The organism is Streptomyces sp. NPDC002623 (assembly GCF_053592635.1).
In genome coordinates, this window is record NZ_JBSFWB010000022.1 from 114,555 (window position 1) to 163,972 (window position 49,418).

General features: G+C 71.4%; 40 protein-coding genes, 1 tRNA gene and 1 pseudogene (1 of these 42 only partly in view). 27 read left to right on the forward strand and 15 right to left on the reverse strand.

Annotated elements, in window-relative coordinates; translation table 11 throughout:
* The 9 genes and pseudogenes from ACWD4O_RS33235 to ACWD4O_RS33275 all read left to right on the forward strand — a co-directional run.
* A protein-coding gene (locus tag ACWD4O_RS33235) for a carbohydrate-binding protein (protein ID WP_451285593.1) crosses the window boundary here: on the forward strand, positions 1–924 show its final stretch. Its footprint begins 1,575 nt before the window's first position; 924 of the gene's 2,499 nt are visible here — the last part of the coding sequence; the start codon falls outside the window, past its left edge; it ends in the stop codon at positions 922–924.
* A gap of 14 nt (positions 925–938) precedes the next feature.
* The gene (locus tag ACWD4O_RS33240; RefSeq protein WP_451285595.1) at positions 939–2,357 is read left to right on the forward strand and encodes a ThuA domain-containing protein; all 1,419 of its coding nucleotides are present in this window, start codon (positions 939–941) and stop codon (positions 2,355–2,357) included.
* 150 nt (positions 2,358–2,507) lie between these two features.
* Complete coding sequence (locus tag ACWD4O_RS33245) at positions 2,508–3,761, forward strand: inositol-3-phosphate synthase (RefSeq protein ID WP_451285597.1); 1,254 nt, start codon at positions 2,508–2,510, stop codon at positions 3,759–3,761.
* A 23-nt stretch (positions 3,762–3,784) separates the two neighbouring features.
* Positions 3,785–4,813 carry a sugar phosphate isomerase/epimerase family protein gene (locus tag ACWD4O_RS33250; protein WP_451285673.1) on the forward strand — a complete coding sequence of 343 codons (1,029 nt, stop codon included), beginning with the start codon at positions 3,785–3,787 and terminating at the stop codon, positions 4,811–4,813.
* Positions 4,810–5,493, forward strand: a pseudogene (locus ACWD4O_RS33255) (EboA domain-containing protein); the annotation flags it as partial. The gene ACWD4O_RS33250 and the pseudogene ACWD4O_RS33255, both read left to right, overlap by 4 nt.
* A 236-nt stretch (positions 5,494–5,729) precedes the next feature.
* Positions 5,730–6,578: a TatD family hydrolase gene (locus tag ACWD4O_RS33260; RefSeq protein WP_451285599.1), complete on the forward strand. Its 849-nt coding sequence runs from the start codon at positions 5,730–5,732 to the stop codon at positions 6,576–6,578.
* 3 nt (positions 6,579–6,581) lie between these two features.
* Positions 6,582–7,787, forward strand: coding sequence for a metabolite traffic protein EboE (gene eboE, locus ACWD4O_RS33265; protein ID WP_451285601.1), 1,206 nt, complete (start codon positions 6,582–6,584; stop codon positions 7,785–7,787).
* Positions 7,784–9,178, forward strand: coding sequence for an alkaline phosphatase family protein (locus ACWD4O_RS33270; RefSeq protein WP_451285603.1), 1,395 nt, complete (start codon positions 7,784–7,786; stop codon positions 9,176–9,178). The genes eboE and ACWD4O_RS33270 overlap by 4 nt, the downstream gene beginning before the upstream one ends.
* Before the next feature lie 189 nt (positions 9,179–9,367).
* Complete coding sequence (locus ACWD4O_RS33275) at positions 9,368–10,534, forward strand: sugar phosphate isomerase/epimerase family protein (protein ID WP_451285605.1); 1,167 nt, start codon at positions 9,368–9,370, stop codon at positions 10,532–10,534.
* 175 nt (positions 10,535–10,709) lie between these two features.
* Here the strand turns inward: ACWD4O_RS33275 and ACWD4O_RS33280 are convergent, their stop codons facing one another.
* The 4 genes from ACWD4O_RS33280 to ACWD4O_RS33295 form a co-directional block, all read right to left on the reverse strand.
* A complete protein-coding gene (locus ACWD4O_RS33280; RefSeq protein ID WP_451285607.1) occupies positions 10,710–12,098 on the reverse strand; it encodes an OFA family MFS transporter in 1,389 nt (462 codons plus the stop codon).
* 122 nt (positions 12,099–12,220) lie between these two features.
* Positions 12,221–14,365 (reverse strand): acetate--CoA ligase family protein, encoded by a 2,145-nt coding sequence (locus ACWD4O_RS33285; RefSeq protein WP_451285609.1) that lies wholly within the window; start codon positions 14,363–14,365, stop codon positions 12,221–12,223.
* 4 nt (positions 14,366–14,369) lie between these two features.
* Positions 14,370–15,620: a formyl-CoA transferase gene (frc, locus tag ACWD4O_RS33290; RefSeq protein WP_451285611.1), complete on the reverse strand. Its 1,251-nt coding sequence runs from the start codon at positions 15,618–15,620 to the stop codon at positions 14,370–14,372.
* A 10-nt stretch (positions 15,621–15,630) separates the two neighbouring features.
* Entirely contained in the window at positions 15,631–17,313 is a 1,683-nt protein-coding gene (locus tag ACWD4O_RS33295; RefSeq protein ID WP_451285613.1) for a thiamine pyrophosphate-binding protein, read from the reverse strand.
* Between the two features lie 144 nt (positions 17,314–17,457).
* Between ACWD4O_RS33295 and sucC the strand changes: the two genes are divergently transcribed.
* From sucC to ACWD4O_RS33340, 9 genes are all read left to right on the forward strand, one after another.
* Entirely contained in the window at positions 17,458–18,588 is a 1,131-nt protein-coding gene (gene sucC / locus ACWD4O_RS33300; RefSeq protein ID WP_451285615.1) for an ADP-forming succinate--CoA ligase subunit beta, read from the forward strand.
* A 12-nt stretch (positions 18,589–18,600) separates the two neighbouring features.
* A complete protein-coding gene (gene sucD, locus ACWD4O_RS33305; protein ID WP_451285617.1) occupies positions 18,601–19,485 on the forward strand; it encodes a succinate--CoA ligase subunit alpha in 885 nt (294 codons plus the stop codon).
* Positions 19,486–19,598: 113 nt separating this feature from the next.
* A complete protein-coding gene (locus tag ACWD4O_RS33310) occupies positions 19,599–21,143 on the forward strand; it encodes an aldehyde dehydrogenase family protein (protein WP_451285618.1) in 1,545 nt (514 codons plus the stop codon).
* Positions 21,144–21,389: 246 nt separating this feature from the next.
* A tRNA-Leu gene (locus tag ACWD4O_RS33315) sits at positions 21,390–21,474 on the forward strand.
* Positions 21,475–21,913: 439 nt separating this feature from the next.
* Complete coding sequence (locus tag ACWD4O_RS33320; RefSeq protein ID WP_451285674.1) at positions 21,914–23,080, forward strand: ATP-binding protein; 1,167 nt, start codon at positions 21,914–21,916, stop codon at positions 23,078–23,080.
* Positions 23,077–23,478, forward strand: coding sequence for a roadblock/LC7 domain-containing protein (locus tag ACWD4O_RS33325; protein WP_351919300.1), 402 nt, complete (start codon positions 23,077–23,079; stop codon positions 23,476–23,478). Before ACWD4O_RS33320 ends, ACWD4O_RS33325 begins: the two co-directional genes overlap by 4 nt.
* Complete coding sequence (locus ACWD4O_RS33330) at positions 23,475–23,852, forward strand: DUF742 domain-containing protein (protein WP_451285620.1); 378 nt, start codon at positions 23,475–23,477, stop codon at positions 23,850–23,852. Before ACWD4O_RS33325 ends, ACWD4O_RS33330 begins: the two co-directional genes overlap by 4 nt.
* Complete coding sequence (locus tag ACWD4O_RS33335) at positions 23,827–24,420, forward strand: GTP-binding protein (RefSeq protein WP_351919304.1); 594 nt, start codon at positions 23,827–23,829, stop codon at positions 24,418–24,420. Before ACWD4O_RS33330 ends, ACWD4O_RS33335 begins: the two co-directional genes overlap by 26 nt.
* 8 nt (positions 24,421–24,428) lie before the next feature.
* A complete protein-coding gene (locus ACWD4O_RS33340; protein WP_451285622.1) occupies positions 24,429–25,772 on the forward strand; it encodes a cytochrome P450 in 1,344 nt (447 codons plus the stop codon).
* Positions 25,773–25,855: 83 nt separating this feature from the next.
* Here ACWD4O_RS33340 and ACWD4O_RS33345 read toward each other — a convergent pair whose 3' ends face one another.
* The 8 genes from ACWD4O_RS33345 to ACWD4O_RS33380 form a co-directional block, all read right to left on the reverse strand.
* Complete coding sequence (locus ACWD4O_RS33345) at positions 25,856–27,154, reverse strand: flavin-containing monooxygenase (RefSeq protein ID WP_451285676.1); 1,299 nt, start codon at positions 27,152–27,154, stop codon at positions 25,856–25,858.
* A 188-nt stretch (positions 27,155–27,342) separates the two neighbouring features.
* Positions 27,343–28,044 carry a GntR family transcriptional regulator gene (locus tag ACWD4O_RS33350; RefSeq protein ID WP_450947085.1) on the reverse strand — a complete coding sequence of 234 codons (702 nt, stop codon included), beginning with the start codon at positions 28,042–28,044 and terminating at the stop codon, positions 27,343–27,345.
* 99 nt (positions 28,045–28,143) lie between these two features.
* Positions 28,144–29,145, reverse strand: coding sequence for a proline racemase family protein (locus ACWD4O_RS33355; protein WP_451285624.1), 1,002 nt, complete (start codon positions 29,143–29,145; stop codon positions 28,144–28,146).
* A 24-nt stretch (positions 29,146–29,169) separates the two neighbouring features.
* Positions 29,170–30,111, reverse strand: a complete 942-nt coding sequence (locus ACWD4O_RS33360) for a dihydrodipicolinate synthase family protein (RefSeq protein WP_451285626.1) — start codon at positions 30,109–30,111, stop codon at positions 29,170–29,172.
* A 125-nt stretch (positions 30,112–30,236) separates the two neighbouring features.
* The gene (locus ACWD4O_RS33365; RefSeq protein ID WP_451285627.1) at positions 30,237–31,676 is read right to left on the reverse strand and encodes an FAD/NAD(P)-dependent oxidoreductase; all 1,440 of its coding nucleotides are present in this window, start codon (positions 31,674–31,676) and stop codon (positions 30,237–30,239) included.
* Positions 31,651–31,968, reverse strand: coding sequence for a (2Fe-2S)-binding protein (locus ACWD4O_RS33370; RefSeq protein WP_451285629.1), 318 nt, complete (start codon positions 31,966–31,968; stop codon positions 31,651–31,653). Before ACWD4O_RS33370 ends, ACWD4O_RS33365 begins: the two co-directional genes overlap by 26 nt.
* Complete coding sequence (locus ACWD4O_RS33375; protein WP_451285631.1) at positions 31,965–33,119, reverse strand: NAD(P)/FAD-dependent oxidoreductase; 1,155 nt, start codon at positions 33,117–33,119, stop codon at positions 31,965–31,967. The genes ACWD4O_RS33370 and ACWD4O_RS33375 overlap by 4 nt, the downstream gene beginning before the upstream one ends.
* Positions 33,120–33,194: 75 nt before the next feature.
* Positions 33,195–34,019 carry a hypothetical protein gene (locus tag ACWD4O_RS33380; RefSeq protein ID WP_451285677.1) on the reverse strand — a complete coding sequence of 275 codons (825 nt, stop codon included), beginning with the start codon at positions 34,017–34,019 and terminating at the stop codon, positions 33,195–33,197.
* A 413-nt stretch (positions 34,020–34,432) separates the two neighbouring features.
* Between ACWD4O_RS33380 and ACWD4O_RS33385 the strand changes: the two genes are divergently transcribed.
* Together ACWD4O_RS33385 and fusA are read left to right on the forward strand one after the other, a co-directional pair.
* Entirely contained in the window at positions 34,433–35,143 is a 711-nt protein-coding gene (locus ACWD4O_RS33385) for a nucleotidyltransferase domain-containing protein (protein ID WP_451285632.1), read from the forward strand.
* Positions 35,144–35,507: 364 nt separating this feature from the next.
* The gene (gene fusA, locus ACWD4O_RS33390) at positions 35,508–37,649 is read left to right on the forward strand and encodes an elongation factor G (RefSeq protein WP_451285634.1); all 2,142 of its coding nucleotides are present in this window, start codon (positions 35,508–35,510) and stop codon (positions 37,647–37,649) included.
* A 122-nt stretch (positions 37,650–37,771) separates the two neighbouring features.
* Here fusA and ACWD4O_RS33395 read toward each other — a convergent pair whose 3' ends face one another.
* Complete coding sequence (locus ACWD4O_RS33395) at positions 37,772–39,574, reverse strand: coagulation factor 5/8 type domain-containing protein (RefSeq protein WP_451285636.1); 1,803 nt, start codon at positions 39,572–39,574, stop codon at positions 37,772–37,774.
* Positions 39,575–39,913: 339 nt separating this feature from the next.
* Here ACWD4O_RS33395 and ACWD4O_RS33400 point away from each other — a divergent pair, with 339 nt between their 5' ends.
* Positions 39,914–40,489: a hypothetical protein gene (locus tag ACWD4O_RS33400; RefSeq protein WP_451285638.1), complete on the forward strand. Its 576-nt coding sequence runs from the start codon at positions 39,914–39,916 to the stop codon at positions 40,487–40,489.
* Between the two features lie 170 nt (positions 40,490–40,659).
* Here the strand turns inward: ACWD4O_RS33400 and ACWD4O_RS33405 are convergent, their stop codons facing one another.
* Both ACWD4O_RS33405 and ACWD4O_RS33410 read right to left on the reverse strand, forming a co-directional pair.
* Positions 40,660–41,052 carry an SCO5389 family protein gene (locus ACWD4O_RS33405; RefSeq protein ID WP_451285640.1) on the reverse strand — a complete coding sequence of 131 codons (393 nt, stop codon included), beginning with the start codon at positions 41,050–41,052 and terminating at the stop codon, positions 40,660–40,662.
* Between the two features lie 68 nt (positions 41,053–41,120).
* Complete coding sequence (locus tag ACWD4O_RS33410) at positions 41,121–42,074, reverse strand: ATP-binding protein (RefSeq protein ID WP_451285642.1); 954 nt, start codon at positions 42,072–42,074, stop codon at positions 41,121–41,123.
* A 129-nt stretch (positions 42,075–42,203) separates the two neighbouring features.
* Here ACWD4O_RS33410 and ACWD4O_RS33415 point away from each other — a divergent pair, with 129 nt between their 5' ends.
* The 6 genes from ACWD4O_RS33415 to ACWD4O_RS33440 all read left to right on the forward strand — a co-directional run bounded on the left by ACWD4O_RS33415 (position 42,204) and on the right by ACWD4O_RS33440 (position 49,271).
* Complete coding sequence (locus ACWD4O_RS33415) at positions 42,204–42,776, forward strand: GNAT family N-acetyltransferase (protein ID WP_451285643.1); 573 nt, start codon at positions 42,204–42,206, stop codon at positions 42,774–42,776.
* Between the two features lie 14 nt (positions 42,777–42,790).
* A complete protein-coding gene (locus ACWD4O_RS33420; RefSeq protein ID WP_451285645.1) occupies positions 42,791–44,329 on the forward strand; it encodes an ABC transporter substrate-binding protein in 1,539 nt (512 codons plus the stop codon).
* A 20-nt stretch (positions 44,330–44,349) separates the two neighbouring features.
* Entirely contained in the window at positions 44,350–46,170 is a 1,821-nt protein-coding gene (locus tag ACWD4O_RS33425) for an ABC transporter permease subunit (protein ID WP_451285647.1), read from the forward strand.
* A complete protein-coding gene (locus ACWD4O_RS33430; protein WP_451285649.1) occupies positions 46,167–47,405 on the forward strand; it encodes an MDR family MFS transporter in 1,239 nt (412 codons plus the stop codon). Before ACWD4O_RS33425 ends, ACWD4O_RS33430 begins: the two co-directional genes overlap by 4 nt.
* A gap of 254 nt (positions 47,406–47,659) precedes the next feature.
* The gene (locus ACWD4O_RS33435) at positions 47,660–48,337 is read left to right on the forward strand and encodes a hypothetical protein (protein WP_451285651.1); all 678 of its coding nucleotides are present in this window, start codon (positions 47,660–47,662) and stop codon (positions 48,335–48,337) included.
* A gap of 55 nt (positions 48,338–48,392) precedes the next feature.
* The gene (locus ACWD4O_RS33440) at positions 48,393–49,271 is read left to right on the forward strand and encodes a YcnI family protein (RefSeq protein ID WP_451285653.1); all 879 of its coding nucleotides are present in this window, start codon (positions 48,393–48,395) and stop codon (positions 49,269–49,271) included.
* Positions 49,272–49,418 lie beyond the last annotated feature (147 nt).

Below are 49,418 nucleotides of genomic sequence, written 5' to 3' on the forward strand. Positions count from 1 at the left end.
CTGAAGGTGCGTTTCTCCTCCGCCGGCACCACCGACCAGGACGGCGACGCGCTCACCTACAGCTGGGACTTCGGCGACGGCGGCACCTCGACGGCGGCGAACCCCACCCACAAGTACAAGAAGAACGGCACGTACACCGCGACCCTGACCGCCGAGGACGCCTCCGGCCGCACCGGCAGCGCGAGTGTGCAGATCGTCGTCGGAAACACGGCGCCCAAGGTGGTCCTGGAGACCCCGAAGGACGGGCAGCTGTTCAGCTTCGGCGACGCGATCCCGTTCAAGGTGAAGGTCACCGACCCTGAGGACGGCAGGGCGATCGACTGCTCCAAGGTCGAGGTCACCTTCGTCCTCGGCCATGACAGCCACGGCCACCCGGTGACGTCGGCGACCGGCTGCACCGGCACCCTCCAGACCAGTGCCGACGGCGGGCACGACGAGGACGCCAACATCTTCGGCGTCCTCGACGCGCAGTACACCGACGGCGGAGGCGGCGGCCAGGCCGCGCTCACCTCGCACGACCAGAGCGTTCTCCAGCCGCGCCACCGTCAGGCCGAGCACTTCGGCGACGCCTCCGGTGTCACGGTCATCTCCAAGGACGTCGCCCACGGCGGCAGGACGGTCGGCGACATCGACAACGGCGACTGGATCTCCTTCACGCCGTACGTCGTCAGCAACGCCAAGAAGATCACGGCACGCGTCTCCTCGGGCGGCGCGGGCGGACGGCTGGAGATCCGCGCCGGCTCGCCGACCGGCACCCTGCTCGGCAAGGCCGCTGTCCCGGTGACCGGCGGCTGGGAGACCTTCCAGGACGTCAGCGCCGACCTGTCCCGCACGCCGCGCGGCACCACCACGCTCTACCTCGTCTTCAAGGGCGGCTCCGGAGCTCTCTTCGACGTGGACGACTTCACCTTCACGACCGGCTGAGAGGAGGGCACGTGATGCCTGCAACCCGCAGACTGGCGACCGTGGCAGTGGGCGCGGCGCTGCTCCTCGGCAGCCTCTCGGGCCCGGCCGTGTCGCACTCCGGGACCGACGGGAAAGGGGACAGAGCGAAACGCGTGCTGGTCTTCTCGAAGACGGCCGGTTTCCGGCACGACTCGATCCCGGACGGTGTCACGGCGGTGCGGGAGCTCGGCGCGACGAGCGGCTTCGGGGTCGACGCGACGGAGGACGCCGGCGCGTTCACGCCGGCGAACCTGCGCCGCTACGACGCCGTCGTCTTCCTGTCGACGACCGGGGACGTCCTGGACGCCGCCCAACAGGCCGCCTTCGAGGGCTACATCCGGCACGGCGGCGGCTATGTCGGAGTCCACGCGGCGGCCGACACCGAGTACGACTGGGCGTTCTACGGCGGCCTCGTCGGCGCCTGGTTCGCGTCGCACCCGGCGATCCAGACCGCGACGGTCGACGTGGAGGACCGGGCCCACTCGGCGACCTCCGGACTCGATCGCACCTGGAGCCGCACCGACGAGTGGTACAACTACCGCTCCAATCCGCGCGAGCGGGTTCACGTCCTGGCCTCGCTCGACGAGTCGTCCTACACGGGCGGCACCATGAACGGCGACCATCCGATCGCCTGGTGCCAGACCTACCAGGGCGGCCGCGCCTTCTACACCGGGGGCGGTCACACGAAGGAGTCCTACGGGGATCCGGTATTCCGTAGACACCTGCTGGGCGGGATCCTGTATGCAGTCGACGGAATGCAGGCGGACTGTCGACCGGAGAACGGATACCGTCCACTGTTCGACGGTACGTCCCTGGAGGGCTGGCGACAGGCCGGACCCGGCTCCTTCACCCTCTCCGACGACGGCACGTTGACGTCGACGGGCGGCATGGGCCTGCTCTGGTACGCGGATCGGAGTTTCGGGGCGTACTCCCTGAAGCTCGACTGGAGAACCACGGCCGGCGCTCCGGGCGGCTCCGGCTCAGGCTCCGACGCCGGCTCCGGCTCCGGCTCCGGAGAGGACAACTCCGGTGTGTTCGTCGGCTTCCCGCCGTCGGACGACCCCTGGTCCGCCGTGAACAACGGATACGAGATCCAGATCGACGCCACCGACGTCCCCGAGCGAACCACCGGGTCCGTCTACGGCTTCCAGTCCGCCGACCTGAAGAAGCGGGACCGCGCGCTGAACGCGCCGGGGGAGTGGAACACGTACGAGATCCGCGTGGAGGGCGAACGCCTGCGCGTCTGGCTCAACGGCGTGAAGATCAACGATTTCACCAACACCGATCCGGCCCGGAGCCTGCGCGACGGACACCTCGGCCTGCAGAACCACGGAGCCGACGACCAGGTGTCCTTCCGTGACGTCCGGATCAAGGAACTGCCCGGCGGGGAACGGCCCGTACAGGGCGACTGAACGGCGGCGGGCGGGGGACGCCGGACCCCCGCCCGCCGTCACCACCCTGCCCTTTCCCAGCGGTGGACCTCCGGCCCGCCCTCCCGCTCTCCCGCTCTCCCGCCCTTCCTCCTCGTTCTCCGGGGTTCGCGCACGACAAGGAGGCTGCTCATGTCCGTGTCCCTCTCCCGTACCCCGCGCGTCGGCGTCTGGCTGATCGGGGCCCGAGGTTCCGTGGCCACGACGGTGGTCGCGGGACACGCCGCCGTCACGGCCGGCCTGCATCCGCCGACGGGCCTGGTCACCGAGACGCCCGCCTTCGCCGACACCGGCCTGCCAGCCCTGTCCCGCCTCGTGTTCGGCGGACACGACACGACCGACTGCCCCCTGCCCAAACGCGCCGAACAGCTCGCGGCCGGCGGAGTCCTCCCGTTCGGTCTCCCCACGGCGGTCGACGCGGAACTCACCGCCGCCGACCGGGAGATCAGACCCGGTGGCCCCGCCCCGGGGGACACCCGGACCGAGGAACAGCTGATCGCGGCCTTCGCCGCCGACATACGGGACTTCGTGCGACGGTCCGGGCTGGCGCGTGCGGTGGTGGTGAACGTGGCCTCCACGGAACCCGCGGCGACCGGCCCCGCGCTGCCGCCCAGCTCGCTGTACGCGGCGGCCGCCCTGCGCGCGGGCTGCCCGTACGTGAACTTCACCCCGTCCACGGGGCTGCACCATCCGGCGCTCGCCTCCCTGGCGGAGTCCAGCGGGCTGCCGTACGCGGGCCGCGACGGCAAGACCGGCCAGACGCTGCTGCGCTCCGCCCTCGGTCCGATGTTCGCCGGGCGGGCGCTCGCCGTCCGGGCCTGGTCCGGCGCCAACCTGCTGGGCGGCGGCGACGGAGCCGCCCTGGCCGACCCGGCCGCGGCCGAGGCGAAGAACGCGGGCAAGGAACGCGTCCTCGCCGACACGCTGGGCACCACTCCCGAGGGCCGGGTCCACATCGACGACGTCCCCGCCCTGGGGGAGTGGAAGACGGCCTGGGACCACGTCGCCTTCGACGGCTTCCTCGGCACCCGCATGATCCTCCAGACCATCTGGCAGGGCTGCGACTCCGCGCTCGCGGCGCCCCTCGTCCTCGATCTGGCCCGCCTCACCGCCCGGGCCCACGAAGTGGCCCTGTCCGGGCCGCTCGCCGAACTCGCCTACTTCTTCAAGGACCCCGTGGGCGACGCGTCGTCGGCCCTGGCCGAGCAGTACACGGAACTGGAGCGGTTCGCCCAGCGGTTGAAGGGCGCGCCCCGCGAATCCGGCGAATCCGGCGAATCGCGTGAAGGCGGCGAGGACGGCGGCGAGGCCGGCGGCCGCGGCGGACGGGAGACCCCCGACGCGCGGCGCGGGTCCGGCACGAGGTCCGGCGGGGAGACGGGGTGAGCGGGGTGAACGGGGTGAGCGGGGTGAACGGGGGCAGAAGGGCGACGCGGGGAGTCGTCGGATACACGGAGGCGGAGGCGGAGACCGCCCGGCCCCCGCTCCGCTTCGGCTACGGCACCAACGGCCTCGCCGATCTCCGCCTCGACGACGCCCTCGGCCTCCTCGCCGACCTCGGCTACGACGGCGTCGGACTGACGCTCGACCACATGCACCTCGACCCGCTCGCCCCGGACCTCGCCGCCCGCACCCGACGCCTCGCGCGGCGGCTGGACGCGCTCGGGCTCGGCGTCACCGTGGAGACCGGCGCCCGCTATGTCCTCGACCCGCGCCGCAAGCACGGGCCGTCCCTGCTGGACCCGGATCCGGACGACCGCGCCCGCCGCGTCGACCTGCTGCTGCGCGCCGTCCGGATCGCCGGCGACCTCGGCGCGCACGCCGTCCACTGCTTCAGCGGGACGACGCCGCCGGGCACCGACCCGGAGACGGCATGGCGGCGCCTCGCCGACACGCTCGCCCCCGTCCTGGACACCGCCGCAACCGCGGGCATCCCCCTCGCGATCGAGCCCGAGCCCGGCCACCTTCTCGCGACGCTCGCCGACTTCCACCGGCTGCGCCGCAGCCTCGGCGACCCGGCGTCCCTCGGCCTCACCCTCGACATCGGCCACTGCCAGTGCCTCGAACCACTCCCTCCCGCCGACTGCGTCCGCGCCGCCGGCCCCTGGCTGCGGCACGTCCAGATCGAGGACATGCGTCGTGACGTCCACGAACACCTCCCGCTCGGAGAGGGCGAGATCGACTTCCCGGCCGTCCTCGCGGCCCTGGCCGCCACCGGCTACCGCGGGCTGACGGTGGTCGAACTGCCCCGCCACTCCCACGCCGGCCCGCACTACGCCGAACTCTCCCTCCCGTTGCTCCGTCGCGCGGCGGCATGCGCCGAGGCCACCCACCGCACGTCCGCCGCCCCGCCTCCGGGTCGCCCCCACCCGGCCGCGGACCCGCCTGCCGCACCACCCGGCGAGCCCTCCGCCACCCCGGAAGGGAGCACCCCATGACCCACCCCCACGCCGCCCCGGCGACCCCGGAAGCGGAACGGACGGGCCCCACCCCTGCCCGCACTCCCCTCGACGCCCTGCGCAGCCAGCTCGACGCCCGGCTCGACGGCGCCGCTCGCGCCTGGTTCGGCCAGGCTCTCGACGAGGCTGCCGCCCACCCCGGCACCCACGGACCCATCTCCGTCTGGGAGTTGAGGCTCGCCGAGGCCGGACGCCGCTGCGGCGGTCGGTACGCCGACGCCGCCCGCGTGCTCATCCTCCACGCCGCCCGCGCCGACCCGGCCGCCCTGGCCCGCGTCTACTACCAGGGCACCGCCGACGAGCGGCGCGCGGTCCTGCACGCGCTGCCCCACCTGGTGCCCGGCCCCGAGGCCCGCCCGCTCGTCGAGGACGCCCTGCGCACCCACGACACCCGGCTCCTGGCCGCCGCGGTCGGCCCCTACGCGGCCCGCCACCTCGACGCCCATGCCTGGCGGCACGCCGTCCTGAAGTGCCTGTTCGTCGGGGTGCCCGTCGACGAGGTGGCAGGCCTCGAACAGCGCGCCCGCGCCGACGGCGAACTCGCCCGCATGCTCGGCGACTACGCCGCCGAACGCACCGCCGCCGGCCGCCCCGTACCCGGTGACCTGCAACGCGTCCTGGCGCTGACCGACACAGGCAGCCCCGCCGCGCCTGCCCCGCCCGCCATGCCCTCCCGCCCGACACCCCCTGCACAGACCACGCAGCCGTCACGCACCACCGGCCCGGACCGGGCAGGCGGCCCGGACGAGGCAGGCGGCCGGGACGAGGCAAGCAGCCCGGACCAGGCGCGCAGCCCCGGCCGCCCAGATCTCCACCGCCCAGATCTCCACCGCACGGACCTCCACGGCACGGGAAGTTTCCACCGCCCGGCCCACCCCCACGGCAAGGAGTCCTGATGCGCATCTTCGACCCCCACATCCACATGACCTCGCGCACCACCGACGACTACGAGGCGATGCAGGCGGCCGGTGTCCGTGCCGTCGTGGAGCCGTCGTTCTGGCTGGGCCAGCCCCGCACGTCCCCGGCGTCGTTCTTCGACTACTTCGACTCCCTCCTCGGGTGGGAGCCCTTCCGGGCCGCCCAGTACGGCATCGCCCATCACTGCACGCTCGCCCTCAACCCGAAGGAGGCGAACGACCCGCGCTGTGCGGCCGTCCTCCAGGAGCTGCCCCGCTACCTGGTCAAGGACCACGTCGTCGCCGTCGGCGAGATCGGCTACGACTCGATGACCCCCGCCGAGGACGCCGCGCTGGCCGCCCAGCTCCAGCTGGCCGCCGAGCACGCCCTGCCCGCGCTCGTGCACACCCCGCACCGCGACAAGCTCGCCGGTCTGCGCCGCACCGTCGACGTCGTGCGGGAGTCCGCCCTGTCCCCGGACCGGGTCCTGCTCGACCACCTCAACGAGACCACCGTGAAAGAGGCCAAGGACGCAGGCTGCTGGCTGGGCTTCTCCATCTATCCGGACACCAAGATGGACGAGCACCGCATGATCGAGATCCTGCGCGTCCACGGCCCCGAGAAGGCGCTGGTGAACTCGGCGGCGGACTGGGGCAGGAGCGACCCCCTCAAGACGCGCAGGGTCGCCGACCTGATGCTTGCGGAGGGCTTCTCCGAGGACGACGTCGATCTCGTCCTGTGGCGCAACCCCGTCGCCTTCTACGGCCTCAGCGGTCGGCTTCGGCTCGACGTGGCCACCCTCGACGCCACCCACGAGGGCAACTCCATCCTGCGCGGCGGGGAGTGAGCGATGCGCTTCCGCCACCCCGACGGCACGACCGTCCACCTCGCCTACTGCACCAACGTCCACCCCGCCGAGACCGTCGACGGCGTCCTCGCGCAACTCCGGGACCACTGCGAACCCGTCCGCCGCCGGCTCGGCCGCGACCGGCTCGGCATCGGCCTGTGGCTGGCCAGGGACGCAGCCCGCGCACTCGACGCCGACCCGGCGGCGCTGCGCGGGCTGCGCACCGAACTCGACCGGCGCGGCCTGGAGGTCGTCACCCTCAACGGCTTCCCCTATGAGGGCTTCGGCGCCGAGGAGGTCAAGTACCGGGTGTACAAGCCGGACTGGGCCGACCCCGAACGGCTCGAGCACACCACGGCCCTGGCCCGGGTCCTCGCCGGACTCCTCCCCGACGACGTCACCGAGGGCACCGTCTCCACCCTCCCGCTGGGCTGGCGCACCGCCTGGGACGCCGACCGCGCCGAGACAGCCCACACCGCCCTGGTCACCCTCGCCGAACGCCTCGACGCGCTGGCGGACCTGACCGGCCGCTCCGTCCGCGTCGGACTCGAACCGGAACCCGGCTGCATCATCGAGACCACCGCCGACGCCCTCACCCCGCTCACCGCGATCGCGCACGACCGCATCGGCGTCTGCGTCGACACCTGCCATCTCGCCACCTCCTTCGAAGACCCGGACACCGCCCTGGACGCGCTGGCCGAGGCCCGCGTCCCCATCGTCAAATCCCAGCTGTCAGCCGCCCTGCACGCCGAACACCCCCGTCTCCCAGCCGTCCGCGAAGCCCTCGCCAAGTTCGACGAACCCCGCTTCCTGCACCAGACCCGCACGGTCACCGCCACCCGAACCCCTTCCGCCACCGGAACCGCCTCCGCCCCCGCCCTGCACGGCACCGACGACCTCGGCGAGGCCCTCGCCGGCGGCGCCCTGCCCGACGGGACGCCCTGGCGCGCCCACTTCCACATCCCCCTGCACGCGGCCCCCGTCGCGCCCCTCACCGCGACGCTCCCGGTGCTCAAGGCCGCGCTGACCCGCCTCGTCGGCGGCCCGCACCCGCTCACCCGGCACCTCGAGGTCGAGACCTACACCTGGCAGGCACTCCCACCCGAGCTGCGTCCGCGCGCCCGGTCCCAGCTCGCCGACGGCATCGCCGCCGAACTCGCCTTCGCCCGCGACCTCCTGACGGACCTCGGCCTCAAGGAGCTGCCGTGACGGCCCACAGCACAGCGGCCCCCACCCCACTCCTCGTCCTGGACGTCGTAGGTCTCACCCCCCGTCTCCTCGACCACATGCCCCACCTCCGGGCGCTCTCCCGGGCCGGCTCCCGGGCCGCGCTCGGGACCGTCCTGCCCGCCGTCACCTGCGCCGCCCAGTCCACCTTCCTCACCGGCACCCACCCCGCCGAGCACGGCATCGTCGGCAACGGCTGGTACTTCCGCGAGCTCGGCGACGTCCTGCTGTGGCGCCAGCACAACGGACTCGTCGCCGGGGACAAACTGTGGGACGCCGCCCGCCGCGCCCACCCCGGCTACACGGTCGCCAACATCTGCTGGTGGTACGCGATGGGCGCCGACACCGACATCACCGTCACCCCTCGTCCGATCTACTATTCCGACGGCCGCAAGGAACCCGACTGCTACACGCGGCCCGCGGCGCTGCACGACGAACTCACCGCCGCGTTCGGCACCTTCCCCCTCTTCCGCTTCTGGGGCCCCGGCGCGGACCTGACGTCCAGCCGCTGGATCATCGCCGCCACCCGCCACATCATCCGCACCCGTCACCCTGATCTGACGCTCTGCTACCTCCCTCACCTCGACTACGACCTGCAGCGCCACGGCCCCGACGACCCCCGCTCCCTGAAGGCCGCCGGCGACCTGGACCGGGCCCTGGCCCCGCTCCTGGCCGACGCGCGCGCCGAGGGCCGTACCGTCGTCGCGCTCTCCGAGTACGGCATCACCCCGGTGAGCCGGCCCGTGGACGTCAACCGCGCCCTGCGCCGCGCCGGACTGCTGGAGGTGCACACCCAGGACGGCATGGAGTACCTCGACCCCATGGCGTCCCGCGCGTTCGCCGTCGCCGACCACCAGATCGCCCATGTCTACGTGCGCCGCCCCGAGGACCTGGACGCCGTCCGCGCCGTGCTCGCCGATCTGCCCGGCATCGAGCAACTCCTCGACGACGAGGGCAAGAAGGCGCACCACCTCGACCATCCGCGCTCCGGCGAACTCGTCGCGGTGGCGGAGCCGGACGCCTGGTTCACGTACTACTACTGGCTCGACGACGCCCGCGCGCCCGACTTCGCACGCCTCGTCGAGATCCACCGCAAACCCGGCTACGACCCGGTCGAGCTGTTCATAGACCCCCATGACCCCTATGCGAAGGTCAAGGCGGCCACGGCGCTGGCCCGCAAGAAGCTCGGCATGCGCTACCGCATGGCGGTCGTGCCTCTCGATCCCTCACCTGTTCGCGGCAGCCACGGCCGCCTTCCCACGAGCGACGACGACGGTCCGCTCCTCATCTGCTCCACCCCCCGCGCTGTATCCGGCCGCGTCGCGGCCACCGAAGTGAAATCCCTGCTGCTCGACCTGGCCGGCCTCGGCTGACGAGACCTGACAAGCCGTGACGAGCGACTACAGAAAGTGAAGCACGCGCCACTGACAACGCGTCCGCCGCACGCTCCACGCGCTTTTGACCTGGGAGTTTCCTTGGCACGCCACGGGCCCGACCCGGGCGCGAGCGGCAGACCGCCCGGCACCCGCCACCGCTGAACACCGACCCGAAAGAGAGAAACCGTGACCGCGTTCAACGACGAATCCGGAACCGGCGACGCCCTGCGTCGCGCTCTCGGCGTCAACCGCCGCCGTTTCCTCAGCACCTGCACCGCCGCCGCGACCGCGGTGATCGCCGCCCCCGTCCTCGGCGCCGCACCCGCCGCGGCCCAGGCACAGGACCGGGGCAGAGGCCACGACCACGGCGGCGAGACACTCGTCCCCGCCGACCGGCGCGGCATCATCCTGTACACCGTCCGCGACGCGACGGGCCGCGACCCGCTCGCCACCGACCTGCCCTCCGGCTTCCGCGAGGTCTTCAAGCAGCTCTCGCGATTCGGCTACCGGCAGGTGGAGTTCGCCGGATACGGCCAGCACGCCAACGCCCCGGGCGGCGCGAGCCTGGAGTCCGTCGCAGGCGCCAGGCTGCTGCGCGGGTGGCTCGACGACCACGGGCTGCGCGCGCAGGGCAACCACGGCTTCATACCGCCGTCCTGGCCGCTCACCACGGCCGATCTGGACACCTTCAAGAAGCACCTGGAGATCGCCAACATCCTCGGCATGGCGCACATGGGCACCGGCGGCGACCCCACCGGCAGCTCCTACCGGGCCGACTGGGACGTGGCCGCCGACAAGTGGAACGCGCTGGGCCGCATCGCCCGCCGCGAGGGCATCAAGCTCTACACCCACAACCACGACGCGGCGTACGGCTTCCTGCTCGACGGGGGTCCGTCGGACGCCCAGGGCCGCCCGACCCGCAGCTCCGGCATCCGGAAGCTGGAGTACTTCCTGAAGGTCACCGACCCGAAGTCGGTCTGGCTGGAGATGGACGTCTTCTGGGCGCACGTGGCCCAGTACAAGTTCCACACGTACACCGCCCACGACGGCTCCGTCCGGGAGAAGGTCTTCGACCCGGCGGGGCTCGTCGCCTGCAACAACAAGCGCTACCCGCTCTTCCACGCCAAGGACGGCACGGTCAACACGACGAACGGCATGGGGTACGACATGGTGCCGTTCGGCGCCGGCGTGATCGACTACCGGACGTTCTTCTCGCGCGTCGGCGAGCGGGACTACCACAACCCGATGGTCGAGCAGGACAACGCCCCGAGCGCCACCGACCCCGCGCAGTCGCTGGCGTACGCGAAGATCGGCTACGACAACCTGGCGGCGCTGCGCAAGAAGCGCCACTGACGACACGCCGGACGGCCCTCCCCGCGACATGCCGCGTGGGGAGGGCCGTCCGGCCGTCCGGTGCCTGTCCGCCGGAGGGCGGCGAAGCCGTGCGGTCAGCTCGCGGGCCGCGGTTGCGGAGCCCGGTTCGCCCGACTCGTCCGCCCCGGCCGCCGCAGCGTCGTCTCAATCCGTCTCACGCCGTCTCCTCGCCGAGCGGCTGCGGGTTGGGAGCGATGCGCTGTGCTTTCGGCCGGCCCGGGGCCTTCAGGAAGGTGGCCAGGACGGCGGAGGCGAGCCCGATGGAACCGGCGATGACGAACGCGCCCTCGTAGTCCCACACGCCGACCACGATGGAGCCCACGCCGGAGCCCACGAGACCCGAGATCAGCTTGGAGCTGTAGACCATCCCGTAGTTGGTGGCGTTGTTGTTCTCGCCGAAGTAGTCCGCCGTCATGGCGGCGAACAGCGGGAAGATCGCGCCGCCGCCGAAGCCGGAGACCATGGAGCAGAACAGGAAGAACGGCATGCTGCCCATCTGGCCGGAGATCAGCACGCCGAACTGCGCGGTGCCGAGCACGATGCACACGATGATCAGGGTGTTGCGCCGCCCGTAGCGGTCCGATATCCAGCCGATGACACCGCGCCCGGTGCCGTTGACGATGGCCTTCAGGGACATCGCCGTGGCCACGATCCCGCCCGCGAAGCCCATGTCCTTGCCGAACGGCACCTGGAAGGCGATGCCGAAGATGTTGATGCCGGCCGTGCACAGCAGGCAGAACCACATCATCCACAGGACGGGGGTACGAGCGGCCTCCCTGGGGGTGTACTGCTTGACCGCCGGCGGGTTCTTCTCCAGGGCCCGGCGGATCTTCGGGTCGTCGGTGGCCCTCAGCGGGTCCACGTGCGGCGGCCACCAGTTCTTCGGCGGGTCCTTGAAGAACCACCCGGCGAACGCCACGACCGAGCAGCAGATGACGCCCACCATGACCAGGACGCTCTTGTAGTTGCTCAGGTCCATGTACGAGGTGAACAGGAAGACGAAGGGCACCGAGCCGTAGGCGAAACCGCCGTTGACCATGCCGGTCTTGCCGCCCTTGCGCTCCGGATACCACTTGCCGACCATGTTCACGCACGTCGCGTAGACGAGACCGGCGCCGATGCCGCTGAACATGCCGAAGCCGATGTAGGCGACGATCACATGCGGCGCGAAGGCCAGCGAGAGATACCCCAGGACCGTGCCCAGCGCGCCCAGCAGCATCGCGTACCGCGCGGGGAGCCTGCCGCTCTCCCGCAGCTGCCCGGCGGGGAAGGCGACGGCGGCCTGGAAGAACACCCAGACGCCCATCAGCCAGAAGATGTGCCCACTGCTCCACAGATGGGCCTCGTGCAGGGTGTCCTCGGCGGACGTGAACGCGTACTCCGAAGAGCTGATGCCCAGCATGCCCATCCACGGGAAGAGCACCATGGTCCATCGTGGCCGTCCCATGATGTCCCGGTCGGTCTCCCCGAGCCGGTACACGCGGCCGTTGCGGTCCGCCACCTCCCGGTAGGGGAGGGAGGTCGAGATGTCGGTGGTTGTCATGTGTGTCGCACCCCTAGCGTCGAAAGTTCTGGCCAGCGCCCCCTGTCCAATGCCTTTCGTGCGCGCACGGGTCCCGGGGGCGGCCGACGCGCACCCGTCGGCCGCCCCCGCCCTCGCTCACCTCATGACGGCGCTCCCAACAGTCCTGCCGCCCGCGCCCAGCGATACTTCGCACCGAGCACGGCCACCGGCTTCTCGGTCGTGTACGGGTACGCCACGACCCCCCGCTCGTACAGGTACTGACAGGCCTCCTCGACCTCGACGTCACCCGCGAGCGACGCCACGACGGGCTTCTCGATGCCGCGTTCGCGGAATTCGGCCACCACGCGCGCGGTGAGCTCCGCGAAGACCATCGGGGGAGTGACGATCGTGTGCCAGTAGCCGAGCACCAGCGCATGGATGCGCGGGTCCTCCAGCCCCAGCCGGATCGTCGCCTCGTACGTGGACGGCGGCTCGCCCCCGGTGATGTCCACCGGGTTGCCCGCCGCACCGAACGGCGGGATGAACTTCCTGAAGGCCGCGTCGAGATCCGGCGGGATCTCCATGAGCGACAGACCGTTGTCGATCACCGCGTCCGAGAGGAGCACACCGCTGCCGCCGGCCCCGGTGACGATGACGATGTTGTCGCCCTTGGGGGTGGGAAGCACCGGCAACGCGCGCGCGTACTCCAGCATGTCGTTCAGCCCGGGAGCCCTGATGACGCCGGCCTGTTTCAGGATGTCGTCGTACACGGCGTCGTCGCCCGCGAGCGCGCCCGTGTGCGAACCGGCCGCCCTGGCGCCCGCCGCCGTTCGGCCCGCCTTGAGGACGACGACCGGTTTCTTCGGCACGGTCGCCCGCGCGGCCTCCACGAAGGCGCGCCCGTCCTTGAGGTCCTCCAGGTGCATCGCGATGCAGTCGGTGTGCGGGTCCTCGCCGAACCAGGTCAGCAGGTCGTCCTCGTCCAGGTCCGACTTGTTGCCGAGCCCCACGATCGCCGACACGCCCGTCCTGGTGGTGCGCGCGAAGCCCAGGATGGCCATCCCGATGCCACCGGACTGCGAGGTCAGCGCGACCCCGCCCTTGACGTCGTACGGAGTGCAGAACGTGGCGCACAGGTCCTGCCAGGTCGAGTAGTAGCCGTAGATGTTCGGCCCGAGCAGCCGGACGCCGTAGCGCTCGGCGATGGCCACGATCTCGTCCTGGAGCGCGTGTTCCCCGGTCTCCGCGAACCCGGAGGGGATCAGCACGGCGTTCGGGATGTTCTTGCGTCCCACCTCCTCCAGGGCCGCGGCCACGAACTTGGCGGGTATCGCGAAGACCGCCACATCCACCTCTCCGGGAACGTCGGTGACACTCTTGTACGCCTTGCGGCCCACGATGTCATCGGCCCGGGGGTTCACCGGATGGATGTCCCCGGCGAAGCCGCCGTCGACGAGGTTGCGCATCACCGAGTTGCCGATCTTGCCCTGCTCGTTGGAGGCGCCGATCACGGCCACGGAGTTCGGCTGCATCAGCCGGCGCATCGAGGTGAGGATCTCCGCGCGCGTGTAGCGACGCCGTTCCTTGACGGGCGCGTCGGACAGGATCACCCGGATGTCGGCGGCGACCGCGCCCTCGGGCGTGGCGATCACCGGGTTGAGGTCCACCTCGGCGATCTCCGGGAAGTCCGCGACCAGTCGGGAGACCCGCCGGATCTGCTCGGCGATCGCCCACCGGTCCACGGCCGCCTGTCCGCGCACCCCGCGCAGGATCTCCGCCGCCCGGATCGAGTCCAGCATCGACAGCGCCTCGTCGGCGTCCACGGGAGCCAGCCGGAACGTGACGTCCTTGAGCACCTCCACGAGCACCCCGCCGAGCCCGAACGCCACGACCTTGCCGAACGTCGGGTCGGTGACCGCGCCGACGATGACCTCCAGGCCCTGCGGCAGCAGCTCCTGGATCTGCACGCCCTCGATCCGGGCGGCGGCGTCGTACGCGCGCGCGTTCTCGACGATCGCGTGGAACGCCGCCCGCACGTCCGACGCGCCCTGCACCCCGACGACCACTCCGCCGGCGTCGGTCTTGTGCAGGATGTCCGGCGAGACGATCTTCATCACCACGGGCCCGCCGAAGCGCGCCGCGTACGCGACGGCCTCCTCGACGTCCCTCGCCAGCTCCTCGCCCGGCACGGCGATCCCGTACGCGTCGGCGATCACCTTGCCCTCGGGCGCGGTCAGCGCGGTCCGTCCCTCGGCCCGCACCGCGTCGAGCAGTGCGCGCACCCTCGGCGCCCGGTCCTCGGCCATCACGTCAGATCACCCCGTTCGACTTGAGCAGGCGCAGTTCCTCGTCCCCGAGGCCGAGCTCGCCGATGTAGACCTCTTCGTTGTGCTCGCCGAGCAGCGGTGAGCCGGTCACCTCGACGGGGGAGTCGGAGAGCTTCAGGGGACTGCCCACGGTCACGAACTCGCCGCGCTGCGGGTGCGCCACGCGGACCACCATCTCGTTGGCGGCCAGCGACTCGTCCTCGATGATCTCCCTGGTGGACAGGATCGGTCCGCACGGGATGTTGTGGGAGTTGAGCTTCTCCAGCACCTCCCACTTGGGCAGGGTCGAGGACCACTCCTCGATCAGCTGGAACATCTTGGTGAGCTTGGGCAGCCGGGCCTCGGGCGTCGCCCACTCGGGGTCGTCGGCCAGCTCGGGCCGGCCGACGAGCTCGCTGATCGGCCGCCAGCCGACGGGCTGCACGATGACGTACACGTAGTCGTTGGGGCCGCCCGGCGCGCACTTGACCGCCCAGCCGGGCTGGCCGCCGCCGGACGCGTTTCCGGACCGGGGAACCTCGTCGCCGAAGTCGTCGTTGGGATATTCGGCGAGCGGTCCATGGGCCAGGCGCTGCTGGTCGCGCAACTTCACCCGGCAGAGGTTGAGCACGGCATGCTGCATGGCCACGTTGACCCGCTGCCCACGCCCGGTGTTCTCCCGCTGGTACAGCGCCGCGAGAATCCCCGCGACGGCGTGCACACCCGTCCCCGAGTCCCCGATCTGGGCCCCCGTCGCCAGCGGCGGCCCGTCCTCGAAACCGGTGGTCGACATCGACCCGCCCATGGCCTGAGCGACGACCTCGTACGCCTTGAAGTCGGTGTACGGGCCGTCCCCGAACCCCTTGATGGAGGCATAGACGATCCGCGGATTGATCTCCTGGATGCGGTCCCAGGTGAAGCCCATACGGTCGACCGCGCCCGGACCGAAGTTCTCGACCATGACGTCGGAGCGCCGGATCAGCTCGGTGAGGATCTCCTTGCCGCGCTCGGTCTTGGTGTTGAGGGTGATGCTCCGCTTGTTGCAGTTGAGCATCGTGAAGTAGAGGGAGTCGACGTCCGGGAGGTCGCGCAACTGCTTGCGCGTGATGTCGCCGGAGGGCGCCTCCAGCTTGACGACGTCCGCACCGAGCCAGGCGAGCAGCTGGGTCGCGGACGGGCCCGACTGGACGTGCGTCATGTCGAGGACGCGGATGCCTTCGAGAGCCTTGCCGGCCGTTCCTGTGATGGGGGTCATCGGGGGCACCTCACTTGTACATCGTCTGGTTCATCGTTCCGGGGGCGTAGGCGTCCGGGTCGACCCAGACGTTGATCAGCGACGGCTTGCCCGACTCGCGGGCGCGCTGCAGGGCGGGTCCGATGTCGGCGGGGTCGCGCACCTCCTCGCCGTGACCGCCCAGCATCTGCGCGAACTTGTCGTAGTGGACGTCGCCGAGGGTGTTGCCGACCCGCGCGCGCTCAGGGCCGTACTTGGCGGCCTGGCCGTAGCGGATCTGGTTCATGGAGGAGTTGTTGCCGACGATGCCGACGAACGGGAGGGCGTAACGCACAAGGGTCTCGAAGTCCCAGCCGGTCAGGGAGAACGCGCCGTCGCCGAAGAGGGCGACGACCTCCTTGTCGGGCCGCGCCTGCTTGGCGGCGAGCACGAAGGGGACGCCGACGCCGAGGGTGCCCAGCGGGCCCGGGTCCATCCAGTGGCCCGGCGACTTGGGCTGCACGACCTGCCCGGAGAAGGTGACGATGTCGCCGCCGTCGCCGATGTAGATCGAGTCCTCGGTGAGGAAGTCGTTGATCTCGCTGACCAGGCGGTAGGGGTGGATGGGCGAGGAGTCCGAGCGCAGCTGCGGGAGCCGCTTGTCGATGGCGGTCTGCTCGGCGGCGCGCAGCTCGTCGAGCCACTCCTTGCGCCTGGACGCCCCGCCGTTGACGCGACCCGTGGCGGCCTCGGCGACGGACTTCAGCACGAGTCCCGCATCGCCGACGATCCCGAGGTCGATGTCGCGGTTCTTGCCGACCGTGCGGTAGTCGAGGTCGATCTGGACGACGGTCGCGTCCGGCGACAGCCGCTTGCCGTAGCCCATGCGGAAGTCGAAGGGCGTGCCGACGATCACGATCACGTCGGCGTTCGAGAAGGCGTAGCGGCGCGACAGCTGGAAGTGGTGCGGGTCGCCGGGGGGCAGGGTGCCGCGGGCGGCGCCGTTCATGTACGCCGGGATGTTCAGCGTCCGCACCAGGTCGATGGCCGCTTCGGTGCCCCGCGTCGTCCACACCTGGCTGCCGAGCAGGATCGCGGGCTTCTCGGCGTGCACCAGCAGGTCGGCGAGTTTCTCGACGGCTTCGGGGTCGCCGGCCGAGCGGGTGGAGGCCCGGTAGGCGCCGGGCCTCGGCACACGCGCCTTGGCCACGGGCACCTTGGCGTCCAGGACGTCGCGTGGGATCTCCAGGAAGGAGGGCCCGGGCGCGCCGTGGTAGCACTCGCGGAACGCCATCGACACCATGTCCGCCGCGCGTGCCGTGTCCGGCACGGCCGCCGCGAACTTGGTGATCGGCGTCATCATGTCGACGTGCGGAAGGTCCTGCAGGGACCCCATCTTGTGCTGGGTGAGCGCCCCCTGGCCGCCGATGAGCAGCATCGGGGACTCCGCGCGGAAGGCGTTGGCGACGCCGGTCACGGCGTCGGTGGTGCCGGGCCCGGCGGTGACGACCGCGCAGCCGGGCTTGCCGGTGATGCGTGCATAGCCGTCGGCGGCGTGGGCGGCGACCTGTTCGTGGCGTACGTCGACGACTTCTATGCCCTCGTCTACGCAGCCGTCGTAGATGTCGATGATGTGGCCGCCGCACAAGGTGTAGATGCGGTCGACCCCCTCTGCCTTCAGCGCCTTGGCAACGAGATGACCACCGGAAATCATGTCCTGGGTGTCGTCGGGCATGGCGAAGTCCCGTCCCTTCGTAGGGGGTTGGCAGGCTCTCGCGGTACATTGCATACAGTCGACGAATACTGTATGAAGCTTGTTATCCCGCATCCGATGGGTGGTGTCCAGGGGGCGTGCGGCACTTTTAGGTCAGGAGCCGAGATGGACCTGTTCGAGCACCAGGCAAGGGAACTCTTCGAAGAACACGGCATATCGACGCCGAGGGCGGAGGTCGCCGACTCGGCCAAGGAAGCGCGCGAGATCGCCCGAAGGCTGGGCGGTCGTGTGGTGGTGAAGGCCCAGGTCAAGACGGGTGGCCGTGGCAAGGCGGGCGGGGTGAAGCTCGCCGCGGACCCGGCCGCCGCCGAGATAACGGCCCGTCAGATCCTCGGCATGGACATCAAGGGGCACACGGTCGGCAAGGTCATGCTGGCCCAACCCGTGCAGATCGACAGCGAGTTCTACGTCTCCTACGTCCTCGACCGCGCGGCGGGCGGCTTCCTCGCGATCGCCTCCGCGGAGGGCGGCATGGACATCGAGGAGGTCGCCGCGAGCCGACCGGAGGCCGTCGCCCGGATCCACATCGACCCGGCCGAGGGCGTCACTCCCGCCAGGGCGAGCGAGATCGCCGAGGCGGCCGGACTCCCGCCGCAGACCGTCGACGTCCTCGTACGGCTGTGGCAGGTGCTGGTCCGCGAGGACGCCGTCCTCGTCGAGGTGAACCCGCTCGTGCGCACCGCGCAGGGGCAGATCCTCGCCCTCGACGGAAAGGTCACTCTCGACGACAACGCCCGCTTCCGACAGGAGCGTTGGGGAGCCGAGAGCGCCGCGCACGGCGACCCGCTGGAGGCGGCGGCCGCGGCCAAGGGCCTCAACTACGTGAAACTCGACGGCGAGGTCGGCATCATCGGCAACGGCGCCGGCCTCGTCATGTCGACCCTGGACGTGGTCGCGGGCTGCGGCGCCCGCCCCGCGAACTTCCTCGACATCGGCGGCGGGGCATCCGCCCAGACCATGGCCGACGGCCTGTCGGTCATCCTCTCCGACCCGGCCGTGCAGTCGGTCTTCGTCAACGTCTTCGGCGGCATCACCGCGTGCGACGCGGTCGCCGAGGGCATCGTCCGCGCCCTGGACACCGTACGGCTGACCAAGCCGCTCGTCGTCCGGCTCGACGGCAACAACGCGGCCCGGGGGCGCGCGATCCTCGACGAGCACCGGCATCCCCTGGTCCACCAGGCCACCACCATGGACGGCGCCGCCCGCCGCGCCGCCCAACTCGCCACCGCAGCCTGAGGAGTCGACGCCATGGCCATCTACCTCACCAAGGAGAGCAAGGTCCTCGTCCAGGGCATGACCGGCGGCGAGGGCATGAAGCACACCCGGCGCATGCTCGCGGCCGGCACGGACGTCGTCGGCGGAGTCAACCCCCGCAAGGCGGGCCGCACCGTCGACTTCGACGAGCGGGCCGTACCCGTCTTCGGGTCGGTCGCCGACGGTATGCGGTCGACCGGTGCCGACGTCAGCGTCGTCTTCGTGCCGCCCGCCTTCGTCAAGGCGGCGGTGACCGAGGCCGCCGACGCCGGCATCGGCCTCGCCGTCGTCATCACCGAGGGCGTCCCGGTCCACGACGCCGTCTCCTTCACGGCCCACGCCACGGCACGCGGGACGCGGATCATCGGCCCCAACTGCCCCGGCCTGATCACCCCCGGCCAGTCCAACGCGGGCATCATCCCGGCCGACATCACCAAGCCGGGCCGCATCGGACTGGTCTCCAAGTCCGGCACCCTCACCTACCAACTCATGTACGAGCTGCGCGACATCGGCTTCTCGACCTGCGTCGGCATCGGCGGCGACCCGGTGGTCGGCACCAGCCACATCGACTGCCTGGCCGCCTTCGAGGCGGACCCCGACACCGAACTCGTCGTCCTCATCGGCGAGATCGGCGGCGACGCCGAGGAACGAGCCGCCGCCTACATCCGCGAGCACGTCACCAAGCCCGTCGTCGGCTACATCGCCGGCTTCACCGCGCCCGAGGGCAAGACCATGGGGCACGCCGGCGCGATCGTGTCCGGTTCCTCGGGGACCGCGCGGGCGAAGAAGGAGGCGCTGGAGGCGGCCGGCGTCCGGGTGGGCGCCACCCCGACCGAGACCGCCCGCCTCGCACTCGCCGCACTCGAAGAACGAGCGTGACGTCCCCCGAAGCATGACGTCCCCCGAGACATGACGACCCTCGAACCATGACGACCCTCGAAACATCACGTACGCACCCGCCCCCGACTGTGCACCGAGAGCGGAGCAGCACGATGAAGACCACTGCCCTCACCCTCAAATCCGGCACGTCCTGGTCCGACGCCTGGCGGCGCTGCCTTGCCGTCGCCCCGGAGGCCTTCCGGGACGACCGCGTCCTCAACCTCTGGAACGGCTCCTGGCAGGCGGACGGCCGCACACTGCCGGCGACGAGCCCGGTCGACGGCGCTCCGATCGCCGGTCCGCCCCGACTGGACCGGGCCACCGCCCACCGAGCCGTCCGCGCCTGCCTGGACCGGCACCGCGCCTGGCGGCACGTTCCGCTCGAGGAACGTCGGGCCCGGGTCGCGGCCACCCTCGACGCCCTCGCCGAACACCGCGAACTGCTCGCCCTGCTCCTCGTCTGGGAGATCGGCAAACCCTGGCGGCTCGCGCAGGCCGACGTCGACCGCGCCGTCGACGGCGTGCGCTGGTACGTCGACGGCATCGAACCCATGCTCGACGGCCGGGCCCCGCTGGACGGACCGGTCTCCAACATCGCGAGCTGGAACTACCCGATGAGCGTGCTCGTTCACGCATTGCTGGTACAGGCACTGGCAGGCAACGCGGTCATCGCCAAGACCCCGACCGACGGCGGCGTCGCCTGTCTGACCCTGGCCTGTGCACTGGCCGCACGGGAGGGCGTCCCGATCACCCTCGTCAGCGGCGGCGGGGGCGAGCTGTCCCAGGCGCTGGTGCGGGCGCCCGAGATCGGCTGCGTCTCCTTCGTCGGCGGCCGCGACACCGGCGCCGCGGTGGCCACGGCCGTCGCCGACCTGGGCAAGCGCCACATCCTCGAACAGGAAGGACTCAACACCTGGGGCATCTGGAACACATCCGACTGGGACAGTCTCGCCGCGGTCTTCCCCAAGCTCTTCGACTACGGCAAGCAACGCTGCACGGCGTATCCGCGCTTCGTCGTCCAGCGCGCGCTGTTCGACGAGTTCCTCGCCGCGTACCTGCCCGCGGTGCGCACACTGACGCTCGGACATCCGCTGGCCGTCGAGAAGCGCGACGATCCCTACCCACGGCTGGACTTCGGGCCGGTGATCAACGCGGCCAAGGCCAAGGAACTGCACGACCAGGTCGCCGAGGCCATCGACCGGGGCGCGGTCCCGCTGCACCGCGGCCACCCGGCCGACGCCCGCTTCCTGCCCGGCCAGGACACCTCCGCGTACGTCCAGCCCGTCACGCTCCTGGGACCGCCGCCGTCCTCGCCGCTGCACCACGCGGAACCGTTCGGCCCGGTCGACACGATCGTCCTGGTCGACACGGAGGCGGAGCTGCTCGCTGCCATGAACGCGTCCAACGGTGCGCTCGTGGCCACCCTGTCCACGGACGACCGCAGCACGTACGACCGGCTGGCCCCGCAGATCCGTGCGTTCAAGATCGGCCACGGCATGCCCCGCTCCCGCGGCGACCGCGACGAGTTGTTCGGCGGCTTCGGCGCGTCCTGGCGGGGTGCGTTCGTGGGCGGCGAGCTGCTGATACGCGCGGTGACGCAGGGACCGGCGGGGGAGCGGCTGCCGGGGAACTTCCCGGAGTACCAGCTGATGCCCTGACCTGCCGGACCCGGGCACGCCGCACGGGTCCGCGCACTCGGCGACCGGACGCGGCAGCCGGGTCCCAGCCGCCGATGAGCAGCGGGGACCCGGCGCCGAAGTGATCGTCCGGTCACCCGGCGTGAGGTGCTCGCGCCGGCGGCCCGGCAGCCGCTGGGCCAGCGGTTATGCAGGTGAAACGCACCCTGAAAGCTTGGTATTGTTGTCCATGTCGCCGCGGGGAACACGCGTGGCGACAGACACCTGGTCCGGGTGGCGGAATGGCAGACGCGCTAGCTTGAGGTGCTAGTGCCCTTTATCGGGCGTGGGGGTTCAAGTCCCCCCTCGGACACTTTCACTCTCCGTGGTGAGCGGATTCCGCTCGGTGAGCACTCGGTGCTCACTTCTGATACCCGCATTCGGCGTTCGCCGGGTGCGGGTTTTGTTGTTTCCGTTCCATTGCCGCCGAATGTCGCGGAAGCCCGTTTATCGGTTGTCCTGTCACATCGCCCGACGCCCCTGTGTCGGGGTCGCTTCCCGGTCGCCGACCGGTCGCTCGCAGGTCGCGCTGACGGAGCGTCAATGTTCACCTCAGTCAGCATATTGACGGTCTGTGACGTCTTCTTGTGGTGATACGATCACGCTCGCTTGTAGAGCGGGCGGATGGGTGCAAGACGACATCTCCGACTACGGGGACAGTCCGGGCGGTCACCCCGGTGTGGGCGGTCCGCCGGTCCACCCGCATTGACGGGAATTCAGCAACTGGCCGTCAGTCGCCTGAAGAGAGTCTTATGACTGATTACATACAGAACCCGGCACTCTGGGCTCTCCTCGTCGCCGTGCTCATCGCAGTCGCCCTCATTGTTCGTCAGCGCAGGGCGGCGCGTGCTTTGAGGCAGGAGATCGCGGGGCTCAGGACCCACTACTCCGCTTTGGAGAACGAGTACGCGCAATCCGTCGAGGCAGCTCAGGAACGAGCCGAAGACGCAACGAAGACGGTCCTCAAGTCCGCGATGCGGACCCTTCAGGGCCTTGCCGCGGAACAGCAGTTGATTGTCTCGCGGCTGCAGAACAAATATGGCGAGTCGGTCATCCTCCAGGACCTCCTGGAGATCGACCACACGAACTCGCAGTTCGGGCGACGTGCCCAGTCCATCGCCGTCCTCTGCGACGGCTGGCTGGGGCGCGCACGCGATGTCGCGTCCGTATACGACGTGGTGCGCAGCGCGCAGGGCAGGGTTCGTCATTACCGGCGGGTGGAGATTCTCTCCCAGGTCGACTTCGGCATCACCAGCCGTTCCGTCGAACCGGTCGCACTGGCCCTCGCCGAACTGCTCGACAACGCCACGAGCTATTCCAGCCCCGACACCGTCGTCGAAATCAACATTCGTACCGTGCCCAAGGGCATTTGCATCGTCGTCGACGACGCCGGTGTCGGTATGAACGACGAAGAGCGCGCCCGCGCCGACCGACTCCTGACGAGCGACCGGGTCTCGGGTGTCTCGGCACTCGGCAACCCGCCGCAGTTCGGCTTCGCGGTGATCGGCGTGCTCAGCGAGCGCTTCGGCTTCGAGGTGTCCGTGGACTCCACCTCCCCCTACGGTGGCGTCCGGGCGGTTCTCCTCCTGCCGCACGATCTGCTCACCAGCGCGCCCGAGCAGAAGGAGCCGTCCCCGGTCGCTCCCGCCGTCGCCGCCACGGGCCTCGGTGGCGCAGAAGGCACGCTCACCGCCAGCACCACCGCCGACGGCCTGCCGAAGCGGCGTCGCAAGCGGCCCATGGCCATCGTGCCGGGCAGCGCGTCCGCCGCCACTCCCGCCCGCTCGGGCGCCGAGACGGCGGCGATCATGGGTGCCTTCCAACGGGGCACCCAGTCGGGCCGGGCCACGCCTGCGAATCCCGCGGAAAAGTCGAGCAGCACACGTGGTGCAAGCAGCGAAGGGCATGAGGTCTCGTGAACGACGATCTGTCATGGATGCTTGACAGCGCCTTGGAGATTCCCGGGGCCCTGCATGCCGTTCTGATATCCGCCGACGGCCTGCTGATGGCACGGACGCAGGACTTCGGCAAGGACGACGCGGACCGGGTGGCCGCGGCGATGAGCGGTGTGCAGTCGCTCAGCCGCTCCCTGGCGTTCTTCTGCGAGGACCCGCAGATGCGCTGGCGGCAGACGCTGGTCGAGTTCGACGGCGGCTGGGTCTTCCTGATCTCCGCCGGCGAGGGCGCCTACCTCGGCGTCTCGGCCTCGCCCGACGTCGACATGCAGGACATCACCTTCCGGATGCAGCAGCTCGTCGGACAGCTCGGCAAGGCGCTCACCACGCCGCCGCGCGAGAACCTCGGCGCGCGGTCATGACCGGTTTCGACGAACTGGAGCCCCAGACACCGGAGTTAGTGCGTCCGTACGTCATCACCAAGGGGCGCGGGCTGCCCGACGAGGGACAGCTCTCCCTCATCACGCTGGTCACGGCCACCGCCGACCACCAGCAACGGCCCACCCGTCTGTCCCCCGAGGAACAGAACCTGTTGGACCTGTGCGCCGTCGGCTACCTCTCGGTCGCCGAGATCGCCGGGCACACCCAACTGCCCCTGGGCGTGGTGAAGATCCTCCTCGCCGCCCTCACCGAAGGCGGCTACCTCATCACGCGTCCCCCCGTGCAGCGGGCCCCACTCGCCGACCGGGACATCCTGGAGGAGGTGCTGAATGGTCTCAGGGCCAAGTTTGGATGAGCAGGCCTACGTCCGCGGCGGCGCGACGCAGACGGCGGTGAAGATCCTCGTCGTGGGCCACTTCGCGGTCGGCAAGACCACGTTCATCGGGGCGATCTCCGAGATCGAGCCGCTGACCACCGAAGAGACCATGACGAGGGCCGCGGAGTCGGTCGACGACCTCAAGGGAGTCCAGGGCAAGACCACCACCACGGTCGCCATGGACTTCGGCCGCCTGACCATCAGCGACCGCGTGGTGCTCTACCTGTTCGGAACGCCGGGCCAGCAGCGCTTCGTACAGATGTGGGAGGACATGGCACGCGGCGCGCTCGGCGCGCTGGTGCTCGTCGACCCCGAGCGACTCGCGGACTCCTTCGCCGTGATCGATCTGATCGAGCAGTACGGACTCGACTACGCCATCGCCGTCAACCACTTCGACGGCGCCCCGCCGCGGGACGAGACGGCCTTGCGTGACGCACTGGACCTGCTCGACGACACACCCGTCGTCACCTGCGACGCGCGAGACGAGAAGTCGTCGGCCGACGCGCTGATCACCCTCGTCCGCCACCTGCAGGACCGTGCCCACTAGGAGCAGACATGGACCAACCCAACGCCCCCGTGCCCCCGCCGGGCTGCCCGGCGCACCAGCCCGGAGGCAGAGTGCCGCTGTACGGGCCGGAGTACGCGGCCGACCCGCAGGCCTACTACACCTATCTGCGGCACTACGGGCCGACCGCGCCCGTGGAGATCACCCCGGGAGTCGAGGCCACCCTCGTCACCGACTACGCCACCGCTCTCCAACTCCTGCAGGACTCCGGCTCGTTCCGTAAGGACGCGCGCCGCTGGCGGGACCTCAACGAGGGCCGGATCGCCCCCGACAGTCCCGTCCTGCCGGTACTCGCCCACCGGCCCAACTGCATGTACAGCGACGGCGCCGAGCATCTGAGGCTGCGTCAGTCCATCACGGACAGCATGTCGCGCATCGACCCGATGCAGCTGAGCCAGAGCGTCGAGCGGATCTCCGACTTCCTCATCTCCCAGTTCGCAGAACGCGGTTCGGCCGATCTCATCGGCTCCTACGCGAAGCAGCTTCCGCTGTTCGTGTTCAACGAGCTGTTCGGCTGCACCGCCGACATCGGCGACCGCGTCTTCTTCGGCATCTCCGGCATATTCGACGGGGTCAACGCCGAGAAGGCGGGCGAGGTGCTGTTCCAGGCCGTCGGTGAGCTGGTCGCCCTCAAGCGGCGCAAGCCCGGCGAGGACGTCACCTCCTGGCTTCTGCAGCATCACACGGACCTGACCGACGAGGAGATGCTGCACCAGGTCGCCCTGCTGCTGGGCGCGGGAGCCGAGCCCCTGGTCAACCTCATCGGCAACACCCTGCACCGGCTGCTCACCGACGACCGGTACGCACATGAGGGTGGGCTGATCGAGGAGGCGATGGACGACACGTTGTGGGAGAACCCGCCCATGACCACCTTCGCCGCCCACTATCCGGTGTCCGACATGGAGTTCGCCGGCCAGAAGCTCACCGCCGGCGACCTGATGCTGATCGGCTTCGGCGCCGCCAACACCGGCCCCACGCTGTCGGCGGCCCGCAAGTCCGGCAGCAACCGGGCGCACCTCGCCTGGAGTGCCGGACCGCACGCCTGCCCCTCGAAGGAACCGGCCCGGCAGATCGCCGTGTCGGCCATCGAGAACCTCCTCAACCGGTTGCCGGACGTCGAACTCAGCATTCCTGAGTCCAGTCTGACGTGGCGTCCGGGAGCCTTCAGCCGCGGTCTCGCCACGCTCCCCGCCCGGTACACCCCGATCAAGCCGGTGACGCGGCCGGCTCGGCAGACCGCCGCCCAGGCGTCGGCGCGCCCGAGTCCGGTGGCGGCCCGCCAGCCCGAACAGGCCGGTGTGTGGAGCAAGTTCCTCAACTGGCTGACCAAGTAGGTGCACACGAGAAGTCCGGATGCCCGCCCTTCGGGGCGGGCATTCCTGTGCCTCGGGTGTCTTGGCGGTGTCGCTGCAGGCGGTCACTGCGAGGAGTGCTCCTCCCGCAGCTCCTGCAGATACGGTGCCATGTCGACCTGGATCGACGCCCCCTCCCGTTGCCCGTACTGACCCGCGATGCCGCTCAGGTACGTCGCGATCTCCTTGCGCATGAACTCCGCCTCCGGCAGCACCTCGTCGCCGGTGACGAGCCGTGCGATCCACCGCGCCTGGGCCTCCACCAGCCGCGTGATCGAACCTACGGGCCGGATCAGACCGGCGAAGAACAGACCGGGACGATCCGGGGCGACAATCCGCTTGTACAGCTCGACCGAGCCCTGCGCGCCGACCGGGCAGCCGGGCTCCAGGAACGGGAAGGTCATCTGGTAGCCGGTGCAGTACACGATCGCGTCGGCCCTGACGGACGTGCCGTCGGTGAAGGAGACCCGGTCGCCGTCGATGGCGTCGATCGCGGGCCTCGGCGTGACCGCGCCATGGCGGATACGGCTGAGGATCTCGTCGGAGATGGTGATGGCCGAGGCGAAGAGCGGGTGGTCCGGCTCGGGCAGGCCGTAGTCGCCGAGCTTGCCGCGGGCCACCAGCAGGGCCTGTTCGATGAAACGGCGCTGTTCGGACAGGGACATGCTGATCCACCAGGGCGCGTCGGCGATCTGGTCCAGGGCCATGCCGAACAACTGCTTGGGCACGATGTGCAGTCCCCGGCGCACCGAGAGCATCGTCTGCTCGGCGTACCGGGACAGGTCCGCGGCGATGTCCACCGCCGAGGGGCCGAGCCCCACGACGATGACGCGCTGTCCGGCGTACGCGCCGCCGTCGAGATAGTCGAGGGAATGGCAGATCGTTCCCGTGAACGTCTCGGCACCCTGTGGCAGCGCGGGCATCGACGGCTCCGAATTGTGCCCGGAGGCGACGACCACATGCGTGAAACCGCGGGACGATACCGTGCCGCCGACATCCCGGCTGACGACCGTCCACCCGCCGTCGGCCTCCTGCCGCACGGACTCCACGGTCGTCCCCAGCTCGACCCGGTCCAGTACGCCGGCCCACTCGGCGAACGCGCGTAGATACACGGCGATCTGACTGTGCCGCGGATAGAGCGGATAGGAGTCGGGCATCGGGTAGGCGCCGTAACCCGTGAGCTGCTTGGCGGTGTTGAGGTGCAACGACAGATAACCGGGGCCGCGCTCGCCCGCCTGCGGCCGACGCCAGATCCCGCCGACGTCGTCCGACTGCTCCAGACAGACGAAGTCGACCCCGGCCGCCTTCAGAGCGTGTGCCGTCGCCAGCCCTGACAGACCCGCACCGATCAGACACAGACGCACGGATTCCCCCACAGGTCAGACACCATTCCTTTCGCGCACGGGCAATTGAATGCCCGTGCGATGCACCCCTCACTCTTCGCACACCGGCGACAAGGATCACAGGCGGGATCCCGCGGCCGAGGTGGCGGGAGAGGAGGAGACGGGTATGGGGGACTTCGCCGGACGATCCGCCCACTTCGGGCGAGTCGCTACGGGCGAGCGGAGGCCCACAGCCCCCGCACATGCCCCAGATGCCGTGTCATGACCTCGCGCACGGCCCGCTCGTCACGCGCCGACAGGGCGTCCAGCAGCTCCAGATGCTCCTCGGCGGAGGCCAGCAGCCGGCCCGACGCGGAGAGGGCGGTCAGCCCGTACAGACGGGCGCGACCGCGCAGTTCCCGGACGACCTCGACGAGGTGAGCGTTTCCGGCGAGCGCGAGCAGCCCGAGGTGGAAACGGGTGTCGGCCTCGACATAGGCGATGAGGTCCCCCGCGACCGCGGCGGCGACGATCTCCCGGGCGGCCGGGCGCAGCGCCTCCAACGACACCGGGTCGGCGGTCGTCGCCAACGCCACCACCGTGGGGATCTCGATGAGCGCGCGGACGTGGGTGTACTCGTCCAGTTGCCGGTCGGAGACATCGGTGACCCGGAACCCCTTGTTGGGGACGGCATCGACCAGGCCCTCCTTCGCGAGGTCCAGCATCGCCTCGCGCACCGGGGTCGCCGAGACGCCGAAGCGGGCGGCCAGCGCGGGCGCCGAGTACACCTCGCCCGGCCGCAGTTCGCCCGCGATCAGCGCGGCCCGCAAGGCGTCGGCGACCCGCTCGCGGTAGCTGCTGCGCCGCCCGCCGAGCACGGGCAGCGACGGCTCGGCGGGCGGCTGGCTGCTGCTCTCGGGCAGGGCGGCCATCGTGGGTCTCCTCGGATGCGGACTGTGCCTGTCACCGTGGCATCGGCAGCTGTGCCATGTCACGTACCACCAGTATCTACGGTGCGGGCACCTGCGGTGTCACAGGACGAACCCCGCCGGGAACGGATCCGTCGGATCGAGCAGGTACTGGGCCGTTCCGGTGATCCAGGCACGGCCCGTGAAGCTCGGCAACACCGCCGGACGGCCCGCCACCTCGGTCGTGCCGAGCAGCCGGCCCGTGAACCTGGTGCCGATGAACGACTCGTTCACGAACTCGGTGTGCAACGGCAGTTCGCCCCGCGCGTGCAGCTGCGCCATACGCGCACTCGTCCCCGTGCCGCAGGGCGAGCGGTCGAACCAGCCGGGATGGATCGCCATCGCGTGCCGGGAGTGGCGGGCGGTCGCGCCGGGCGCGTACAGATGGACGTGATGACAGCCGCGGATGGACGGGTCCTCGGGATGGACCGGCTCCGCCTCGGAGTTGATCGCCTCCATCAGCGACAGACCGGCCCGCAGGATGTCGTCCTTGCGGGCGCGGTCGAAGGGCAGCCCGAACTCCTCAAGCGGCAGGATCGCGTAGAAGTTGCCGCCGTACGCCAGGTCGTAGCGCACCCTGCGGCCGTCCGCCAGCCTCGCCTCGCGGTCCAGCGCGACCGCGAAGGAGGGGACGTTCCGCAAGGTCACGGACGTGGCCGCGCCGTCCTCGACCGCCACCTCCGCCACGACGAGCCCGGCCGGGGTGTCCAGACGGATGGTGGTGACCGGCTCGACGACCTCGACCATGCCCGTCTCGACGAGCACGGTCGCCACCCCGATCGTGCCGTGCCCGCACATCGGCAGATAGCCGGAGACCTCGATGTAGACGACGCCCCAGTCGCAGTCCGGCCGGGTGGGCGGCTGCAGGATCGCGCCGCTCATGGCGGAGTGACCGCGCGGCTCGTTCATCAGCAACTGCTTGACGTCGTCGCGGTGTTCACGGAAGTACAGCCGACGCTCGTTCATCGTCGCGCCGGGGATGGCGCCGATCCCGCCGGTGATCACTCGGGTGGGCATGCCCTCGGTGTGCGAGTCGACGGCGTGCAGGACGAGCTTGCTGCGCATGAAGTCCCCTTGTCCACTTCGGAGTTACGCCAGCCCTGCGGCGACGGCCTTCTCGGTGGCCGCGCGGACCGCCGCCTCCTGGTCCGGCAGCAGCGGGACCCGCGGCGGGCGGCAGGCACCGCCGTGGCGGCCCACGACGTCCATCGAGAGCTTGATCGCCTGCACGAACTCGACGCGCGAGTCCCAGCGCAGCAGCGGGTGAAGCCGACGGTAGAGGGGGAGCGCGGCGGTGAAATCACCGGCGACGGCCGCCCGGTACAGCTCCACCGACGCCTTCGGCAGCGCGTTGGGATAACCCGCCACCCAGCCCTTGGCGCCGGCCACGGCCAACTCCAGCAGCACATCGTCGGCACCGATCAACAGATCCAGATCGGGGGCGAGTTCAGCGATCCGGTAGGCGCGACGGACGTCCCCCGAGAACTCCTTCACCCCGTGGATGTGCCCCTCGCCGTGCAGCCGGGCCAGCAGCTCGGGCACGAGATCGACCTTGGTGTCGATCGGGTTGTTGTACGCCACGACCGGCAGACCCGCCCGGGCGACCTCCGCGTAGTGCGCCACGACGGCACGCTCGTCGGCACGGTAGGCGTTCGGCGGAAGCAGCATCACCGCCCCGCAGCCCGCCTCGGCCGCCTGCTCGGCCCAGCGCCGGGCCTCCGTCGAGCCGTACGCGGCGACCCCGGGCATCACCCGCTCGCCGCCGATCGCGGCCACCGCGGTCTCCACCACCCTGGCGCGTTCCTCCGGCGTCAGCACCTGGTACTCGCCCAGGGAACCGTTCGGGACGACGCCGTCACAGCCGTTCGCCACCAGCCAGGCGCAGTGCTCGGCGTACCGGTCGTAGTCGATGGAGAGGTCGTCGTCGAGCGGGAGCGCGGTGGCCACGAGGACACCACGCCAGGGTCGGCGCCGGGCGGCGGTGGACGTCGAGGAAGCGGCGGGTGCTGAGGATGTCGTGGGGGCGGTCATGCGCGGAGGTCCCTTCGCTGAGTCCATGAGTCCATGAGTCCATGAGTCCATGAGTCCATGAGTGGCATCAGTGGCATCCATGCCATGAGTGGGCATGAGTGCCATGTGACATATCACTGTGGCCGTCACTGCGGTGTCGTCGGTTCGGTCGGGGCGGCCAGCACCCCCAGAGGCACGGGGCGCGCCAGCAGCCGTCGGGCCGGGACGAGCGCACAGCCCGCGACGCCGGCCACCCCGGGTTCGCACATGCGGCCCTGGCACCAGCCCATTCCGGCCCTGGTCAGCAGTTTCACGGTACGCAGATCGCCCGCGCCGAGCGCGCCGACGGCCTCACGGACGGCGCCGGCGGTGACCTCCTCGCAGCGGCACACGACCGTCTCGTCGGTCACCTGCTCCACCCACCGGACGGGAGTCGCGGCGTAGGCGTCGTCCAGTGCCGCGAAGAACGCCCGCAGCCGGGCACGGGCCCGGGCGGCCGGACCCCACTCCCGCAGGTCGGGAACGGCACCCGTCAGCCGTGCCGCCGCCGACCGTCCGGCGATGTGCCCCTCGGCGAGCGACAGGGCCGCGCCGCCGATCCCGGTGGTCTCGCCGGCGGCCCAGACACCGGGGACGTCGGTGCGCTGTTCGTCGTCGACGCGCACGTTCGGTCCGTCGAGGCGGCAGCCGAGCCCCTCGGCGAGGTCGGTGTGCGGCAACAGGCCGTGGCCCACGGCGAGTGTGTCGCAGGGCAGCCGCCGTTCGGCGCCGGGCACGGGCCGGCCCCCGGCGTCCAGCGCGACGACGCTGACGGACTCCAGCCGCTCGGTCCCGTGCGCCTCCAGCACGGCATGACGCATCATCACCGAAACCCTGTGCCGCAGGAGTTGGGCCGCGAACCCGGCCCCCTCGGCGAGCTTCGCCGGGGCCGCGGCCCACACCTTGGTGCGCCGTACGAAGTTCCGCGGATCGGCCGACTCGACGAGCGCGACGACCCGGGCGCCCGCGGCCGCGAGGCCGGTCGCGACGGGCAGCAGCAGCGGGCCCGTGCCCGCGACGACCGCCGTACGGCCGGGCAGCGCGAGCCCGCCCTTCAGCAGAGCCTGCGCGCCGCCCGCGGTGACCACGCCGGGCAGTGTCCAGCCGGGGAACGGCAGGACCTTCTCGTAGCCGCCGGTCGCCAGCAGCACGCCGTCGGCGCGGACCGCGACGGACTCCTCCTGCAGCGGCCCGAGCAGCGCGTGCACGGTAAATCCGCCCGCCGCGGACCCACCCGACTCCCTCTCCACACACCACACATGACGGTCGCTCAGGTGCGTAACGCGACCGGCGGCCAGCTCGTCGTCGAGCCCTGCGCGCAGGCGCTCCCAGGCACGCCACTGGTGGTGGAGCGCCTGTGGACGCCGGGCGCCGAGTCCGCGGGCGGGCTGCCGGAAGAACTGCCCGCCCGCCTCGGCGGCCGAGTCGATCAGCACCACGCGCACCCCACGCGCAGCGGCTGCCAGAGCGGCGGCGAGCCCGGCCGGACCGGCCCCGATCACCGCGAGCACCGGACGGTGCTCAGCCGTCGTGGTCGTCGAGGTCATCGTGGCCCGTCCCCTCCTGCGTACGGACGTCCGCGCCCGGCAGGGCCGGCACCAGACAGGCCCGCTGGTTGGGACGGCCGTCGACGGTCACCAGGCAGTCGAAGCACACGCCGATCCCGCAGAAGACCCCGCGCGCACGCCCTTCGCCCCGGGTGGTGCGCCACGCGGTGACACCCGACGACCACAGGGCCGCGGCGATCGTCTGACCGGGCAGCGCCTCGATCTCCCGGCCGTCGAAGGTGACGGTGAACCGGGCGCCGGGACGCGCCCGGACCAGCTTCAAGGGGTTCACCCGGCAGCCTCCTCGGCAAAGCGGTCGGGGCGCAACGGCGTCAGGTCCAGCTCGGGGCTCCCGCCGGTGAGCGTCTGCGCGATCAGATGCCCGGTGCCGGTCGCCAGGCCGATGCCCGCGCCCTCGTGGCCGCAGGCGTGGAACAGCCCGGGCACGCGGGGGTCGGGCCCGACAGCGGGCAGGTGGTCGGGCAGGTAGGGGCGGAAGCCGACGTACGTGCGCATCGCCCGGACATGCTCCAGGAACGGGAACAGACGCGTCGCGCCCGCCGCCAGGGCGCGGACGACCGGCAGCGAGAAGGACCGGTCGAAGCCGACCCGTTCGCGGCTCGCGCCGATCAGCACCGGCCCGGCGGCCGTTCCCTCGACGACCGGCGAGGTCTGCAGGGCGGCCGAGTCGCTCGCCACGTCGGCCACGTAGTCGGCGGCGTACACCTTGTGCCGCACCCGGCGCGGCAGCGGCTCGGTGACCAGGACGAAACCGCGGCGGGGGAGCACGGGCAGTCCGACCCCCGCCAGTGCGGCGACCTCCGCCCCCCAGGTCCCGGCCGCGTTCACCACGGCCGGCGCGAGGATGTCGCCCCGGTCGGTCCGCACGCCCCGTACCGCCCCTTCGGCACCGCGCAGGATGCGTGTCACCGTGCGACCGGTCTCCAGCCGCGCACCCGACGCCTTCACCAGGTGGGCGGCCGCGAGGGTGGGCATGACCTGGGCGTCCTGCGGATACAGCACGCCGCCCGCGAGACCGGGCGCCAAGTACGGTTCCAGATCGGCGAGTCGGCCCGCGTCGACGTGGACCGTCTCCACCCCGGCCGCGCGCTGTCCGGCCGCCAGGTCCGTCAGGGCGGCGAGCGCCTCGGGCGTGGACGCGACGACGAGCCCGCCCTTGGGCTCGTACTCGACGGCCGTTCCCAGCTCTTGGGCCAGCTCGCCCCACAAACGGCAGGACAGCAAGGCCAGTTGAAGTTCCGGTCCGGGTTCCTTGTCGGAGACCAGCAGGTTGCCCTCGCCCGCGCCGGTCGTGCCGCCGGCCACCGGGCCGCGGTCGACCAGGACCACGTCCAGCCCGGCACGGGCCGCGTACAGCGCGCAGGCGGCACCCACCATGCCGGCGCCGACGACCACGACGTCACCGCTCGGTCGCTTGGTCACACCAGTAATATGTCACATTGCTCTGTCCGGAGGAAGAAGGCCACGAGGGCCCGAAGGCCAGTGCCAGGCGCACGCTCAGTCGAACTCGCTGGGCTCCGGGGCCGGGGTACGGCCTTCCCGGACGTCCTTGAGACGCGTGGTCCCCTGGCTCACCGCGTCCTTGGTGCTGTCGTGATCCGCGCCGTCGAGTCCGCCGTTGGTGACCGTGATCGCGTCGTCCCCGACCCGCACGACGGCGACGTCGAGGGTGAGCGTGATCGGAGAGCCGCCGGAGACGCCCTGCATGGTCATGGTCAAGCCGTATCGGGCGTCGCCGACCTTGGGCAGGGAGTTCACGATGACCTGCACGGTGCGTGTGGAGCCGTCCGAGCCGACCGCGTTGAACTGGTCGCACTCCGTCGGGAGCGACTCCAGCCAGTCCAGCTTCGAGTCCAGGGCGGCCCGCTGGTACGCGGCGACCTGGTAGAGCAGACGGGAGTCGCCCTGCTGGAAGCCGGTGAGCGCCGACGCCCCGGACGGCTTCCCCAGCAGGTCGTCGTCGTAGAGCCCGTCGAGGAACTGCTGGCAGGCGTCGGACTGCGTCTTGGCCGTGACGAACTGGGCCGCGTCGACCGTGTCGATGAGCAGTCGGTCCCGCCAGCTCGCCGCGGTCTTCACCTGCGTCCAGTCGTCCTCCAGGTCACCCTCCGTGATCAGCGCCATCTGTGCGCCGGCCTGCGTGAGCGGCTCGATGGGAGACGCGGTCGCAGACCTGGTCGGAGATGCGGTCGCAGACGTGGTGACGGCGCGTTCGGCGACGGGCGAGGCCGTCACGCCAGAGCCGCTCGACCCGCTGTCGCCCCCGTCGGAACAGGCCGCCGTGGCGAGCAGCGCTCCGGCGGCCAGGACGGCGGCCAGCACCCGAGCCGGACCGGCCGGACGGGCCGGACGCACCGGGCGGTTCGGACCGGCCGGGCCCGAGGGACGGGACGGGCAGGGCGGGCGGGACGACGGGCGAGGGCTGGTCACGAGTACCTCCTGAGGACGGGGGTCGGCTGCCCCTGCCCTCCACCGCACCACCGGCCGGGCCGCTCGACCAGCGCAAGGAGCCGTACGGGTGAGGCGCGACGGGGCGGGGCGAGAGGCGGGACGCGAGACGGGGGCGAGAAGCGGGTGGCGAGGGTGGAGAGGGCGGAGTGGGGGGATCGGGCGAAGCGCAGGGGGGCGGTGCCGGAAAATGCGAGGTGGGCCGCGCCGAGGCCGGGGCATCATGGCAGTTCCGTCGCCGGCTGCGGCGCCGGGTGATCATCGTCGGGGAACGACCGGGGGCACCTGTGACCGTCACCAACATCCTGCTGTCCGGCATAGTCGGCTCGACCGCCTACGGACTCGCCCACGAAGGCTCGGACATCGACCGCCTCGGCATGTTCGCCGCCCCCACCGACGAACTGCACGGTCTGCACGGACCGAAGGAGTCGCACGTCAGCACGGCGCCCGACCGCACCCTGCACGAGGCCGCGAAGTGGTGCCGACTCGCCCTCGGCGGCAACCCGACCGTGATGGAACTCGTCTGGCTGCCGGACGAGTTGTACGAGGTGCGCACTCCGCTCGGCGACGAACTCATCGCCGTCCGCCAGACGTTGCTCAGCGCTCACCGGGTCCGCGACGCCTACCTCGGCTACGCCACGCAGCAGTTCCGCAGACTGCAGAACCGCAGCCAGGGCACTCTCTCCGAGGACGTCCGCAAGCGGACCGCCAAGCACGCACGTCACCTCAAGCGGCTGTGCACCCAGGGCTACGAGCTGTACGCCACCGGGCAGTTGACGATCCGGGTCGAGGACCCGGAGAGCTACCACCGGTTCGGCGAACAGGTCGCCGCCGACCCCGACGCCGCGCTGCCGCTGCTGCGCGGCTTCGAGGAGGCGTTCGCCGAGACGCGCAGCGTGCTGCCCGAACACCCCGACGACACGGCCGCCGAAGCATGGCTGCGCCGGGTGCGCCGGCAGTTCTACACGGTCCCCCAGGCGACGCCCGGCATGCGATAAATCACGTGCAGCGCAGGATCGTTCGCCCCTAGACTCGCTGAAGACCGAGCGCAGCCCACGACATGACGCGGCTGTGCGGTACCGAGACGAACGAGGGGAGCCCGGCCATGCGTGACCACACCGCTGTCGTCGCTCCCCGCTCCCGCTACGAGGTGATCCTCGTATCCACGTCCGTCCGGTGCTCGCTGCGCGGCCGGCACCGGATGTCCTGACGAACGCCTGAGCACTCCGACGCACCGTCGAGGCCGCATGCCTGACGGTGCGTCAAACAGGTCTGGTCCCACTCGCCGACCTTCGACGCTCATCGCCCCTCGTCGGGAAATCGCGCTGCCCGTTCTCGGAACACCCCGAAAGGCCAAGGGCCGTGCGCAACCACCTCGACCGTCATCTCTCCGCCGTGCGCAACCTGGGCATCCTCGCCCATGTCGACGCGGGCAAGACCACCGTCACCGAGCGGATCCTGTACGCGACAGGGACCACGCACAAACGCGGTGAGGTCCACGACGGCACGACCATCACCGACTTCGACCCCCAGGAGCGCGACCGTGGGATCACCATCTTCGCCGCGGCCGTGAGCTGCGACTGGGACGGCCACCGCATCAACCTGATCGACACCCCTGGGCACGTCGACTTCGCCGACGAGGTGGAGCGGTCCCTGCGGGTGCTCGACGGGGCGGTGGCGGTGTTCGACGCCGTCGCCGGCGTGGAGCCGCAGAGCGAGTCCGTGTGGCGGCAGGCCGACCGGCACGGCGTGCCGAGGATCGCGTTCGTCAACAAGCTGGACCGGGCGGGCGCCGACCTCGACGCCGCGGTGGCGTCGATCCGGGCACGACTCCATCCGGTCCCGCTCGTCGTGCAACTGCCGATCGGCGCGGAGGACGACTTCACCGGCGTCGTCGACCTGCTGCACATGCGGGCGCTGACCTGGAACGACGACGGCGACAGTGCCGTCGAAGGGGCGGTACCCGAGGAACTGCGGGAGGAGGCGCTGCGTCGGCGCCGCCTGCTGGAGGAAGCCGTGGCGGAGCGACACCCGGCCGCGCTGGAGGAATTCTGCGACCGGGAGACTCTCTACGCGCAGACTCTCTCCGCAGCCCTGCGCGACCTGACCCGTACAGGTGACGGCGTGGTCGTGCTGTGCGGCTCGGCCTACCGCAACCGGGGCATCGAGCCGCTGCTCGACGCGGCCGTCGCCTATCTGCCGTCGCCGCTGGACGTGCCGCCGGTATGCGGTATGCACGACGGTGCCGACCGTATGCAAGACGGTGTCGACCGTATGCAGGATGTCGTCGGCGAGCAACGGCCCGCCGACCCCGCCGCGCCGTTCGCGGCGCTGGCGTTCAAGGTCAGCGCGACCCCGACAGGTCGGCTCACCTATCTGCGGGTGTACTCGGGCACGATCGAGAAGGGAGACGCGGTATGGGAGTCGGGCGCGCGACGCACCGAGCGGATCGGCCGGATCCTGCGCGTACAGGCCGACCGGCACGCCCAGCTGGAGCGTGCGGTCGCCGGTGACATCGTGGCCGTGGTCGGGCTGAAGTCGGCCCGCGCGGGCTCGACGCTGTGTGCGCCCGAGGCGCCCATCGTTCTCGAACCGCCGGGGGTCCCCGACCCGGTCGTCTCCGTGGCGGTGGAGGCACGCACGAGCGCCGACGCCGACCGGCTGGCCTCGGCACTTGCGCGGCTCGCGGAGGAGGACCCGTCGCTGGTCGTCAGGACCGATCCGGAGACGGGCCAGACCGTGCTGTCGGGCATGGGCGAACTGCACCTGGAGGTCGCGGTGGAGAAGATCCGCCGCAGCCTGGGACTGGAGGTCAACGTGGGGCGTCCGAGGGTGACTTACCGGGAGACGGTCGTCCGTGGGGTGTCCGGCCTGGTCTTCCGGCACGTCAAACAGGACGGTGGTGCGGGCCAGTTCGCGCATGTCGTGCTCGATGTCGAACCGCTGGGCGAGAGCGATGCAGGCGGTGCGGGCGATGCAGGCGGCGCGGGCGGTGACGCTGGAACCGGTTTCGCGTTCCGGTCGGCCGTCGTCGGTGGGCGAGTGCCGCAGGAGTACGCGCGTGCCGTCGAGGCCGGCTGCCGGGACGCCCTTGCCGAAGGTCCCCTCGGCGGGCACCCGGTCACCGGGCTGCGGGTCACCCTGACCGACGGGGCGACCCATGTGAAGGACTCCTCGGAGATGGCCTTCCGCACGGCAGGCCGGCTCGGGCTCCGGGAGGCCCTGCGGGGCTGCGTGATGGCCGTGCTGGAACCGGTTGTGGAGGTCACGGTCACCGTGCCCGAGGACGCCGTCGGCGGGGTCCTCGGCGACCTGGCCGGCCGGCGCGGGCGGATCACCGACTCGGCTGTCCGCGGCGGCTCGGCGGTGGTCACGGCCACCGTGCCGCTGGCCGAACTGTTCGGCTACGCGACCCGGTTGCGCAGCCGTACGCAGGGCCGAGGCACCTTCTCGGCCCGCCCGACGGGATACGCCCCGGCACCGACGGCGGCGACGACGCGGTAGGCCCCGGAGCGGGGTACGGGTCCCCGGAACCTCGGCCCGAGGTTCCGGGGACCCGCACCTTTGCCGTTACCGTGCGCGTTCCGATCTGATCAGGCGTCAGGAATCTTGTCCCGCAGAGTGGTTCAGGGATAGGAGACCACGGTCGACGGCACCGTCGAGGTGCCGGACGTCGGTGCTCCGAGGTCGTTGATGACGTGCTCGTACTGGCCCTGGCCGCCGAGGGAGACCACCAGCAGGTCGTGGAACTTCACACCCGGCACGTTCGGAGCGGCGAAGCCGTGGTGTTGGACGATCGTGGGGTCGACGTTGTAGAAGCAGTAACTTCCCAGGCCCCAGCCCTCGTGCGCGGTGACGTTGTCGCCGACCTTGTAGGCGGCGAAACCCTTCGTCGACCCGTTCTGGATCGCCGCCTGGTTCGGCGCGTCGTAGGCCTTCTCGTTCTGGAAGAAGATCGTGCGGCCGCGCTGGCCGAACCACTGCACGTCGTACTTGTTGAAGTGCTCCACGAACAGGCCCGTGGCCAGCACGTCGTGGCCGTTGACGACGACCCCGTAGTCGGCCCGGTTGGTGTCCCAGCCGACGCCCTCGCCGTGGTCGGCACGCCAGACCCAGGTGTGGTCGACGATCGTGTGCCGGTTGTTGATCACCATGCTGGTGGTGGCCTTGCCGGCACCGGCGCCGCCGATCCGGACGAACACGTCCTGGACGGTGGTCGGGTTGGCGGAGTGGTCACGCCGGGCTCCCGGCGGGCCGACCTCGAGCAGCGTCGAGGAGTTGACCGGTCCGGCGTCGACGAGGAAGCCGGCGAGTCGGACGCCGTCGACGTCGGCGACCTTCAGGGCGGTGACGCCGTTGTCGGGGATCAGGGTGGCGTAACCCAGGCCCAGGACAACGGTGTTGGCCCGGGTCACCCGGATCGGCTGGTCGAGGTGGTAGATGCCCGGCGTCAGCAGCAGGTTCAGGCCCTGGGCGAGAGCCTGGTTGAGCGTGGCAGCGGAGACGCCCGGCTTGGCGACGTAGAACCGCGACAGGGGCAGCGAGTTGCCGCGCGGTGTGCCGTTGCCCCAGGAGACTCCGCGGGCGTTCGTCCGCTTGGCGGGCAGGAAGACCCGGAACTCGCCGTCGCCGTCGTCGTCCACGTACAGGAAAGGCTTCTCCCGTGAGACCGGAGTCGTGTCGAGCGTGGTGTACGGCGGGTCGGGGAAACTCTGGGCGGGGGCGCCCTCGACGCCCGAGAACACCATGTTCCACACGCCGTTGAGCCAGCTGCCGATCGCGCTGTCCCGGGTGTACCACTGCTGTTGCGAGTACGGGCCGATCTCACCCTCGATGCGACTGTCCGCGATGTAGCCGCCGCTGGCCCAACCGTAGCCGGACGGGGCGAGGTTGAGGCCGCCGCGTATGTGCATCCGGCGGAACGGGGCGGCCTGGGCGACCGCCCACCGGTTGGTTCCGCTCACCGGGACGAGCGCGAGGTTCTCCGCCGAACGCCAGAAGTTCTGCGTCGCGTTGCCGCCGAACCAGCCCGCGTCGACCGTCACGTCCCCGTTGATGGTGGTGTCGTCGGGCGAGAGACCGAGGCCCGCGATGGAGGTGTAGAAGCCGAGTTGGGCGTTGAGGCCGTGATAGACGCCCGGCCTGAACAGCAACGCGTAACGCCCGGTTCCGAATTGGGCCGACTCCTGTTGCCGGAACACCTCGTCCACCCGGGCCTGGATGTCGGGAGTCGCCGGGCCGAAGACGAGAACGTTCGGTCCGAGATCGCCGCCGCCCGGCAGCGCGTGCGGACAGTCGCGGTCCTGGGCGGCGGAGGCCTGCGCGGAGGCCGCTCCGGAGAGGGCGGGCACGGCCGCGGCGGTGGCGGCGGCCGCGAGGACCGCTCTGCGGCGCACGGCGGGCGTGTCCGACGGCGGGGTGTGGGTCATGGGCGGCTCTCCTCGGTACAGGCCGCTCGGAGTGAACGGCTGATTTAAGGAAGTGAACGGAGAACGCCTTGAGAGCGCTCTCTCAGCGCTGAATGCTTCAACTATCCGAAGGTGCGCGTCAAGTGGCGGTACCGGTGTTCCCGGGAGAACCGGATCGCCTGCCGTGCGAGCCGCTGTGCGGCTCGCCCCCTGCCCACCTTCACAGCAGACCATGGGCGACGTGCCCGCCGCGGCTCCGTCACCGGCGAGCGGCGTCTTCACGCGAACGGGTGATATTCCGGAGCGAGGGCACGCGAGACCTCGGCGGGCCGTTGTGCGGGTGACGGGATCTTCCCGCTCATGACGACCACGGGGGTGGCTGTGAGCCTGCATTTCCAGCGCAACGCGGACGGCACGACGACAGGGCGCAACGACGAGACCGGCTTCACGGCCACCTCTGCCGACGAGGACGAGGTTCAGCGGCTGGTACATGAGGATGCCGGCTGGGAGCATCCGCCCCCGACGCCCACACCTACGCCTACGCCGCCGTCGGCTCCGGGGGTCCATCGATTCGCGTTGGTGCACGAAGAGTTCGGCGGTGACTTCCGGGACGAGCGCTACGAGAGCCTGCGTACGCATCCGCCCAGCGGCTGTCAGCCGGTCGACTTCGGCTGCTTCGCTCTGCAGTGCGAGCGGTCAGGACCCACACTCCTGGGCGCCGTGTCCGACACCGTCGCGGAGATTCGCCGTGAGCATGGCGTGGTGATGAACAGCCTCGGCATCGAGGAGCCCGACGAGTGGTCGCGGAACGACCCGGATGGATACGGGGCGCAGATCGTCGCGCAACTGCTGCTGACGGTCGCTCACCGCGCCTCGCTCCTCGGATACGGGCGAAAGGATCTCGTGCGGCTGCTTGACGCGGCGGGTGTCCGGTAGCGCGGTGTCTGGCGGTGCGAGTGTCGGGCGGTGAGGGGTTCCGGTAGTGCGGGTGCCCGGTGGTCGGGAGAGGCAGCCGACCGGCCCGAGCGGCTGCCCGATCCCCTCAGCTGCCCGACCAACTGCCCGACCTGACGGCAGACCTGACGACGGACCGGAGGGCCGACGACCTAGCAGTCCCGCAACACCGCGGACTGGTTCAGGACCTGTGCTCGCGCCGACGTGAACCGCGCGAAGGTCTCCCCGTCCCGTGCTCCCGGGCGGAACGCCGCGACCCGGTGGCAGTTCTGGAAGGCCAGAGTGACGTCGAAGTGGCGTTCCAGGCTGCTGCGGATGGCGTCGCTGGCGAGGGCGCGGAGAAGCTGACCGCGCTCCTGCTCGGACGCGGGAGGGGTCTGGTTGTCGGTGAACTCACCGATGCCGGCGTGCAACTCGGCTGCGAGGGAGGCGACGAGGTCGTAGGCGTAGGGGAGGGACGTGCGGACCGTGTCCACGAAGTCCTCCTCACGGATGTCACCGGCTTCGGCCTCGGCGAGGAGCTTCGGGGAGACATCGAGGGACATGGGTGTCGTTCCTGTTCTTGGGGAGGGGGGAGGGGGGGGAGGGGGGAGGGGGGGAGCCCCCCCGGCTTTCAGGACAGTGATTCCGGGCCCGGTACGAACTCCGCGTCCACCTGGCCCGCCAGATCCTGCCCCGTTGCCTCGTTGGCCCAGGATTCGGCGTTGCGCAGGTGGAAGTGGACGGCGTGGCGGTGGAGGGTCGGCCAGTCCTTGGGGCGGGCGTCGACCGTCTTGCGCAGGATGTCGAGGGCGTGGCGGTTGGTGTCTTCCAGCTCGCCTTGGGGGCTGCCTCGTTCGGCGGAGCGGACCCAGGGGGAGAGGGCGAGGTGGGTGAGGAGGTCGTCGCCCACCTGTTCTTTGAGGAAGAGGAGATCGTCCTCGCCGGTCACCTTGTTGCCGACGACCGCGAGGGGGATGTCGAACTCGCGGGCGTGGTCGCGGTACTGGCGGTAGACGGAGACGCCTCGGCGGGTGGGTTCGGCCACGAGGAACGTCATGTCGAAGCGGGTGAACAGGCCGGAGGCGAAGGCGTCGGCGCCGGCCGTCATGTCCATCACCAGATACTCGCCGGGGCCGTCCACCAGGTGGTTCAGGTAGAGCTCCACGGCGCCGAGTTTGGAGTGGTAGCAGGCGACTCCCAGGTCGCTCTCGTCGAATGCGCCCGTCACCATGAGCGGCACGCCGCCGACCGGTTGGACGTGGCGGGTGTGCAGTTCGTCGTCGCCGAGCAGCCGCAGCAGTCGGGAGCCGCGGCCCGGTGGGGTCGTCTTGACCATGGCCTCGCGGGAGGCGATCCGCGGGTTGGTGCCGCGCAGCAGGTCCTTGATCTCGCCCAGGTGCCCGGCCAGGGGCGGGGCGGTGAAGGGCGGTGTGCCGGCCGTGGGGTCCAGGGCCTCGGACAGGTGCTGGTTGATGTCGCCGTCCACGGCGAGCACCGGTGCGCCGGACTGCGCCAACTGCCGGGCGAACAGGGCCGACAGTGTCGTCTTGCCGCTGCCGCCCTTCCCCACGAAAGCGATGCGCATCACCGCACCGCCTTTTTGAAAATGAATGTCATGTGGCTAGGTTTAGGGCGTGACGTGATCTCTGTCAAATCCTCAAGGCGGGGCGATCGAGTGATCGAATGCTCTCGGCTTAATGCATATGATGTGCAAGTGCGTGACTACTGCATAAGGCCCGCGGGCCCAGAGGACCTCGACGGCGCCCGGGCCGTCATGCTCGACACCGTCTACCGCGATTTCGGCACCGGTTACGTGCCTCGCTGGCACGGCGACATCATCGATCCGGTCGCCGCTTATCTGGTCCCCGCCCGCCACACCCTGCTGGTCGTGCTCGACGCCGAGGGGCAGGTGGTCGCCACCGGCGCCCTGGACTCCCGCGGCCCCCTCCACCCGCCGAACCCCCGGCACGTGGCCGAGCGCTATCCCTCCGGCGAGAGCGCCCAGTTGCGCCGCGTCTACGTCCGGTCCGAGCATCGGCGGCGGGGCCTTGCCCGGCGTCTGGTCGCCGAACTGCTCGCCTTCGCGGCCGCGGACGGCGGCTACCGGGCCGTGTATCTGCACACCGACCCCTCTGTGGAAGGCGCCGAAGGCTTCTGGCGGTCGCTCGGCACGGTCGTGCACGACGAGCGGGCGGATCCGGGCGGCAGTCAGGGGATCGTGCACTTCGACGTCCCCCTCGACGCCCTCGTCTCCCGTCGCCCCGCCGCCGTCTCCCCCCACCCCTAGGCCGGTAACCACCCATGCGCTTCCCTCACCGCCGCCCCATTTCCCGCCTTCCCCGCCCTCCTCGCCGTCCACGGGTCCTCGCCGCACTCCTCCTCACCCCCGTCCTCGCCGGCTGCTTCGCCTCCTCCGGCGGTGACGACGGCGAGGGGTCCGGAGCCGGTGACGGCTCCCGGCTGCGGGTCGCGCTCGCCTTCCCGCCCGCCGAGAACCTCTCCCCGTACGGCGCCGACGCGACGATCCTCAGCCGTCTCGGCGTCACCGAAGGGCTGACCGCCCTCGACGCCAACGGCGCCGCCGCGCCCGCGCTCGCCGCGTCCTGGCGCCGCGAGGACGACCGCACCTGGCTGTTCACCCTGCGCGAGGCCGTCTTCCAGGACGGCACCGACGTCACGCCCGCCGCCGTCGCCGCCTCCCTCACCCGTGCCACCGAGGCCGAGCCCGCCCCGGCCGCCCTCGCCGGCGTCGATCTCACGGCGAAGGCGGAGGGCGGCACCGGCGTGCGCGTCACCACCGCCCGGCCCGACCCCGTGCTGCCCCTGCGGCTCTCCAGCCCGAGTCTCGCCGTCCTCGCCCCGAAGGCGTACGCGAAGAAGGACGCCGTCGACCCGGTCGGCACCGCCACCGGCCCCTTCGAGCTCACCAAGGTGACCGGCACGACCGTCGCCGACCTCGACCGCTTCGACGACTACTGGGGCGGCCGGGCCCAGGCCTCCGGCATCGACGTGCGGTTCGTCGCCGACGGCACCGCCCGTGCCAACGCCCTGCGCACCGGCCAGGTCGACCTCGCCGAGGCCATACCCGTCGCCCAGGCCGCCACCCTCGACGCGAAGACCCGCCGCGAGACCGCCACCACCCGCACCACCAGCCTGCAACTCAACACGAAGTCGGGCGTCTTCAAGGACCCGGCACTGCGCGCCGCCGCCCGCGCGGCCGTCGACACCTCCGCCCTCGCCAAGGGCGTCTACGAAGGGCACGCCGACGCGGGCGCCGGGATCTACGGCCCCGCCGTCACCTGGGCCGCGGGCAAGCGCGTCCAGCCCGTCGGCAGAGCGAAGCCCGGTAACCCCGGCGGGGCCTCGGTCACCCTCGCCACCTATGACAACCGGCCCGAACTCCCCGAAGCGGCCCAGGTGTTGAAGCAGCAGCTGGAGAAGGCCGGCTTCGCGGTGAAGCTGGAGGTGCGTGAGTACTCGCGGCTGGAGAGCGACGCGCTCGCCGGGAAGTTCGATGCGTTCGTCGGCGCCCGCAACAGCCTCCTCGACACGGGCGACCCCGTCTCCCTCCTGGCCAGCGACTTCACCTGCGACGGCGGCTACAACCTGGCCCTGCTGTGCGACAAGGGGGTCGACACGGCCGTCGGCACGGCGCAGGCGGTCGCCGACACCGACGAGCGGCAGGACGCCGTCATGGCCGCCGAGGCGAAGATCCTCGGCGTCGACGCCGTCGTCCCGCTGGTCCACCAGCGCGTCATCACCGGTGTCGGGGCCGAGGTCAGCGGCGTGCTTCTCGACCCGTACGAGCGCACCCTCGTCGGCATCGGGACCCGGCGCTGACGGCGTTTCGCGCCGACGGCATGCGGAGCAGGGGTGCCGCGCAGCAGGTGGGTGCGCTGCTGTGGCGGGCCGGACTGGCCGCGCTGCTGGTGTGCGGGATCGGGCTGCTGCCCTGGCTCTCGCACACGGATCCGGCGCTCACCGTACTGAAGGCGCGGTCCGCCGACCGTGACGCCACCCCTGAGGTGCTCGCCGCCGTCCGCATCCAACTGGGCCTGGACGGCGGCCCGTTGCACCTCCTCGGGCAGTGGCTCGCGGGGTTGCCGCGCGGTGACGCCGGACGGTCCTGGATCTCCGGCGCCGACGTCCTGCCCGGCGTCCTCGATGCGCTGGGCGTGTCGCTGCTGCTGATGACGGTGGCGCTGGCGGTCGCCGTGGTCACCGCCGCCGGAGTGTGCGCCCGTGCCCTGTACCTCGGCTCGCGGCGACGGCTCGACGGCCGGTCGGCCGTCGGTTCCGGCTCCGCCGTGCTCGCCGCGCTGCCGGAGTTCCTCACCGCGTCCGTCCTCGCCACGGTGGTCGGTGTGCAGTGGGGATGGCTGCCCGCCCTCGGCTGGTACGGCCCGCAGTGGACCGTGCTGCCCGCGCTCGCTCTCGGTCTGCCCGCCGGCGCGGTCCTCGGGCGGCTCCTCGACGACCAGTTGCCCGCCGCCTTCGCCGAGCCCTGGGCGCAGGCCGCCGCCGCGCGTGGACTGCCCGGCCGGAGTATCGCCCGTAAGGCGCTGCGCCGTTGTGTGCCCGGACTGCTGCCCAACCTCGGGCTGTTCGTCGTGGGGCTGACCGGCGGATCCGTCGCCGTGGAGCAGATCTTCGACATCCCCGGGCTCGGCCGGACCACCCTTCAGGCCGCGATCGCCCAGGATCTGCCCGTCCTCCAGGCCGGCGCTCTGGTGCTCGTCGTCCTCGCGGCGCTCGCCACCGGCCTTGCCCGGCTCGGCGCCCGGTGGCTGATCGGCCCGGCGCTGCGCGACGGCGCTTTGCACACACTCCACGGGCCGCCGCCGACCGTCCGCAGGATCCTGCCTATTGCATACAGTCTTCTGCTGTCGGTCGTCATCGGCCTCGGTCTGCCCCGCGACCCGCTCGCCCTCGACACCGCCGCCCGCCTCCGACCCCCTTCCGCGGCCCACCCCTTCGGCACCGACGCGCTCGGCCGCGACGTTCTCGCCCGGGTCGCGCACGGCGCCCTCGACACCCTGCTCCTCGCCCTGACCATCAGCGCGCTCGCGCTCACCGCCGGAGTGCTGCTCGGGCTGCTGCCCCGGCTGTCCGGGCCGCTCGTCGACACCGTCAACGCCGTGCCGCCCGTTCTCGCCGCGCTCCTTGTCGCCGCGGTCTGGGGCAGCGGGCCCACGACGCCCGTCCTCGCCGTGGCGGTGGTGGCCTGGGCACCGCTCGCCGCGCACACCTCCGCGCTGCTGCGGCAGGAGCGGGCCACCGTCCACCTCACCGCCACCCGCGCCCTGGGGGCCGGCCCCTGGTACCTGCTGAGGAGCGAACTCCTGCCCGCCGTCCTGCCGCCGGTCGCCCGCCACGCCCTGCTGCGTCTGCCGGGCATCGCCCTCGCCCTGGCCTCCCTCGGCTTCCTCGGCCTCGGCGCGCAGCCGCCGTCCCCCGAGTGGGGTCTGCTCCTCGCCGAGAACCAGCCCTACGCCGAACGCGCCCCCTGGGCCGTCCTCGCCCCCGCCACCGTCCTGGCGTTGCTCGGCGCCCTCGCGGTGACGGCGGCCGGAGCACTGCGACGGCCACGACGTCGTCGTACGGCAGACCTGGACAGCCCGAGCGAGCTGAACGCAGTCGAACTGCCTTCCTCCCCACCGGAGTCGGTGAGATCCCGGTGAAGGCCACGCGCCTCTCCCCGCGCCGGACGGCGAGCGAAGCCACTCGACTCTCGCCGCTGCTACGGCTGCTGATCCTCACTCAACTCGCCTTCAACATAGGCTTCTTCGCCGTTCTTCCGTTCCTCGCCGAGCATCTGGGCGGCGCGGTCGGCATGGCGGGCTGGCTGGTCGGGTTCGTGCTGGGACTGCGGACCTTCAGTCAGCAGGGGCTGTTCGTGGTCGGCGGCGCGCTGGCGGACCGGTACGGCGTCCGGCCCGTCGTCCTCGCCGGGTGCGTGCTGCGGATCGCCGGGTTCGGGTGGCTCGGGTACGCCGGGCAGGCGTGGACGGTCGTCGGGGCGGTGCTGCTGATCGGGTTCGCGGCCGCGCTGTTCTCACCCGCCGTCGAGTCCGAGGTGGCCCGGCAGGCCGTCGCGCACGAGGAGTCGGGCGGCGGGTCGCGGACCCGGGTGCTGGCGCTGTTCACGGTCGCCGGGCAGGCCGGGGCGTTCGTCGGACCGCTGCTCGGCGCGCTGCTCCTCGAGGTCGACTTCCGTGCGGTGTGCGTGGCCGGAGCAGGGGTCTTCGTGCTCGTCCTGGCCGCTCACGCGTGGCTGCTGCCGCAGCACATCCCCGGCCGGACCCGCGTCCGGGTCCGCGGCGGCGTGGGCCCGTTGCTGCGCAACCGCCGCTTCCTCGCGCTGGCCTGCGCCTATGGTGCCTACCTCCTCGCCTACAACCAGCTCTACCTCGCCCTGCCTGCCGAGGTGGAGCGGGCGGTCGGTTCGCAGGCGCCGCTGGCCTGGCTGTTCGCGCTGTCGTCGCTGCTGGTGGTGACCGCCCAACTGCCGGTCACCCGGTGGGTGGGGGAGCGGCTGAGTCTGCGCCGCTCGATGGCGGCGGGGCTCGCGCTGATCGCCGCCGGGTTCGCCGTCGTGGCCGCCGCACTGCCCGCCGGGCGCACCGGGACGGCCGGGCTGCTGCCCGCGGCCGGGTTCGTCGTGCTGCTCACGCTCGGCCAGATGCTCGTCGCGCCCGCCGCCCGCGCCTGGGTCCCCGACCTCGCCGAAGAGGGCCGACTCGGCCTGTACACGGGGGCGTTGTCCTCGGTCTCCGGGCTGATCGTGCTCGTCGGAAGCGCGGTCACCGGCAGCCTGCTCGACTCCGGGCTGCCGTCGGCCGTGCCCTGGGTGGTGCTGGCCGCGGTACCGGCTGCCGCTGTCGCCCTGCTGCCGCGCGGGGCCCGCAAAGCGTGAAGGCGGGAGTGACGGTGCCGGTCGTGCTCCGCGGCGGCGCAGTCACCTGCGTCCTCCCCGCCTCCGGAGTGCAGCGGTGCCGGCTGCCGTCGTCGCGTGCCCTGCCGCCCCGCGCGGCCCACACGCCCTGCACGCCCTGTGCGCCCCGCGCGGCCCACACGCCCTGCGCGCCCCGCGCACCCCGCACGCCCCACCCGGAGTGAACGCGGGAGTCGTCCCCGTCGTATCCGTCGGGCGTGGGAGGATCCCGCATCATGAGTGCGTCCCCGGCGGTCCGGAGTCTGCGCGCCGCGGTGTTCGCCGCGGTGTGCGTGCTGCTGGCCGCCGCCGGGCACGGACTCGCCACGGGTGACGCGCCGCCGCCGTGGGCGGACGGCGCCGGATTCCTGGCGGTCTTCGCCGCCGGGTGGCTGCTGGGCGCCCGGGAGCGCTCGCTGCCCGGGATCGGCGCGGCCATGCTGGTCACCCAGGCCGGCCTGCACATCGTCTTCGACGCCGCCGCCCGCTTCCGTGCGGCCGCGCGGGCCATGCCCGCGATGTCCATGACGTCCGCACACCATGGCCCGCACCTGCCCGCGCACACCCACACCCACACCCATACGCACGCCCACACCCACGCTCACATCGCCACGGCGATGACCCCGCACGCCGCGACGGCCATGACCCCGCACGCCACCGCGGCCCACGTCCTCGCCGCGCTCGTCGCCTCCTGGTGGCTGCGGCGCGGGGAGGCCGCCCTGTGGTCGCTGCTGCGCTGGGCGGTCGCCTTCCTGCCGGGTCTCGCGGCCTGGTGGCGGGACGCCCGGGTCCCGCCACCGCCCGTGCCGTCCGCCCGGTCCGCCGCCCCGGTGCCGGGCCCGGCCCGGCAGTTGCTGCTCCGGCATGCCCTGAGCCGCCGTGGACCGCCCCCGTCGATCCCGTACGCGATCTGAACCCGAGCCGGCCCGGAGCCGGACCCACACCTTCCTGTACGGAGATCACTCACCCATGTCCACGACCACACCCACGACCACACCCACGACCACACCCACGTCCGCACCCGCTTCCACCCCCACGTCCGCACCCGCTTCCACCCCCACGACCACACCCGCTTCCACCCCCACGTCCGCACCCGCTTCCACCCCCACGACCCGCTCCGCCCTGCGCCGGGCCGCTCTCGGCACCGCCCTCGCCGCCGCCGCGGTCCTCTGCGCGGCCGGTGCCGCCTCCGCGCACGTCACCGTCCATCCCGAGAGCTACGCCAAGGGCGCCACCGACGGCGTCCTCAGCTTCCGGGTGCCCGACGAGGAGGACACGGCGAGCACCACCGAGGTCCAGGTCTTCCTGCCCACCGACCATCCCGTCCTCGGCGTGCTGGTCCGCCCGCAGGACGGCTGGACGCCGAAGGTGACCACCACCGAGCTCAAGACGCCGGTCAAGACGGACGACGGCGCCGTCACCGAGGCCGTCACCGAGATCACCTGGACCGGCGGGAGGATCGCCGCCGGACAGTACGAGGACTTCGACGTCGCCTTCGGTCAGCTCCCCGATGACACCGGCCAGTTGGTCTTCAAGGCCCTGCAGACCTACTCCGACGGCAAGACCGTCCGCTGGATCGAGGAGGCCGCGGCGGGCGCGGACGAGCCGGAGAACCCGGCGCCCGTGCTGAAGCTGACCACGGTGAGCACCAAGAGCACCGACACCGCCGCGAGCGGCACGAACCGGGCCGGCACCGCCCCCACCACCTCCACCACCGGCACAGCCGCCGCCTCCGGAACCGGCGACTCCACCGCCCGTGGCCTCGGCGTCGCCGGGCTGGTCGTCGGGGTGCTGGGCCTCGCGGCCGCCGGCTTCGCCGTCGTACGGACGCGGTCGACACGCTCGTAGCCCTGCCGGCCCTTCCGGCCCTGCCGGAACGTGTCCGGAACGCATCCGGAACGTGGGGGGAGGGGCCCGGACCAGGAAGGCTCGGCGGTGGAGTCGACCGCGACGATCGGAGCGGTGAGCAGATCCAGGCCGGCCGAGGAGAAGAAC

Excerpts from the sequence above, each read along its gene's own strand:
- ACWD4O_RS33420 (WP_451285645.1), top strand. The coding sequence starts at position 42,791 with ATGCGCTTCCCTCACCGCCGCCCCATTTCCCGCCTTCCCCGCCCTCCT.
- ACWD4O_RS33260 (WP_451285599.1), top strand. The coding sequence starts at position 5,730 with ATGCGCATCTTCGACCCCCACATCCACATGACCTCGCGCACCACCGAC.
- ACWD4O_RS33360 (WP_451285626.1), bottom strand. The coding sequence starts at position 30,111 with ATGACCGCCCCCACGACATCCTCAGCACCCGCCGCTTCCTCGACGTCC.
- ACWD4O_RS33365 (WP_451285627.1), bottom strand. The coding sequence starts at position 31,676 with ATGACCTCGACGACCACGACGGCTGAGCACCGTCCGGTGCTCGCGGTG.
- ACWD4O_RS33435 (WP_451285651.1), top strand. The coding sequence starts at position 47,660 with ATGAGTGCGTCCCCGGCGGTCCGGAGTCTGCGCGCCGCGGTGTTCGCC.
- ACWD4O_RS33350 (WP_450947085.1), bottom strand. The coding sequence starts at position 28,044 with ATGGCCGCCCTGCCCGAGAGCAGCAGCCAGCCGCCCGCCGAGCCGTCG.
- ACWD4O_RS33245 (WP_451285597.1), top strand. The coding sequence starts at position 2,508 with ATGTCCGTGTCCCTCTCCCGTACCCCGCGCGTCGGCGTCTGGCTGATC.
- ACWD4O_RS33395 (WP_451285636.1), bottom strand. The coding sequence starts at position 39,574 with ATGACCCACACCCCGCCGTCGGACACGCCCGCCGTGCGCCGCAGAGCG.
- ACWD4O_RS33405 (WP_451285640.1), bottom strand. The coding sequence starts at position 41,052 with ATGTCCCTCGATGTCTCCCCGAAGCTCCTCGCCGAGGCCGAAGCCGGT.
- sucC (WP_451285615.1), top strand. The coding sequence starts at position 17,458 with ATGGACCTGTTCGAGCACCAGGCAAGGGAACTCTTCGAAGAACACGGC.
- sucD (WP_451285617.1), top strand. The coding sequence starts at position 18,601 with ATGGCCATCTACCTCACCAAGGAGAGCAAGGTCCTCGTCCAGGGCATG.
- ACWD4O_RS33330 (WP_451285620.1), top strand. The coding sequence starts at position 23,475 with ATGACCGGTTTCGACGAACTGGAGCCCCAGACACCGGAGTTAGTGCGT.
- eboE (WP_451285601.1), top strand. The coding sequence starts at position 6,582 with ATGCGCTTCCGCCACCCCGACGGCACGACCGTCCACCTCGCCTACTGC.
- ACWD4O_RS33310 (WP_451285618.1), top strand. The coding sequence starts at position 19,599 with ATGAAGACCACTGCCCTCACCCTCAAATCCGGCACGTCCTGGTCCGAC.
- ACWD4O_RS33400 (WP_451285638.1), top strand. The coding sequence starts at position 39,914 with ATGACGACCACGGGGGTGGCTGTGAGCCTGCATTTCCAGCGCAACGCG.
- ACWD4O_RS33340 (WP_451285622.1), top strand. The coding sequence starts at position 24,429 with ATGGACCAACCCAACGCCCCCGTGCCCCCGCCGGGCTGCCCGGCGCAC.
- frc (WP_451285611.1), bottom strand. The coding sequence starts at position 15,620 with ATGACCCCCATCACAGGAACGGCCGGCAAGGCTCTCGAAGGCATCCGC.
- ACWD4O_RS33440 (WP_451285653.1), top strand. The coding sequence starts at position 48,393 with ATGTCCACGACCACACCCACGACCACACCCACGACCACACCCACGTCC.
- ACWD4O_RS33320 (WP_451285674.1), top strand. The coding sequence starts at position 21,914 with ATGACTGATTACATACAGAACCCGGCACTCTGGGCTCTCCTCGTCGCC.
- ACWD4O_RS33410 (WP_451285642.1), bottom strand. The coding sequence starts at position 42,074 with ATGCGCATCGCTTTCGTGGGGAAGGGCGGCAGCGGCAAGACGACACTG.
- ACWD4O_RS33285 (WP_451285609.1), bottom strand. The coding sequence starts at position 14,365 with ATGGCCGAGGACCGGGCGCCGAGGGTGCGCGCACTGCTCGACGCGGTG.
- ACWD4O_RS33240 (WP_451285595.1), top strand. The coding sequence starts at position 939 with ATGCCTGCAACCCGCAGACTGGCGACCGTGGCAGTGGGCGCGGCGCTG.
- ACWD4O_RS33280 (WP_451285607.1), bottom strand. The coding sequence starts at position 12,098 with ATGACAACCACCGACATCTCGACCTCCCTCCCCTACCGGGAGGTGGCG.
- ACWD4O_RS33355 (WP_451285624.1), bottom strand. The coding sequence starts at position 29,145 with ATGCGCAGCAAGCTCGTCCTGCACGCCGTCGACTCGCACACCGAGGGC.
- ACWD4O_RS33425 (WP_451285647.1), top strand. The coding sequence starts at position 44,350 with ATGCGGAGCAGGGGTGCCGCGCAGCAGGTGGGTGCGCTGCTGTGGCGG.
- ACWD4O_RS33335 (WP_351919304.1), top strand. The coding sequence starts at position 23,827 with ATGGTCTCAGGGCCAAGTTTGGATGAGCAGGCCTACGTCCGCGGCGGC.
- ACWD4O_RS33295 (WP_451285613.1), bottom strand. The coding sequence starts at position 17,313 with ATGCCCGACGACACCCAGGACATGATTTCCGGTGGTCATCTCGTTGCC.